This window comes from Kribbella sp. NPDC056861 (assembly GCF_040687575.1).
Classification (GTDB): Bacteria; Actinomycetota; Actinomycetes; order Propionibacteriales; family Kribbellaceae; genus Kribbella.
This window is the reverse complement of sequence record NZ_JBFBNQ010000005.1, coordinates 55,236-112,906: the sequence shown is the minus strand read 5'-3', so window position 1 is coordinate 112,906 and position 57,671 is coordinate 55,236. Positions and strand designations below refer to the sequence as shown.

Sequence of the window (57,671 nt, the reverse complement as noted above, 5' to 3'; positions counted from 1 at the left end):
CGTCCAACGCCCCGAGCCGGGCCACGTCAACCGCGTCTCCTGGACGACTCAACGCCAGCGCGATCACGTCGGCGAGCCCTGCCGCCGGGTCGGCTGCCGCATCCTTCGCAGCCACCAGTGCGGCCCGCTTGGCCACAAGGTCGTTGTAGCGCGTCAGCCAGAGGTCATAGGCGGCATTGCCAGGCCTGGTACTGCGCAGGTCGGCCATGCCGATCGTCTGCGGATCAATCAGCGGAACGCCGTCTACTGCAGGGGTTGGCCAGTCCTGAGCCAGCCAGCCGCTCCGGAGCCGGCTGAGTCGCCAGCACTGCAGCAGCGGCGCCAGCGCCAGCGAGATGTCTGCGGCGTCGGTGGTGTAGGCGAGCTCCACCGAGCCCACCAGCCCGCTGCCTTCGCGGGGAGTCAATCGGACCGGTCCGCTGGGCGTAGTGCGCTTGCCTTGGGCAACTAGCGTCGTACGGGCTTCGTCGGTGTAGGCGGAGACGACGTGCTCCGGTCCGTCCTGAGCCACCGACAGGTAGATCAGTCCGTCCACGGCGGTGTTGCGGCCCGGATCGGCCCCGGTGAGGCGCCAGCCCGTCAACTGCCCTGCGGCGTCACCTGTTTTGAGCCCGGCCAGCAGCGGGGGAGCAGTGGTGCCGGCCAACCCGAAGGTGCGCTCCAGGAACTCTTCCGTCAGCACATCAGGGTCGCTGAACAGCAGGTCCAGCGACGTCTCGGGGACGGCAAGCCGCTCGGCCAGCGCGAGGCGATCCTCTGGAGTCCCGTTGCGGATCAGCCGGACCTCCTCGTACGACGTACCGGCACCCGCCAGCAGCGCCGTGTACACCGCCAACCGGTAGTCGGCCTCGCCGGCTACCAAGCCACTCTCTCGGCCGGCGCCGAGCAGCGGCCGGACGCCGACGTACGCGCGGAGTACCTCGACAGCGAGCCGCACCTGCGGCACGGTGGCCTCGGCGGCGTCGCAGTCCAGCGGGAGCCCAGCGAAGGGCTGGTGGAAGCGCTCGGTGAAGTAGTCGAGGTCCAGCGGCTCGTCGCCGTTCTGGACGTGCTTGAGCGCGTAGTCGAGCAGGCTGGCCAGGTAGGCGCCGGGGCTGACCGCGGATTCGCAGTCGCCGCATCCACAACTCATGAGCTGAATCCGTTCGCGAGGTCAGCGGCCTGGCCGGCCAGCAGGAGGTCGAGCATGCCGACTTGGGCCTGCGCGCTGGTGCGCAGCAAGACGGCTCGTTCGGTGGGCAACTGATCGGCTGTGTGGGCGAGGAAGCGGCCCCAGGGCGTCGCCGCGATCGCTCCGACGCTGTCGTAGTCCAGTGCGAGCAGGGTGCTCGCCTCGGTCGGGTCAGTGGTCAGCAGATCCAGTTCGGTCAGCGCGTTGAGCTTGCGGGCGTCGTCAGGATCGAGGTCATTGGCCAGGTCCGTGACGCCGCCGCGGCGGCGGATGTCGGCGTACCCCGCGACTCCTGCCGCCGTGAGGATGTCCAGCGTGCCTGGCGCCAATTGGAGGTGCCCGGCGGTCACCAGAGCTTGGAGGTCGGGTGGTGCGGGCATTGGTACCCGGACCTCGGTCTCGGGTGGCATCGCATCGGTGACGACCTCGATCTCATCCTCAGAGACCAGCAGCCGCAGTGTTGTCGGCGCAGCTGGGTCGGGGGAGAAGTAGCTGACCACTACTGCGCCGAGTGAGTCGGTGACATCAGCACCGAGGTCCCGGCTGCCCTGGTAGGTGTGAACGCTGTAGCCGGCCAGCGGCTCCCCCTCCACTTCCGACAGCAGTAGTAGTCGGACGGAGATCTTGGCCAGCGCCCGTGCCTGGACAGTGTGTGCCAGCGCATCGGCCCGCTCGCCGATCGCGGCCGGGATGATCCGGGCTTCCGCAGCCCGTCGTAGCGCGTCGGCAAGCCGCTCGGTATCTGTAGCGGTCAACTCGTCCAGCAAGCGGGCCAGGTAGTCGTCGCGGCGCTGCTCGTCCTCGAAGGACGGCAGCTCACTCCAGAGGTCGGGGACAGCGAGCCGGGCCCAGCCGTAGAAGGCCGCGGCCACCAGGTTCGTAGTACGGGAGAGGAGGTGGGCTGCGCGGAGGTAGGCCAAGCGCAGCAATTCATCTGCTCCCTGGCCGAGGTCCCTGGCGAGGAAGCTCAGATCCTCCTCGGTCAGGTCGCCGGGGGACAACTCGCCCAGTTCGGGCGCGATTGCTGCCAGCAAACTCTCGTACTCCGATTCGACCGCGGCCGCGCCGACCGTCAGCTCGACCCGGAGCGGCCCGACGGCGTTGAAGAGGATGTCGTCGCCGCGGCCCTGATGGTTGCCTGCGACAACCTCCAACAGCTCCAGCGGCCGGTCGTCGGGTCCGGCCACGGTGAAGGTCAGGTCCGGCCGGGTGGCGGGGAAGCCGAGCTCGAACGAGCCTTCGCCGTCCGTGGTCGCGCGGCCGAGCACGACCGGCCCCAGCTGCCGTTCCCGGCTGGGCAGGCCGCGCTCCTCGGCGACGACCAGCAGACCGGCGGGGTCGCCGTCGCGGTGGCGCACGACTCCTGAGATCACGAACAGCTCGGGCATCTCGGCTCCCTCGTCATTTTCTGAAGCCCGGCTGGCCGCGCAGGACCTCACCGGCCTTCGGGTTCAGGTGCGTCCAGTAGTGCCGGAACATCCCGTTCAGGGCGTTCAGGATCGACTGGCACCGCCAGCAGCCGGGCAGGCTGGTGGCCATCTGGCCGCCGTGCACCTCGACCAGCTGGAACGACTTGACCAGCAGTTCCTCGGCGTGCAGGTTCTGGAAGCCCCAGTAGCTGCGGAGGAAGTTGTAGCGCTTGTACGGCGCGATCCCGAGCACCTCGTGCTCGGCCAGGTTGACCGTCTTGTTGACGATCAGGTTGTAGGCGGCGCGGTTGTTCACCGTGACGACGGTCAGTCCCTCGCCCTCGCCGACCGCGACAGCGATCTTCTGCGCTGCCCGCGGACTGAAGTGCTTGGCCAGCATCGCGTGGATCTCGGCCGCCCGGGTGACGAGCGCGGGTGCGGCCTGCGGCGCCTCGGTCACGACGGCCTTCTCCACCGCCGCCTCGGCCGCCTTCTCGGTGACCGCCTTCGCCGCGACGTTCGCGCCGCTGACCGCGATGTTGACGCCGAGCAGCCCGACGTCACCGGCCGCCGAGGCTGCCATCACGCCCTTCTCGGCGATCTGCATACCGACCTCGCCGCCCGCGGTCGCGATGTCGTCCTGCCCGCCCGGGGCACTCAGTTGGCTCATCCCGGGTGGCATGCCCTGCAGCCGCGGCGCCGGGGACATCATCGACTTCGCCGGTGGCAGCAGCGCGCGGAGCACACTCTTGAAGCCCTGGGCGATCCCGCCCTGGTCTGCCTTCGACTTCTCGAACGCGGCCTTCTGCTGCGCCGCGTACTTCTCGGCCTCTGTCATCGGCGGCGCGTCCGGCAGCGACTTCACATCGACCGAGGGAGGCTCGGCGGGCGGTGGGGCGGGTGTGGCCTCGACCGTCCCGCCACTCGAGCCGGTGCCGGACTCCTCGACATTGGTAGCGGTCGCTGTGCCCTGGCAGCCCGACGAGTCACAGCTCTGCAGCCCTGACGGGTCTCCCATCCGCATCGGGCTACTGGCCGCGAACCGGTACAGGTGGAGACCATCGGCCGGCCCGGACGGGTCCGGACTCACCCAGCGCCCGAGCCACGGCGCGTAGTACCGGGCACCGTGGTAGTTGAGGCCGCTCTCCTCGTCACGCTCCTTGCCGCCGTAGCGATAGCGCTTGAAGGCCTGGCCGCCGAATGAGGTCTGCCCGTACGGCGTGTACTCCTCCCGGCTGATCTCTCCACCAGCAGCGTCCAGTACTACGGAGTTGCTGCCCAGGTGGTCGCTCAGCAGGTACTGCACCGGGGGAGTGGCATCCCCTGGGAAGGCCTGCCCGGTCCTGACCGTCGCTATCCGGTTCCGGCCGTCCTGCACGGTCACTGTGTCGTTGGTGAGGTCGCCGCCGACCCCACTGCGCCTGCAGCGCTCGAACCCGTTCCCGACGTACAGGGTGACCGTGGTGCGGCCGCCTGACTGCACCAGCTTCTTCACCCGCGCCCCACCGCTGTCGTACAAGTACTGCGCGGTGACGGACGCCGGACCGGCACCTGCTTGAGTGCGGTAGCCGCGGAGGCGGTCGGCGTGGTCCCACTCGAAGAACCGGGACTCGCCCTCGGACAGGACGTTGCCGTTGGCGTCGTAGGTGTAGGGGACGCTGCTGCCGCCGCCTGTGGTTGTCATGGCCAGCCGGTTGGCAGCGTCGATTGCGGTGAAGTTGCGGGTGCTGCCGGAGCCGCCGGCAAGATGCTTGAGCTCGGTCAGCCCGCCCAGCAGGTCGTACTCGTAAGTCTCCTGGTAAGCCCGGGTCTGCGTCACGTCCGTGCACCGCGGTACGACGTCGTGGTCGGTAGCAGCCGGTACTGCGCACTCGCGCCCGGTGGCAGACCGCAGGCGGTAGAGCGGGTCGTACTCGAAGACCCGGTCCAACGCGTCGGGGCCCAGCGGCGTACCGGGGATGCCGCAGCCCGGGGTGCGATCACTGATCCGCAGCACGTTGCCGGACACGTCGTACTGGTGGGCCAGGTCTTGCAGGGCCGGCCCGGTCGGCCGATACACCAGCTCACCCGGTACTGCGACCCGCTGCGTGCGCAGCCTGGCCAGGTGCCGGGTCTGCGGGTCGTAGGAGTAGCGGGTGATCGTTTGGTTGCCATGGACAATCAACAGGCGTTGGCCCTTGGCGTCGTACGCGATCCGCTCGACATAGGTCTGGTCCGGCCCGGCCACCGCAGTGAGCAGGCCGGCCGGGGAGTAGCTGAGGTACAAGGCTTGCCGGTCGCCAGTGACGTCCTGCGGCAAGGTCATGCGAGTGGTGCGACCGAGAGCGTCGTACTGGAGGTCTGTCGCGAAACCGGTGGCCTCCAGCACAGCGTCGGCGGCTGCGGTCCAGTCGGCGCGGAACGGCGCCGGAGCGAGTAGTGCGGCGTCGGAGACCATCCGGCGGGCCTTGGCCGTCACCCGACCCGCGTAGTCGTAGCGCTCGATCGTGACCAGCCCAGCGCCGTCCCATTGCCGGTAAGGCCGTCCGAGCCTGTAGGCGGCCCGCTGCGCCGCACGCTCACCAGGAGGCTGGTCCGGGCGTCCACCGTCGCCGTACTCGGTCCGCTCGACCAGAGTCACTTCCTGGTCCGCCCGCTCGCGCGCCCAGGTGCGGATGGCCCGGCCGAGTCCGTCGTAGCCCTGCAGCGTCAGGGCTCCCCGCGCATCGCGGTGCTCAACGGGTGAGCCACCGGCGTCGTGCACGGTGACGCGAGTACCCGAGTCCAGCTCCCTCACCCTAAGGGCTCGCCCGGCCAGGTCGTAGACACTGGTCACCGCAGAGCGGCCCAGGGGGTCCGTGACCTCTAGTACCTGGCCCTTGCTGTCGTACCGGGTCTTCGTGACCTGCTCCTGGATCGGATCGCCGGGAGTGTCCCTGGTCCGCGCGACCATCTCGATGCCGCGACCGAGCGCATCGACCAGCACGCTGCCAGGGGTGCCGTGATGGTGCCGGTAGCTCTGGGAGGTCACCGGATGAGTGCGGCCTGCGTTGTCGTTCGCGTCGTAGGTGTAGGCGACCCAGGGCGTCGGCTCGTACTGCAGTGGATCCGCCAGCTCGGGTACTCCGGGAACTGTCCGCTCCTGCGAGCCGTCGGCCAGTTCGGTGCAGGTGACCCGGCCCAGCGGATCGTAGGTGGTCGTCACCTTCTCACCGGAGGCCGACGGCGGGCTGTACTCCCAGCCAGTGCTGAAGAAGGGCTCGTAGACCTCTACTGCGCGGCCCTTGTTGTCGTAGACCGTCAGACCGTTGACGACGACGTTCGCATTCGCCCGGTGGCCCACCAGGTCGCCGCCGACCTCGTCGAACCGTACGTCGTCGCCCTGGGTGCGGGTCTGGAGCAGCCGGCCGAAGCCGTCGGAGTACTCGACCGTGGTGATGGTCGCGTCCCGTTGGTCGGTGGGGATCTCCACTGCGGTGTCGTGGTGGATCCGGCGTACGGTGCGCACGCTGATCGGAGGTGTGAAGTCGTAGGTCATCACCAGCGTGGGAGCCGCCGCATCGCCCTCGGTCGGGCTCTGGCCGCTGACCGAGCTGGTGGTGAGGAAGCCCAGCGGACTGAAGGTGAAACGGCTCTCGGTGCCGTTGGGGTCCAGCACTGTGCGGGGTAGGAAGACCCGGTAGTCGGGCTCGACGACTGTGGTCAGGCCGGCGGCGTCGGTGTTGCGTAGTACGAGCAGGCCGTACTCGTCGTACTCGCTGGTGGCTCGATGGGCCTGCGGGTCGGCCGCATGCCACAGGGGCTGGCGGCTCTCCACGATCAGGCCGCGCTCGTCGTACCGCTGGCTGGTGATGGTGTACCAACCATCGGGCTCGCGGTGGTAGCCCGCGTTCGGCGACAGCAGCGTGCGGAACTCGGCCGGGTAGTCATCGGTCCAGACGCCCGTGAGACAGGGCGGTGCGCCGCCGTAGGCCTCGGTGATGATCTCGTCGGTCAGTGCGAGCGCCTTGGTCCGCATCGGGAGGCCGTGCTCGCCCACTTGCCCCTGCGGCAACCCCTCGAACGCCTCGCCGTCGTAGTAGGTAACGGTGTGACTGTCGACCTTCAGCTGCGGTCCACCGGCCAGCACCTCGGCCACAGTCAGGCCCGCAGTACCGCTCATGCTGTACGCCGTACTGGCGCTCACCCGGTCATGCAGATAACCACCAGCCGGTACTGCGTACTCGGTGCGGCTGCGGTTGACCAGGTACTCCGCTTCCGGCCGGTCGGTCATCGTGCGCCACCCGCGCGGACAGGCGATCGCAGTACTGGCGTGTGGGCGGCCGAAGGGGTCGAAGTTGCCGTCGTCGGCCAGGAAGGAGCTGACCGAGAAGTTGGTCATCGGGTCGTCGCCGCGCTCCCAGTTGGTACTGCGCTGCGCGACGCTGTGCGGATAGAACACCCGGTCGGTCAGTTGCTCAACGGCGTAACGGGTTTCGGAGACTGTGTAGGGCCGGTCGGCTCGTGGGCTGCTGTCCTCGGCGTAGACCTCAGTACGCAGTACTCGGCCGCGGAGCGCGCGGAGGGCGTCGCGGCGGATCCGCCGACCGGCAGGGTCACGCACCTGCGGCGGCAGCACGGTCGGCTCGAGCAGGGACGGGTCGCCGGGCCAGTAGGTGTCCGCGAAGTCAGGAGCATCCCAGCCGCCGAACTCGTCACCGACAGGTCCCGGGTGAAACCAGGTGCGGGTCAGCGTCGGGGGAGAGGCGGTGCCGTTCAGCGCCTCCGCGTCACGCTGTTCGACCATCGCGAAGCCGCGGAACTCCCGCTCGGCGCCGTCCCAGTGTCCGTGCCGATACCGGTACGACGTGTGCACGCTCCCGCCCGAGAACTCGTCCCGCACGACCGATCCGGCCACCACCAGTACCGGGAACGGCAACGCGGTTCGCCAGCGAGTCAGGTGGTGCTGGTCGTCCTCGACGAAGTACCGGGTGGAGGGCGCGTACTCGATCGTGGTGACGCTGCCGGCGGAGTTGTCGACCTGCTCCAGCAGGTACGGCTTGGCGCCACCGGTCAGGTCCAGGAAGTACATGTTCGCCGTACGACCGCTACGGCTCCACAGGACTCCGCTGGTGCCGCTGCCGAGCAGATCGACCAGCCGGAGATCGCCGCCCGCCAGCGGGGGAGTGCCGCGGTAGCTGCGGTCCGGAGTACCGGCCCGTGCCCGGACGGTGATCGGATCGCTCCAGGCGTTGCCGCTCTGGTTGATCCACAGCGTGACGGTGTCGTCGTCCACGTAGACGAGGTCGGCCAGGCCGTCACCGTCGACGTCACCGACGAGCACTCGCGCCGGGTCGTAGCCGGACGGGAGCCTGGGCGCGTTGCGCATGGAGACCGGCGGACCCCAGTCGCCCAGCCCGACGTTGGGCCAGTACTCCAGGTTGCCGTCGTGGACCAGCGCGACGTCCTGCAGGCCGTCACCGGTGAGATCGGCCCAGTGCACCCGCGGGTCGGCGAACGAGAAGGTCGGCCCCGACCTGACCGAGCGGGTCTTGTTCCAGCCCTCAACCGGGTCGTTGAAGAAGCACTCGAGCCGCGCGCCCGAGCGGATCGCGTCGGTCACGCCGTCGCCGTCGAGATCGACCAGCCGGACCTCGGGGTCGGCCAGGTCGAAGCTCGGCGCCTGCCGGAACTTGCGGAAGGACCGCTCGTCCCAGCCGATCCCCGGCCGGATGGGGAAGTAGCCGGACAGTGCGCCCGAGGTGACCATCAGGTCAGGCCGCCCATCGCCGGTGGCGTCCACGAAGTCGACCTGCGGGTCGGCGAGCCGGAGCCCGGCAGGTGCCTCCGGCAGCGACTTCGGTACGTCGAACCGGCCGTCGCCGAGGTTGCGCCAGTGCCGGGCGACGCCGTCGAGCTGGACGAGATCCGGCAGGCCGTTCCCGGCCAGATCGACCAGGGTGAGCGACGGGTCGGCCAGCGACACAGGTGGCAGGTCCGGACCGGTGACCGGGGTGAACGCCCGCTCGTCCGGCCGGAAGGTCGTGTAGCCGAACTTCAGTGGAGGCATCGACTCCTGGTTGCCGCTGTCGTCGTACCCGGTGATCAGTACTTCGGTGAGCTGGGAGACGCCGTTCGCGGACTGCTGGTCGTACTGCAGTTCGTAGCTCCGGGTGAGCCGGCCCAGCGTGCTGACCGCGATGCGAGTGCAGCGCAGCCGGGTGCGTACCTCGAACCCGGCCCGGCGATCGGAGAAGGGGTCCGGACGTTCCTCGTACTCGAACCCCACACTGACCAGGTACTCCGGGCCGTAGTCGACGTACCGGATGCGCTGGGGGTAGAGCTGGTCCCAGGTGTGCGGTCCGTCGACGCCCGTGTCGCGCAGGTAGTCGTAGGCGATGTGGCTGCCGAAGGTGTCCGCAGTACGGGTGAGTTGCCAGCCCAGCACCCGGGTACGGTCCAACGGGTCGGCCAGGACAGCAGGGTCGGCGCCGAAGGAGCTAGGCGACCCGTAGGTGCTGACCAGACCGTCCCTGCTCGCCACCTGCCAGTAGTCGTCCGTGCCGTCCCGTCGCCGGGTGATCCGCGCGTAGAGACCCTCCGTGCGCGGCCGGTACTGCGTGGTCGGCCCGTCGCTCTCGACCGCGACCAGCTCCTCACCACCGGAGAGCAGGTAGACGTCGCGCTCCTCGTCGTACCGGGGCACGCCCTTGCCGGTCCGGCGGCTGACACCTGGCAACGACAAGCCCCACCCGAGCCCGAACGGCCCGTTCCCGCTCCCGGTGCTGTACCCGAGCTGCAACTGGGGCTGCAGGCCACTGCGGCCCGGCGGCAGTGCGATCGGCACGGTGAAGTTGCCCGTCCCCGTGTGCGGGTCAGGCCCGAATGTCTCGCCAATCCCCGCCAGTGCGCCACCGCCACTGGGCAGCACGATGGCGTCCGTGCTCCCGCCCACCCCGGACCTCCCCCTGAACAGCCGAGCGAGATCCCCCAAGCGCGGCCTGTCCTACTAGCGACAGAAGGTACAACCGAACCCGGTCCAACGGAAGGCGGACACGAGATTGGGTCTCGGTTGCTCAGGTGCTGCGGCGCCTGGCCGGCCCATTTGGCCTAGACCAATTTCGACAGTACGCCGCGGCCGCCGCTGAGGTTTCCACGACGACGGGTTCGTGAGTGGCCGGTACTCAAATCGGCTGCTCCGGCAGGGAAAAGCCGGACCTGGTCTTGTTCGGTCCCGAGGCCCGCCCCGAAGGTTCTCGGGAGACAGATCAGTGAGGCGGCGGACCGGTTCCGGTCCGCCCTCGAGATGAGGAGATCCCTTGAGGAGAAAGAGTTTCCGGCGCGACGTACTGGCCGGAGGACTGCTCGGCGTGGTCGCGCTGGCAGGCGTCGGGGTGAGTGTTCCGGCCCAGGCCGTGGGGACCGGTGTGCAGCGGGAGAGCGCGCCGAGGTCCGCGGTCGGCGCGATCCAGCAGGAGATCGCCCGCGAGTTGGCGATGTCGCTCAACGACGGCAGCTGGCGGGCCCAGCTCCGTACTGCGGTCGTCGGGGGCGAGGGTGACCTGCAGGCGCTCGCGTCCCGGTCGTCCGCGACGGGTGGCCGGCGACTGGCGGCCGAGGTGGTGGATGCCGACCGCAAGCTGCGGGAGGCGAAGGGCCTGCCCGGTGACGCCGGCTCGCTGCTCAGGCTGCGGCTCGGTACCCCGGAGATGGCCCGGCAGCTGGACGGGGCGACGATGCCCTGGATCGCGGTTGCCTCCGGCAATGAGAAGGCCGGCTCGGTGGTTGCCTTCGACAATCGTGGTGTCGCGCACCCGCTGGACCCGATGGTGGCGCCGCGGCATCCGGTGTACGTCGTCGACGTCGATGTCGCCAAGGCTCAGCAGGTGGGGCTGCGGGTGGTCGAGCAGGAGCTGGCCGCGAAGGGGGTGACCGCTCCGAAGAAGGCCCAGCAGGCGCAGCTGGGAGGCGGTTTCTGGACCTCCAAGATCACCGCGGTCCGGGTCTCCGACGACGAGGAGCCATGGACCAAGGGCGACGCGGAGATGTTCACCCTGGTGACCGGCTTCGGCCTGGACGGCAAGCCGGTGGTGAACACGGTGACGATGCCGTACCTGGACACCGACGGCAAGATCTACCGGCCCAACCAGATCTTGGTGAACTGGTCGACGTACAAGTACAACCTGGCCGACGCGGTGATGATGGAGGACGACGGCGACACCAACTACCGGGCGCTCGCCCAGGCGCTCACCACCGCGCTGCTGACGATCACCGACCAGGGCGCCTACAAGCCGCTGGTGGACGCGGTGATCGCCGCGATCCCGGACAGCTGGTGGACCGACGACCCGGACTTCGTGGACGCCTGGTACACGCTGGCGAAGAACGACAACGGGGTACGCCAGGGATCACGGCGCAACGGCTGGATGGGCCTCACGCCGTACTACGTCCCCGCGTTCTGATCAGCGGTCTCTGACCCAACAGACCGGCAGGCACATCGGGCGGCCCCTCACCCCCGATGTGCCTGCTGTTCGTTCCCCGTCCGACCAGAGGAAAGACTTCATGACCGAAAGACCTGTCGCGGTCCGCAGTTCGATCCAAGCCCGCCACCCCGCGCTCGGGAAGGTAGCCGAGGGCAACAGACTGACCAGCTCAGCCGACCGCCGGTAAGCGCCCGGGCGGCTTCCGCGGCTGGGTCTCCCAGCGCTCGGACGTGAAGGGACAGGAGGTGGACCAAGCGTGGCACCAACGCCTACGTCTACCGGGTGAACACCCACATGGCCGCGCACTGGGCGTTCATCGCGCTGGAGGTCGCGCGGCAGACCCCGGACCCGCAGTGGCGGGCGAAGGCGCTCGAGATCAAGGGCAACATCGACAACAGCATGCCCACGCGAACGGCGTGATCAGCTACGTCGCGGCGGCGGCCGAGGACAGGCAGGGCTGGACCGAGGCCGAGATGCAGCACTTCGGCTCGGCGATGGTGTCCGGGTCCAGATGCTCGAGGTGTGGCGGTGAACGCCAAGCTCCTCCGAGTCAGCTGAGCCAACCGATGCCAACGGGCGCCTGCCACAGCAGGCGCCCGGTGTTTGCTGCTCAGATCCTTGCCGCCGACAACGGCCTGCTCTGCACCCGGTACGCCGTCGACGAGTTCACGCTCCAGCGGTACCCGGCGAACAACCCGCTGCTCCGCGCACCGTAGAACACCATGTGCCCGTACCCGACGCCCGTCCCGTTCTGCACCTGGACGACGTTGCCGTCGGCATCCCGAGTCGGCTGGAACCGGCTGTCCGGGTAGGCCTCGTAGTTCGCCAGATTCCCGCCGTTCGGGTCGCCGTGCGGGGCACTCGTGCAGTCGATGATCTCGAACAGATACGGATCGACCGGCTGACCGAGCGTGCTGTCGGCCGCATGAGCGAACAACCCCTTGGCCTGGCGGATCATCACCACGTGACCGGTGTTTCCACCGGACGAGGTGCCGTAGTCGATCGCGACCAAGTCACCCGGCTTCAGATTGACCGGCTTGGTGACCTGCGTCAGATGCTGGAACTGCGCTGCCCGCAGGAAGCCACGCTGGAACTCCTCCGCGGTCGGCGCCCACTTGCCGGAGCCGGCCGGTTCGGTCGGAAAGAAGTTCTGCCGGAAGTACTCCGGCGTCGCCCACCCGTACGCCGTACCGGCACCGTAGCCGCGCAGCAGCGTGCTGGTGACGAAGCTGCCGCACTGCGCCAGCGCCCGGTACGACGCCGGTTGACCCGGTGTGCCCCAGGTCAACACTGTCTGCCGGGAGTCGGCAGGGACTTTGTACTGGTTGCGGGAGAGGTCAAGTGGGTCGGCCATCCGGAGGTAGTCGACCAACTGCTCGGCCTCGACGAGATGCGGAAGGGATCGCGAGTACGGCGCCGCCGGGGGAGCGGTGGCTGCCGAAGCGGTCGCGTGCGTGGTCGTGCTCACCGCCACGGCAGCGCCGGCAGCGAGCAGGCCTCTTCTGCTGAGAGTCGTCATGAGTCACCGACACCTCTCGGAGCCGGAGTCGAGCGTCTCACCGGCGGTGTTCAGGAACTTCCACGAGTAGTTGTCCGAGGCAAGCTCCAGCCGCAGTACGCCGTACTGCTGGGCGATCCGCACCTCGCTGTTCTTCACCTTCGGGTTGAACGGGCGCAGACCGCTGCCGCCGGTGCCGACGACGAACTGCCGCGGCCCCGAGGCCGTCGCGACACCGTCCGGGGTCTGCGGGGCGAACCGCTCGTAGTCGTGGTCGTGCCCGTTCAGGATCAGGTCGGCGCGGGCGGCGTACAGGGTGTCCCAGAAGGGCTTCATGTTGGGGAAGTTGCCGTGCCCGGAGCCGGAGCTGAACTTGGGCCGGTGCCAGTAGGCCAGCACGCAGCGCTTGCTGTTGGCCGCGAGGTCGTTCTTCAGCCACTGCAACTGGCTGCTGTTGGCCTGGCGCTGGTCCTCGGAGTTGAGCGAGACGATGTGCCAGTCGCCGAGGTCGAAGCTGTACCAGCTGGTGCCGTTCGGCTTGGCGGCGTTGCCGAAGTACCGGAAGTAGCCGGCCGCGGCAGAGTCGTCGTACTCGTGGTTGCCCGGGGTCGGCTTGATCTTGTCCTTCATCGCTCCCCACGACGGCGCGAAGTAGCTGGTGAACTGCGAATAGGCGCCGTTGGCCTGGTCGCCGAGGGTGAGGATGCTGTCGGGAGCGATCGCCTTGACCCGGGCGGCGGTCTTCGCCTGCGGGCAGGAGCTGCCGCTGCAGGAGTTCGCGATGTCACCGACCGCCGCAACCACCTTGGTCTGACCGGTCGGCGGCGGTTCGGTGCCGTCCGTTGTCAGCGCCCGCGCCTCGGAGATGCTGCCCCACAGACCCTGGGCGCTCTGCCAGAACGAGATCCGGACGTAGCGGGCGGACACCGCTGCCTCGAACGGGTAGGACTCGTAGTCCGCGGTGCCGCCGGAGCTGCGGCCCGCCCAGACCTTCGTGTACGTCGTACCGTCGGTGGAGGTGTAGATGGTGTGGTCGTTCCAACGCTGATCGCCCTTGTACCAAGCGACTTTCACGCCACACAGGGACTGCGCGGCACCCAGGTCGAGGGTCAGCGCGGCACCCTCGCCGTACCCGGACCAGCGGGTCGACAGGTTGTTGTCGACGGCATTGGTCGCGGGATTGACGTCCTCTGCTGTGCTGGCCGTGGCATTGGCGATAGGCGGAGCAGTGGTGCAGCCGGGGATCGAGGGGACGACGTCCGACGGCACCGCTGCATCCGCCGTCGTCGTGACGAGACACGTGCCGACGGCCGCGATGACCGTGGCGATCCACAGTGTTCTGCGCATAGGGGATCTCCTGTTCTGAGGGGCTCCTCAGAGCATGGGTTCGGACCGGCCGCTTCCGCGTGAGCAGCCGATGCCCAATCCCCGTGAATCAGCTGTGCGGGAGGCGCAGCCCGAGTGCGCCGGCCAGCTCCAGGCGGCCGCGGATCCGCAGCTTCTCGTACGCCCGGTGCAAATGGTTGTCGACGGTACGGACCGACACTGCGAGCCTCTCGGCCACCACGGTGTTCTCCAGCCCACTGGCAGCCAGCTCGCAGACTTCCCGCTCACGCCACGTCAACAGGTCCACGGCAGGCGGCAGGACGGCCCACAAAGGCGGTGCGCCGGTCGTGGAATCGAGAAGGCGCTGTGCCGCGGCCTGATACCGGCTGCCCGTGCGCAGCTTCGTCACCACCACGGCCGCTTCCCGGGCCATGCCGATGAATCCACGGGCCTCGAACTCCGCCATCACCGACGCGAGTACTTCGGCGTTCTGCCGGGCCAGCCCCGAGGCATGGGCCGCCAGCAACGGGAACAGCTCGCCGTCGCCCCCTTGGATCGCTGCCGCCAATTGGTCAGCGGTCGCGGCGGACGGCTTCAATCGGGCCAGGTAGTACAAGCACTCCACAGCATTGGTACGCCGCCCGGTGGCGAGGTAGCGCTCGACCAGCGGCGGGATCAGCGCGGCAGCGGTGGCCACCTTGCCGCTGCAAGCCAGTTTGCGGACCTTCGCCATCGCCAGGTGGTCCTGCAGACCGGCGCCGGCCGGCAGCCGCAGTACGGCCTCGGCCAGCCCCGCCTCAGCCTTCGCGAAGTCGCCGATCGCAGCAGCGGCGGCCGCGAACTCCGCGAAGATGTAGGCCTGGATCGGGAAGGGCAGCCGGTCGTCGGCGAGAGCGCGGGCCTCACCGAGCCGGGTCATCGCCTGCTGCCGATCGCCGGCCCAGGCGGCGGTGACGCCCAGCTCGAGACACACGGTGGCGACGTCGGAGCGATCACCCCGCTCGATGGCGGCGAGGTAGTAGTCCTCACCAAGCACCAGGGCGCTCTTCAGGTCGCCGGACAGCATCAGCGCGTGCAGGTGGCAGGCGGCCATCGCGCCGTGCATGGTCGGCCACAAGCCAGGCATCCTGACCTGGCCGCGCTGGAACCCGTCGGCAACCTGTTGTGGATATCCGGCGAAGGTGAGTGCGTAGGCATGCAGAGTCCCCTCGACGCCGGTGAGCACCGGGCAGGGCGGGGACACCCCGGTAAGCAGGTCGGTGTCGAGCTCCGGGTCGGGGCCGAAGACGGCGAGCGCCAGCCGTGCGATCCGCAACTCCGGGGAGTTCGAGCCGTCGGGATGCTCCCTGGCGGCCAGCAGCGCGCGCGCATCCTCGGGACGACGCAGGCCCCAGAAGAGGTTGAGTACTCGCAGGGCCGCTCGCCAGTCGCCCAGACCGGGATCGACACTGGCACCGGCCTGCTCGGCTCGCAGCAGCGCGGCCTCGACCTCTTCCACCTTGTTCTGCGCGACCAGGGCCTGGCAGAGCACGGTCAGTGGCTCGTCCGGTGCTGCCGCCCGGGCCAGATGCTCGGCCAGTACCGGGTCCGACCGGTCCAGCGCCTCGATTCCGGCTCGCTCCAGGTCGTCCCGCGTGACCTGCAGGCCCGACCGAAGCCGCCAGGTGGTGACCCGCAGCATCTGTTCCGAGTCGTTCTCCTGACCGGCCGCGTCAGCGAGATCCCGGAGCAGTCGCCGGGACCTGAGCGCTCCACTCGCGGCTCGCGCGACCTCGCCGTACAGGGGGTGGCCGAGGCGGACCGTGCCACGACTGTCGACGGTGATGAGCAGCCGGAGCTGGAGCGAGTCGATGGTCGAGCGGTCGACCAGCCGGGACAGCAGCGAGACGCTGACGACCTCGCCGTGTGCGACGTACCCGAGAGCGCAGCGCTCGGCCGGCTCCAGTACGCCGATCACGTCGCTGACCAGGTCGCGGAGCGCGGCAGGCGCGGTCGGGGGATCGCGCCAGGTCCAGATCCCGGTGCTGTCGTCCAGTACGCCGGACTGCAGCCCGAGCTCGACCAGATGGCGCACGAACAGCGGATTGCCGTTGCTGAGCCGCCAGAGCTGATCCGCGCTCATCCCGTCCAGCGGTCCGCCCAGCACGCTCGCGGCCAGGTCGGCCGTCATCGAGCGAGTCAGGGCGGCCACCGGTTGGACCCGCAGTCCTCGGCGACGGGTGATCCGCTCGGTCAGCGCGGCGGGAGCCGTCTCCGCACGAGTGGTGAGCAGGATCCGGGTTCGCGGTACGGAGGCGAGCAGAGCCAGCAACTCGGTCGAGGCCTGGTCGATGTGGTCCACGTCGTCGATGCAGATCAGGGTCGGCCGCAGGGCGGCCTGGGCAGTCAGGTGCTCACGCAGCGCAGCGAAGCCGCCGCCTGGCCCGGACGGCAGCGAGTCAGGGAGGAAGTCGGCGATCGCGGCCAGCGGCAGAGCCACGTTTCCGGGCAGGCCGACCGCGTGCAGTCGGGCCATCCCGGCCGCCTCGCAGTCCTCGGCCACCGCGCGCAGCAGGGAGGTCTTGCCGATCCCCGCCTCGCCGACCAGCAGGACGGCCGGGGCATCGGCCGGGCGGAGGATCGACCGGATCGTGGCGAGGTCGCAGTCGCGGCCGACCAGGCGGCCGGAACCGCTTCGCGTCACGGTTTCGAGGTCGAGCATCAAGTCTCCCAGCTACGCCGCGGCCCGGCTCACGGACCGCCCGGTGGCAGCGTGCCACGCGCCGGGATGCTTGTCATGAGCAACCGTTACTCATCGGCGGCCGGTTCTGTCCCGAGTGACTCAAGAGCAGGCGGACCAGCAACCAGGCGTCTTACCATGCCAAGAACCGGTCGAGAGGGGGCCAGCGGGTGGAGGCGAGTGACGCGCTGAGGCGGCGGCTGACGGCACGGTGGCCGCTGATCGGCCGGACGGACCAGCGGCAGCTCGCGGGGGAGCTGCTGCGGAGTACGGCCGGTGGGGTGCTGATGACCGGCGCGGCCGGGGTCGGGAAGTCGGCTCTGGCCGAGGCCGTCCTGGAGGACTGCGCCGCCGCCGGGTGGCACGTGGTCAGGACCCAGGTCCGAGAGGAACAGCGCCACGTCCCGTACTCCGTCATCGCGCAGCTCCTCGTGCACCGGCCACCGCAGCGTCAGCCGGCCGGCGTGATCGGGGCCGTCATCCGGCAACTGCGCGCCGCCGCGGGCGGACGAGCGATCGTGATCGGGATCGACGACGTACACCAGCTGGACGACGCGTCGGTCGGGTTGGTCCAGCACCTGACCGCGACAGTCGGGGCGAAGGTGCTGCTGACCGCACGGTCCGAGGCCAGCGACGCGGAGCCGGTGAAGGCCTTCCAGCGGCGCGGGCTGGTGCATCGCCTGGAACTGCCCAGCCTGGACCGGACCGAGTTCACCGGACTGGTCACCGAGGTGCTCGCCGGCGTGATGGACGGGGTGAGTGCCGAGCAGCTGTGGCAGCTCACCCAGGGAAACCCGCTGCACCTGCGCCACCTGCTGCAGATCAGCGCCCGGTCCGGCGCGCTGCAGCGGGAGGACGAGCTGTGGCGCTGGTCCTCCTCACCTGACGACCAGCTGCTGCTCAGGCAGGCGGTGCAGCAGGCCTTCGCTGAGCTTCCGGACGATCAGGCGTTCGCGATGACCGTGGTCGCTCTCGCCGAGCCGCTGGTCCTCGACCTGGCTGAGCAGGTGGCCGACCTGAACGCGCTCGAGGCCCTCGAAGAACGCCGGCTGATCAGCGTCCAGCCCGCCGGAGCCACGTTGGCGGCCAGCACCGCACACCCCCTGTACGGCGAACTGGCGCGGGCGGCGGTCTCGATCGAGGAGCGGGCCCAGATCCTCGGCCGGCTCGCCAAGGAAGCCAGTGGCCGCCGGGTCAACGGTGTCGACTTCGCGGACGGCTTGCTGATCGCGCAGTGGCGGCTGGCGACAGGAGAAGAGCTGACGACCGAGGAGATCCTCGACGCCGCCCGGCTTGCCCTGGCCCGCAGCGATGCCGCGGTCGCTGAGGATCTGGTCCGGAAGCTCTGGCCGCGGTACGGCGTGGCCGAGCTGATCCGTGCGTTGGTTGCCCAGGGCAAGGCGGCGGAAGCGGAAGAGCTGCTGGCTGGGCTCACCGACGATACGTTGAGCCGGGAGCTGGCGCCTCTTCGGGCCCTGAACCTGCTGTGGGGGCTGGGTGAGCCGGCGGCCGCGCAGGCTGTGGTCGACACCAGTGCTGACCTGTCTGAGCAGGCCGTTGCCCAGCTCGGCATCCTGTTGTTCAGCAAGGCTGAGGAAGGACATCGGCCCGACCAGCGGCAACTGGCCGAGCTGCTGCGGATGGCGCCGGAGAACCTGACGTCCGACCCCGTCATCGCCTGCTGTGCCCTGGTACTACGGGCCTACCTGCTGACTTTCACCGGCCGACCCGTGCAGCTGGTCGAAGAGGTTGCCGATGGCAAGATCAGTCCGCCGGACGGCTGGGCCACGATCCGGGGCGCCACCGAGATCTGCCACGTGCATGCGCTCGGACTGGCGGGGCGGTTGGCAGATGCGCGGTCGACGGCGCGGCGGTACTACGACGAGGCGATCCGGCGCGGGGACTCGGCTCAGATCGGCGTGCTGGCGTTCGAGGCGGCGGTGGTGGAGATGTGGGCCGGCAATCATCGGGAGGCCTGGCCGCATCTGGTGGAGTCGCGAGGGCATCTCGGTGCCCGGACGCCGTTCCCGATGCAGGCGTATCTGGCGAGCGAGCAGGCCGCTTGCCTGGCTGCGACCGGGCGGATCGAGGAGGGGCGGTCGGTGCTGGTCGAGGCTCGGGCGGCGTTCCCGGCTGACTCCGGGCTGCGGGATCATCTGGCCTGGGGTGAGGTGCGCGTGGCGGCGTACGCGGGGGCTGAGGATCTGACCGAGTTGCTGCAGCGGTTGCTGAGTCGGCAGGTTGCGGATCACCGGTTCTCCAATGCTGTCGAGACCGCGTACCTGTGGGCGCGGATCGAGCCGGATCGGGACAGCGCAGTACGGGTTCGTGAGCTGGCTGCGCGGTGTGACAGTGAGCTGTTCCGGATCTATGCCGCGCACGTGGTGGCGTTGGCTGAGCGGGATCCGAACGAATTGCTGGAGGTTGCGACCACGCTGGAGTCGCTCGGTTACCACGGGTTGGCGCTTGAAGCGGCTGCTGCCGGTCATGAGCTGGCGGCTGCGGCCGATCAGCGGCGGTTGGCTACCGAGTTGGCTCATCGTGCGGCTCGGCTTGCTGAGCGGTGCCGTGGTCTGAGTACGCCGTGGCTGCGGCCGTTCGCTCAGCCTGGGCAGCTGAGTGCGCGGGAGCTGGAGATCTGCCGGCACGCGGCGGCGGGGCTGGACAATGCCGCGATCGCGGCGGTCCTCGGGCTCAGTACCCGGACGGTGTCGAATCATCTGCAGCGGTCTTACGACAAGCTCGGCGTCCAGGGCCGGCGGGAGCTGGCCGCAGCCCTGCCTGACCCGGAGCTCCCGGTCTAGGCAGGTGCGCTGGGCATGGTTTACTCATGCGGCTTGGCGGGTGGCTCTGCACAGTGAAGTGATCGATGGTTCGGCCCGATCACGAGAGGAACTCCCGCCCATGTCCAGAGCCCTCACCCTGAGGCGCAGTATCGTCCTCGCCACCCTGACCAGCTTGTTGCTCGGCGCCACCGCCGTGACCGGCCTGGTGACCCGGTCCAGCTCGGCCGCTGCCGCCGCCTGCAACGGCACCAAGGTCAGGCCGCAAGGCGCCGTCGCCAGTACCGAGGAAGCGATCAACCCGGCCGCGCACGCGGTCGACAACTCGCTCGGGACCCGCTGGTCGGGGCTGGGCAGTGGGGCGCACCTGACGCTCGAGCTGGCGCGGAGTCACCAGGTCTGTCAGGTCGGCATCGCCTGGCATCGCGGCGACCTGCGCTGGAACGACTTCAGCATCTCGCTGTCGACCGACAACGTCACCTACCGCAAGGCCTGGGAGGGCCGCAGCTCGGGCCGGACCGCGGAGATCGAGTTCTTCCCGCTGACCACGCCGGCCGCGGCGAAGTACATCCGGATCACCTTCAAGCAGAACCCGGAGAACACCTGGGCGAGCATCAGCGAGGCGCTCGCCATGATCGGCGGGACGGACCCCGAACCGGTACCGGACATCAAGCCGGTGAAGTACTGGATCGATCGCTACGACCAGGCCGCCGCCGGCGAGGACGCGAAGTACCAGTCGCTGACCAGGTCCGCCGACTCGTGGAACCACTACGACGGCGCCTACGGCATCGAGGCAGCGGTGGCCGCCTTCGCCGCGACCGGCCGGAGCACGGATCTCAACCGGTTCCTGAACTACTCGGAGAACCTGGTCAGGTCGTCGAGCGTTCGCAGTGACGGCAAACGCGGCTGGGTCTCGCAGCGCTCCGACGTCCGCGGCCAGGAGGTGCCGCTGTTCGAGAGCTACGCCTGGCGGTACGTCGCGCACGGGCTGGACGTGCTGAAGAACAGTTCCGCCTACACCAACCCGACCACCCGCAAACGGTACGACGACCTGCTGGCCTTCCTCGAGGTCAACATCTTCGACAAGTGGGTCGGCCGGAACGTGAACTCCTACGTGTACCGGGTGAACACCCACATGGCGGCGCACTGGGGTTTCATCGCGATGGAGGTGTCCCGGCTGACCGCCAACGCGGCCCGGCGGGACAAGGCGATCAAGGTCCGGGACGACGTCAACGACCACATGCCCAACAACAAGGGTCTCGGCATCCGCGACCAGCTCCGGCTCGGCGTGGTGGACTCCGACTCCTACTTCTTCGACATGAACTTCGGCAGCACCACCAGGCCGGGATCGGACGTTGCCCATGGCAATGGAGTGGTCAGCTACCTGGCCGAGGCGGCGACGCTCGGCGGACAGGGCTGGAGTCGTGCGGAGCTGGACGGCTTCGGGCATCTGCTCACCGACCTGGTGATCCCGCGCGGCGCGGCGTACGTCGACGGCACTGGTGCGGGCACCGGCTGGCTGGCCGACGGGTTCGTCAAGCTCGGCCGGTTCGACGTCCGGGTGCAGAAGGCGCTGGAGACCCACAAGGTCCAGGGGCAGCAGCTGTACATGGCGCAGATGGCCTACAACGCGAAGGTCCTGCTGGGTGCGGGGCAACCGGCCGCGAAAGCTGCCCCGGCCGCCGCCGCGCAGCTGGACGGCAACGATCCGGTCGACGGGGTCGCGATGATGTACCCGAGCAAGCCGGGCGGGCAGTCCTGGCACCTGACCGCCAACCCGGGGCAGGACAGCCGACTCGACGGTCCCGCGCTCACGAAGAACCCGGACGGGACGTTCAAGGTCCGTGATCCCCAGACCAGGCTGAGCATCTCGACCACCACCTTCGATCAGCGGCGGGACGAGCCGAACCTGGAGTGGCGGCAGCCGACGCTGCGGCAGCGTGGGTTCATGCACGACGCCAACGACTGGCGCAACGTGGAGATCACCGGCTACGTCCGGTACAACGCGGGATCTGACGACACGGACGCCTTCACCTGGTACGCGCGGGGTTCACGGCACACCGGTTCGGGGGCCGCGCCGGAGGCCTGCTGGGGCACCGCGTACAAAGGGAATCTCCGCTTCGGAGACGGCGCGGCGCGGTTCGAGAAGGAGATCTTCCACGACGGCGGCGCCGGCTATGTGGCGGACAAGTACGCCAATGGAGGCGCGACGCTCAAGAAGAAGCTGGTCGGGTTCAAGACGGTGATGTACAACATCCCGGGCGGTGTCCGGATGGAGATGTACCTGGACCGGACCAACTCGAACAACTGGACGAAGGTGGCCGCCCGGGACGACGTCGGCAGCTGGAAGGTGGCCAGCGCGAACAGGTGTCAGGGCAGCCAGAGCGAGGTGATCAGCTGGGGCGGTCCGAAGGCCGTGTTCCGCTGGGACGCCGCCACTGATGTCGACGTCACCAAGCTCAGTGTCCGCGAGATCGCTCCGGGTGGTGTCCAGCCGCCGGCGTGCTCGGCGACGGCAGCGGCCGCCTCGGCGACGGCCTCGACCTGGGAAGCGGTGAACCCACCGGCCCAGGCGATCGACGGCAACCTGACCACCCGGTGGTCGGGGCAGGGCTCCGGCGCCGCGCTGATCCTCGATCTGGGCTCGGTGCAGGCGCTCTGCGGGACGAAGGTCGCCTGGCACAAGGGCAGCACCCGATGGAACGACTACACCGTCTACACCTCCACCGACGGTACGACGTACTCGAAGGCGTGGGAGGGACGCAGTACTGGGACCACCAATGCACTGGAGACTCGGCTGTTCCCGGTACCGCGGGAGGGCCGGTTCGTGAAGATCTCGTTCTGGGGCAACCCGGAGAACGACTGGGCCAGCGTCACCGAAGCAGCGGTCCTGCGGAGCTGACCGGCTCCGGGGCCGGGCCCAGTACGTCGCGCAACTGGTCCCGGCCCCGGACTCCGAGCTTCTTGTAGGCACGGTGCAGATGGTTCGCGATCGTCTTGCGGGTCAGGCCGAGCCGCTCGGCGATCAGGTCGTTGTCGATGCCCTGGGCGGCCAGCTCGCAGACCTCGCGTTCGCGGATCGACAGCGGCACCGACGAGCTGTCCTCGTGCAGCCGCCAGCGCGTCCGCGGCTCGTCGCACAGGTGCCGAAGGCGGGCGGCATGGACGCGGAACCGGGTCGCGTCCCGCTCCTCACCGGCGGTCGCTGCGAGCCGAGCAGCCTGGACAGTCGCCGCCAGCGCCATCCCGTAGTACCCGAGGCGTTCGAAGGCGGCGGCGACGGTGAAGACCTCGCCGTACCGGCTGGTTGCCGCGGCCTCCGCGTGATCGGCCATCAGCCGGAAGAGGTCGCTGTCGCAGCGATCCACGCAGGCTCGCAAGGCCGTTGCCACCCGCGACGTCGGGCGCAGCAGGGCGGCGTAGTAGAACGCCTCGACGGCATTCGCGTAGCGGCCGGCCGACTGGTACCGCGTGGCCAGCGCCTCGATCCGGGCGGCCGTCTGCTCGACATCGGCGGTCTGCGCGTCCAGTCTGATCGCGGTGAACTCCAGATGCGGCTGCAGTGCGAGCCCGGCGGGGAGCAGTTCGGTCAGCTCGTCGAGGACGGCTCGTGCCTCGGCCGGCAGACCGAGCGAGGACAGGCAGCCGGCCAGTTCGGTGCCGAGGTAGAGCCGGATCGGGAACGGCACGTGCTCGTCCACCAATGCTCTGGCCTCGCGGAAATGCGGCAGGGCACGGCCCAGCCGACCCGACCAGGCTTCGCAGGTGCCGCGCTCGAACGCGAGCAAAGCGGCTTCGGTCGGTACGTCGCAGTCGGCCGGAGCACTGTCCCGGGAGGCGACCAGCTCGGTGGCCTCGTGGAGGCGGCCCGACGTCACCAGTCCCTGGATCCGGCAAGCCGCGAGCGCGGCGCTCATCGAGGCCCAACTGCGCGAAGCGCTGAAGCGACCATCGGCAATGGCGTCGGCCACCAGCTTCGGCCGGCCTTGGAACAACGCCAGGTAGGCGCGTAGCGGGTCCGCCGCTCCGGCGATGACGACGTCCTGGATCCGCTCCGGCGATTGCGGCGCGATGAGGTCATGCCAGGACACGTCCGGCGTACCGAAGGTCCGCACCGCGGTCGCTGCGAGCTGCAGCGCCGGTGTATCCGTACTACTTCGGGCCCGTGCGATGACCGCCGCGGCGTCCTGTGGGCGGCGCAGATTCCAGAACAGGTTGAGTGCGCGCAACGCGGCCGTGTCCTGACTGGCGTCGCTCATGCTGCTCAGCAGCGACTCTGCCTCGACCGCCTTGTCCTGCGCGACCAGAGCACGAGCTAGGACCAAGCGGACGGTTGGATCCGTGGGAAGGTGTCGAGCGAGCTGCTCGGCCAGCGGGGCTTCGCAGCGATCGAGTGCCTCATTGGCCGCGCTGACGATCTCAGCGGACGCGACGCGGTCACCGGCAGCCAGTCGCCACCGAACCGTCTGTAGGTGGGTGGCCGAGGTGGTGGCCAGGACCAGCCTGCGGTAGATCGAGGCGCGGTCAGTCGGCTGAGTTGCGGCTCGCACGACTTCGCCGTACAGGGGATGGCTGATGGAGGCGGTCAGTCGGCCGTCCAGGCGCTCGATGTGGACGAGACGTTCCTGTTCGAGGAACTCCAGGTCCGCGAGGTCGGCGACCGCCTCGAGGGTGTCGAGTGCCACCGGCTCGGCGTGGGCGACGTACGCGAGGGCCAGATGCTGGCCCGGCGTCAACGTGGCCAGCCTGCGGGTGACCAGGTTGCCGACCCCGCTCTGTCCCGGCATCACCGGTCCACGCCAGCGCCAGATGCCGTCGACCCGATCGACATTGGTGCCGGCCTCGACCAGCTGCCGGAGGAACAGCGGATTGCCACGGGTCAGCCGGCACAGCCGGTCGACCGACAACCCATCCACCGGACCACCCAGTACTGCGCTGAGTAACTCGGCCACCGCGGAACGGTCGAGCCCGTCGAGGCGCCTCGCCTCCACCAGCCGCTGCCGGTAGAAGCCGACGACGACGGGGGACGCGACGGCATCACTGCGGCAGGTGGCCAGGATGCGAATCCGGGTGGTGGCGCAGAGGCGGTGCAGTAACGCCGTCGCGGCAGGGTCGAGCTGATCCAGGTCGTCGACGACCAGAACGGAGTCCCGGCTCATGTCGTCCTGCGGGTCCTGCGTCAACTCGACGGGGTTCATCCCCTCGGCACGGCAGAGCAGGACGAGCGAATCGAGCAGCCTGGTCTTGCCGACTCCGGACTCGCCGACCAGCAGGACCCCTGGCTCGTCGCTGCGCGCGAGTCTGGAGATGATCTGCCGCTGGTCGTCGGAGCGGCCGACCAACGGCCAGTTCCGCTCGTCGGCCGAGCGCTCCACCAGGTACGACGCTGTCATCTCGTCTCCGTCCGGCCGGTCGCTGTGGCGGCCAGCCTGGCCCTGGTGCGAACGCTTGACATGAGTGATGAGTGCTCAATTCCGCGCCGGTCAGGTCACGGTTGTGATAGCGCCACCCGGTGGTGCCGGCGGCAGGCTCGGCGAGGCCTTGCCAGCCGGTGGGTCAGCGATGATGCTGTCGCCCCGGAACGATGTTGTTGCCCAAGGCATCAGGTGGTCGGAATGAACCCAGCGGAACCGGTCGCGCGACCGGTCGAACCAGGTCGGTGGCCGCTGATCGGCCGTGCGGACGAGCTCGAGCGCGCCGAACAGGTGCTGGCGAGCCGAGAGCCAACCGCGGTACTGATCAGTGGTGAACCAGGAGTCGGCAAATCGCGGCTGGCCGCCGCATTGGGCGACCGGAGTACGGCCGCCGGCCGGTATGTCGTGGCCGGACGGGCGAGTCGCGCCACTCAGCACCTGCCGGGGATTGGGATCTCCCGGTTGCTCGGCTCGCGTGTCCCGGCGACGGTGAGTGTTCGGGCGGTCGCGGATCGGCTGCGGGAATGCGCCGGGGGACGCGCGATTGTCCTGGTGGTCGACGAGGTCGATCATCTGGATGAGACCTCGGCCAGGATTCTGCGTGAGTTGCCGGGATTGGTGGAGTTGCGGCTTGTGCTCACGGGCCAGGAGGGCGAGTTGGCTGATGGGCTGGGCCCGGTCGAGCGACTTCGGCTGACCGGCTTGGAGAGGGTGGCGGTCCGTGAGTTGCTGACCACGGTGTTGGGGCAGCCGATCGATGAGCTCAGTGCCCGGCGGATCTGGAGTGCGACGGCCGGAAACCCTTTCCAGGTTGGGCGGCTGGTGACCTTCGGGCTGGAGCAGCAGCGGCTGGTGGAGCGCCGCGGAGTGTGGGGGTGGGACGGTGAGCTTGTTGCTGAGAGCAGCTTTCTTCGGGATCTGTTCGCGGTCGAGTTCGGCCGGCTCGATCCGGTGGAGCTGCAGGTGCTGGCCTGGTTGGCGCTGACCGACGAGCTGCCGGTGCAGGTGCTGGAGAAACTCGTCGGGCCGTTGGTTCTCGCTGGTTTGGTGGAGCGTGGTCTGGTGACTGTCGTCGGGGATCAGGTGAGGGCGACTCGGCCGATTCAGCAGGCGGCCCTTGCGGCGAGCCTGGGTGCGCTGCGGCGACGCCGGCTGTTTCGGGACCTGGTGGCGGCGTCGGCGGCTGTCGGCGTACCGGGTCGGGGTGGTCCGCAGTACGGGTGGTGGGAGTACGAAGCGGATCTTGCGGCTGATCCGGAGCGGGTGGTGGAGCTGGCTGGGGCGGCTTTGGATGAAGGTCTGCCGAGGTTGGCCGAGCGGTTGGCTAGTCATCGTGGTGACGAGGCGGCGGTGGTCAGGGCGCAGGCGCAGATCGCGCTCGGTCGACCTGGTGCTGCGGAGCAGACGCTGGCAGCCGTGAGTGTTGTGGACCAGACGGTTGAGTCCGTCGGGCTGCGTGCGCTCAACTTGGCATGGGGGTTTGGCCGGACCGTTGAGGCAACGGCTGAGTTGCTGCGGGGGAGGGCAACCTTCGGGCCGGGTCGGGCTGCGCTTGCTGTTGCCGAGCACGGTGTCGAGCTCCGTTTGCAGGTTGCGCTGCCGCAGAGTCCGGGCGGGCTGTTCGGTGAGGCGGCGGAATTCATCGCAGTACAAGGCGATTTACTGTCGGGTCGACCGTTGCGGGTCAGGTCGCGTCTCGGGGGAAAGGAAGGGCCTGCGCTTTGGCCGGCGGTGCGCTTTGCCCTGCAGGCGTTTGAGGTCCGCGCTCTGATTCAGACGGGTGACTTGCTGGCGGCAGAGCCGTTGAGCAGCCAGTACTACGCTGCTGCGCTGTCCGCCGACGATCAGGCCGGCGTCGCAGTACTCGGTCATGCGGTGGCTGCCTGCGCGAGCTGGGCCGGTGATCATCAGCGGGCCTGGCCGATCTTGCAGGAGGCACGGGCGTTGCTGGACGACGCTGTCCCGTTCCCGCTGCGGGTGGAGATCCGCGCCGACTACGCGGCAGCGGCTGCCGCGGTCGGCCGATTGGATCTGGCGGTGGCGGAGTTCGACGAGCTGGAGCGGCTGGGGGTGGCCGGTCCGTTGCGTGACCGGATCGACTTCGCCCGGATCAGGATGCTCTGTCATTCGGGTCGTCGCGCGTACGCCGCGGATCTGGCTGACCAGATGGCCGATCGTTGCATGAGCGCGGGCCGCTGGGGGTCTGCGGTCGAGGCGGGCTACTACCAGGTGAGGCTGAACCCGAGTCTGCATGGCGCCCGCAGATTGCTGCGAGCGGTGGGCGAGACAGACAGTGAGCTGTTCGGGAGGTTTGCCGAGCACGCTGGTGCCTTGGCCACGAGGAACGGCCGGACGCTGCTGCGGTTGGCCGATGAGTTCGGGAACCGCGGGTACTTCGGTCTGGCGCTGGTGGCGGGTGAGTCGGCGCTACAGGCACCGGCCACGTACACGGTCCGCACAGCGCGGAAGCGGGAGGTTGCCGAATCGCGGGCGCGGTGGGGTGGCGGTGCGCAGTACTCGGCGATCGGAGGGCCGGTGAGCGGTGATGAGCCGCTGACCAGTCGTGAACGCGAGGCTTGCGAGCTGGCGGCCTCCGGGCTGCGCAACGAGGCGATCGCACTCAGCCTGGGAATCTCGGTGCGGACCGTGACGAACCTGCTGGCCAGGGGGTACCAGAAGCTCGGCGTCTCCAGCCGTCGACAACTCCAGTCCGCGATGTCGCTGTCGGCGATGCCGGACGGACGCTGATCGAGCACCACCAGCCGGGCTGCGTTCTCGTCGTGATCGGCAGGGTCGTGGCACGGGTACGCCATTGGGCATCTGCTGCTCATGCGCGCGGTACCCGGTCCGCAGGATCCTCCAGGGGTCAGAGTCCCTTGCAGAGAGGAGAAAACCATGCCGCGTCGCTCGCGATGGACAGCGGCCACCGCCGCCCTGTTCGTTGCCGCCGCCACCGTTGTCGTCACCCCCATGGTGGTGACGGCCGATCCGGGTGGAGTCATCCGGGTGCTGGATTGGGAGAACGCGGCGGATCGAACGCTGCCCGCGGCTCCACCCGGGCTGATCCGGCAGGGGAGTGCGGGGCACTCCAGCAGTATCGTCAGCGGGCCGGTCCGCAGTGGCTCGAGTGCAGCGAAGTTCGAGCTGCGCAAGAGCGATCCGATGGCCAACAACGGCAAGCGGGCCGAGCTCAGTCAGCCGGACAACAACCCGGCCTCCGCCGAGCGCTGGTACGGGTTCAGCATCAACCTGCCGGCCTCCTACGCGTACGACGTCTCGCCGGAGATCCTGTCGCAGTGGCACGACTGCGACACGTCCGACTGTGACGGAGGGTCGCCGCCGCTGGCGATCCTGACCAAGAAGGGGCAGTGGCAGGTCGAGTTCCTCGGGGTCGCCAAGGACCTCGGCGCCTACCGGACCGGCGAGTGGGCGGACTGGGTGGTGCACGTGAAGTGGACGACCGGCTCCGGCGGTCTCGTCCAGGTCTGGAAGAACGGGGTGCTGGTCCTGGACCAGGCCGGGAAGACCTTCACGAAGGGACCGCGGTCGCCGTACTTCAAGTTCGGCATCTACAAGTGGGACTGGAACAACGGCTCGGGCAAGCCGTCCAACACCACCGAGCGGACGATCTACTACGACTCGCTCCGGCTGGGCAACGAGAAGGCGTCGTACGCGGACGTCGATCCGGCCGCAGGGCCGGTGGAGCCGCCGCCGACCACACCGCCGCCGACCACACCGCCCCCGACGACCCCGCCGCCGAATCCATGTGACACGGCGACCAAGGCGACCGTGAAGATCGCCTCCGCGTCGACCTCCGAGCCGGTCAACCCACCGGCGAACGCGATCGACGGCAACAACGCCACCCGCTGGTCCGGTCAAGGCTCCGGTGCCTCACTGTTCCTCGACCTGGGCACCATCCAGCGAGTCTGCGGAACCCAGGTCGCCTGGCATCTGGGCGACACCCGCTGGAACGACTTCACGGTCTACACCTCGGTCGACGGACTGACCTATATCAAAGCATGGGAGGGCCGCAGCAGCGGCGCCACGACAGGCGCCGAGTCGCAGAAGTTCACGGCCAGGGACGCCCGGCACGTGAAGATCTCGTTCTGGGGCAACCCGGCGAACGACTGGGCCAGCATCACCGAGGCCGCGGTGGTGAGCAAGCCGTACGGCTGCGCACTCACCGGCGCGGTCAAGGCGGTCAGCGCGTCCACCTCGGAACCGGTCAACCCGCCGGCGAACGCAGTGGACGGCAACCTCACCACCCGCTGGTCAGGCCAGGGCTACGGCGCTTCGCTGGTCCTTGACCTGGGCACCCCGCAACTCCTGTGCGGAACCAAGGTGGCGTGGCACCAGGGCAACACCCGCTGGAACGACTTCACTGTCTACACCTCGCTCGACGGTACGTCGTACCTGAAAGCCTGGGAGGGCCGCAGCAGCGGCACCACCACCGCCCCCGAGGTCCAGGCCTTCCCCGGAGCCCCCCGCAGTGGCCGCTTCGTGAAGATCACGTTCTGGACCAACCCACTCAACAACTGGGCCAGCATCACCGAAGCAACGGTCCGAACCTCCACCTGATCCATCCGTCCCACCCTGGCCGCCGGCCCCCACCCACACTCCGGGTGGGGGCCGGTACCCGCGGGCGCGGCCGGATGCGGTCAGGAACGGTGTTCGCCGGGTGGGCTGAGGCAGAATGAGGGGATCTTCGGGCGCTCTTCGTACGAGAGGCGCACAGTGTTGCTCAACGGGGAATCGAAGACCTTTCGGCAGCGGCCGGTAGCGGGAGTCGTGGCGGCTCTGCGGCCGTCGGCCGTGCGGATACTGCGGGCGATCGCTGTGCTTGGCGACGACGCGGTGAGCTGGGTGGTTGCCGAGCAGGCAGGTCTGACGGTTGCGGAGTTGCTGACCGGGGTCGATGAGCTCGTTGCGCTCAAGCTGGTTGCCGGCGGAGTTCCTCTGACATTGACCGATCCTGAGCTGGGGCGGGTGTTGTTGGCTGGGATGGGTGCGGGGGAGCGGAGGCAGGCTCAGCTGGCTGCGGCTCAGTGCTTGTTCGACGCGGGTGCTTCGGCGGGCAAGGTGGCGGAGCAGCTTTCCGCGGCCGGGCCGGCCGGGGTGCCTTGGGCGGCGGACGTACTGCGGTCAGCGGCGCGGGAGGCCGACAACGCTGAGTCAGCTGAGCGGTATCTCCGCCAAGCCTTGACGGAGCGGTTGTGCAGTGGTGAACGCGCGTCGATCACGGTGGAGTTGGCGATCCGTGCGCCATTTGACCCAGGTGAAGCGATCGAGCTGTTGATGACCGAGTTGAGGCGGAGTCCGCAGGATGACGAGGTACGGATTCTGGTGCCGGAGTTGCAGCGCTTGCTGATGGCGCACGGCAGGTACGCCGAGATTCCGGCGATGCTGGAGCTTGCCTCTGCTGATGGACGGGCGGTGGCGGAGGTGCAGCTGGCTCGGACTGCGATGCTGGCCAGGTCGCTGTCGAGCTTGTGGATAACGACCGAGTCGGACAGCAGGGCGATACGAGCCACTCAGGCAACGCTGGCCGGGCGCGGCGCCGGAGAGGCGCTGCGCGATGCGGACGCAGTACTGGCTGATGCCGATGCGCGTCGAGACTTCGATCTGTGCTGGCATGCCCTGTTCACGCTGTCGGTGGTTGCTGAGCCGACCAGGGCGGAAGTGGCTGCAACAAGAGCCAAGCACGAGTTCGCGGGGAGGCTCGACGACTGGGATCTGATCGAGCTGGAGTTGTGCCGGGTCAGGGCCCTGCGGCGGAAGGGTGATCTGAAGGCGACGATCGCCCTGCTGCGGGAACTGCTGCCGAAGGCGCTGCTGCTGCAGACCCCGCCACTGTCGATGAGAGTCGTTTGGGGCCTCGCTGAGGCGACTCGATCAGCGGGCGCCGCGAGGCCTGCCCGGCGGGTGATGACGGGACAAGGTGCGGCGCAGGTTACGGCGTACGAATTGATGGCTTGTGGGGATTCGCGGGCTGCGGCGGGGCAGATCGGCTCGGCCATCCAGAGCTATCTGGCCTGTGGTGAGTTGCTGGCCGACAACAAGGTGGGCAACCCGGAGCTCCTTCGCTGGCGGCCGGCTGCAGTCCAGGCTCTGCTGCGGGTGGGGCGGTCAGAGGAGGCCGGTCGGCTCGCGGAGGAGAACCTCGAGCGGGCGAAGGCCTTCGGGACCAACGGTGCGATCGGCTTCGCGCAGTACGTGCTGGCGCTGACGCGGCCGAGCGAAGCACGGCGAGACCTGCTGCTCGAGGCGATCAGCAGGTTGCAGTCGGCGGGTCAGCTCCTGGACGAGGCTTCAGCTCACTACGAGCTTGGAAGAGCGGTCGGCGAGGACTGCGCCGCCAGTCATCACCTGCTGCGCGCGGTCGAGCTCGCCGATGACTGCGGTGCCCGGCCGCTGGCGGAGCGGGCCCGGGCACTCGCAGGACCGACGGTGTCGCTGGGGCGCCGCCATGGCCTGACGGCGCAGGAGTGGAAGGTCGCGCAGTTGGTGGCGGCCGGTCGGTCGAATCCCGAGATCGCGAAGGAACTGTTCCTGGCGCGCCGGACGGTGGAGTTCCACCTGTCCGGCGTCTATCGCAAGCTCGAGATCACCGGCCGCCACGACCTCGTCCAACTGCTCGGCGAGGGCTGAGCGGTCAGGACATGCTGACGCCGAAGTCCCGGTTGGCGGTGGTGAAGTCCTGGAAGCCGATCCGGCTGCCGGCCGCGCGGGTGGTGGTCCCGTTGGCGATCAGGCCCGCCGTACCCCGGGAGTAGACCGGGCCGCCGGAGTCGCCGCCGCGGGCGCCGATCTGGCCGTCCATCTGCTCACCTTCGACCAGGTCCTCGCGGTCGTTGTAGTAGAAGAGGATCTTGATGTTGCAGACCGGTCCGCCGGTGACCGACGCGCTGGTGATGCCGCTCTGGCAGAGGAACTGGCCGACGTAGGTGTGACCCCAGTAGGGGACTCCCTCGACCAGCGCGCTGTTGCCGTCGCCGACGTACAGCTGCGCTTCGACGTTGTTGGTGGGGATCAACGCGATGTCGTGATCGGCGTGCTTCGCGCCCATGTTGCCGATGTACTCACCGGTGCCGTCGGCGAACTGCTGACCCGGCTGGCCGCAGTGCCCGGCGGTCAGGATGTACGGACGCCCTTGCCCGTCCCGTACGCCGAACCCAGTGGTGCAGACAGCGCCGGCCGACTGGTTCCACAGTCGAGCGCCACCGATCCACGGCGACCAGTCGTCCGGCCGTGACACCGGCTTCAACGCCTCCTCCGCAACAACCTTCACCGGTACGCCGGTCTGCTGCTGCAGCGTCTGCCCGAGCGCACCCGTCGCCCGGTACGACGGACTGACGCCCAACACCAGGCCACTTCCGTCACCAGGGTTCTTCACCGCGTCGATCGCGGCATCCGGGTGTTGCTTCTGCCAACTCTCGATGGACCGGGCGGCTTGGTCGAGTTCAGCCTTGGAGTGGACGGCGCTGCCGATCCGCACCGGCGCGAGCTGCCCGGCGGAGGTGACAGCCTGCCGAACCTGCGCGGGCGGCGCACCCTTCCACCACAGCACGACGGCGTCCTCGGCCAGCACGATGCCGGCGAATCCCTTCAGGCCGGGCGCTTCCGCCGCGACCCTCAGCCGGTCGGCGGCCTCGACGAGTGGCCGCTGAGCCAGCATCTGCCGATCCGCGGCAGTGAGCTCCTTGGCAGCGACCCTCGGCTGCGCCGGGGTGACCTCCGAGGCCTGGGACGGGGTGGTGACGAAGGCGGCCAGCAGCGCGACAGCGGCGATTCCGATACCGGCCGCGCGAGCACGATCAGTTGATGTACGCATCAGCAGTTCCTCACAAAGGGGGGCGGTGTACACCCACCGTGAGGATCCTGACACCGTCGGTCAATACTCGGCCGCAAAACCTACGGTGGTATCGCTCCGGGGTCGCCCCAAACCGCAGGTTTTCGGCCGCGAGGTCAGGCGGTGCCGCGGCGGCTGCTCGGCGCCGCGGGGGATGACAACGTGGTCGTGAAAAGCCGGTCGTCCAGCTCGTTCAGGGCGAGCCGGATCGCGCCGAGGGCGACCGAGTCGGCGCCGAGCGTGGAGGCGCGGACCTCCGGCGTACGGAGGCAGAGGCGTTGCAGCTCGGCGGTCAGCGGGGCGAGCACCAGATCGGCCGAGCGGGAGAAGCCGCCACCGTAGATGACGACCTGAGGGTCCAGGGCGAGCACCAGAGCCGCGGCCCCGACGGCGAGATCCTTGACGTAGCGGGCGACGGCCGTCTTCGCAGCACGGTCGCCGCGACGGGCGGCGTCGAACACCCAGGCAGCCGCGTCATCAGGGCTGACACTCGCCGGTACTCCGGGGCAGTTCTCCAGATGCGAAGGCGCCGCGAGCCAGCGAACCTGCTTGAGTGCCCCGATCTCCCCGGCGGCGCCGCCGTAGCCTCGGCGCAGTACGCCGTCGAGGATCAGCCCGGCGCCGATCCGCATGCCGGCCAGCAGGTAGATGACGTCAGCCGCGTCGCTGGCGGCGCCCTTCCACCGCTCGGCGAGGGCAGCCAGTTTGCAGTCGTTCTCGACGATGATCGGGCAGGAGAAGCGTCCGGCCAGGTGGGCCGGCAGATCGACCTGCTCCCAGCCGGGGATGGGCGTGAAGAGGGTGGTCCGCCCGCTGGCATCGACCGGCCCGCTGACGCCGATCGTCACCGCCCACAAGTCTTTCGCCTTCTTCTTCGCCGCGGCGAGACACTTCTGGATCGCTTCGTCCAGGGCCGCGAGCCGTGCCTCGGGGTCGGCGTCCGCGGCGACTGCCACCCGGTGACTTTGCAGCACCTCGCCGTTCAGGTCGGCCACCAGCGCCAGCACCTTGTGCACCCCGACGTCGACGCCCAGGACATAACCCGCAGTACTGCGGAACTGGTATCGACGGGCCGGTCGTCCGACCGCGCTGCTGGAGCCCGCCTCGATCACGGTGGCCCAGCCGTCAGCCACCAGGTTCTGGGCGATCAGGTCGACCGCCGGACGGGACAGGCCGGTGCGTTGCGACAACTCGGTCACCGTCGAGGGCGGGTGATCACGCAACGCCCGGACGATCGTCAGCGAGTTGAGCTCACGAAGCCGGGGCAGGTCCACGCCGGTGACGGCGCCCTCGGTCACAGCCTCTTGCTCCCTCGTCGCACCCGGGAACACTATCAACTGATCGGATAGGAACCGCCGATCGGCGGCTCCACCGCGGCAGCGAAGTCGACGTCCCGGCCGTCGATCCGATACCTGTACCGGCCGGCCCGCTCGACCACCGGAGCAGCGCCCAGATAGTCCGTCATCGCCTGCAGTTCGTCGGGGCGAAGCCAGGACGGTGGATCGGAGACCGCCCGGAAGTCGCAGATGGCGGCGAGGTCGCGCAGCCAGCTCTGTTGCTGCTCGGTGAGCAGGTTCAGCCGGCTGCGGAAATAGATCACGTCGGGATCCACCTCCGCGACCGGTGCGTGCCATAGCCGGTGCAGGGTATTGACGACCGCGTTGCGGGCCATCGCGTCGGACGGGTCGTCACTGGCGTAGTTCTGCCACATCGGCGCGACGTCGGGTCCACTGCGCAACCCGTCGAGAATCCCGAGGGACGGCAGCAGCAGCGCGCCGCTGCCCAGCAGATACACGTCGTCGCCCGCCGCCCGTCGGATCACCGCGAGTGCCTCGCGATAGGCCTCTTCGCGACCCATCCCATTCGCCCGTACGCCGGGAACCGCGGCCGCGTTGATGAAGTCGAGCTTGAGATATCGGAAACCCCACTCGTGCACGATCCGCTGGGTCAGCTCGGTGAGATGGTCCTGCGTCGCCGGGAGGGTGACGTCGAGCGCGTAGTACCCGGTGCCCCAGTTGTAGCCCGCGACCACCGGTACTCCGTGCTCGTCGCGCAGCAACAACTCGGGACGCTCGACGGCAAGCCGCGAATCAGGCAGCGCGATGAACGGCGCCACCCACAACCCCGGGCTCATCCCGGCATCGGTGATCCGCTCCGCCAAGGCGCTCATCCCGGCCGGGAACTTGCCGTTGGCCTGCCAGTCGCCGACCTTCTCCTCCCAGCCGTCGTCGACCTGCACCACGTCGAAGGGCAGACCCTGCAAGGCGTCGATGTCCTTGTTCAGCTGCTGTTCGGTGATCTCCTCGTAGTACGCGTACCAGGAGCACCAGACGTTGCCGGCCCGGTTGCGACCCTGCCCGAGGTGCTGAGCGAGCTGGTGGGTGTAGGCAGCGAAGACGATCTCCTCCGGCCCGTACGCCGCGAACCACGGCGCGCCGCCCGACTCGTACCAACCGGCGAGCGTGTCGCGGTCGGCGGTCAACCGCGGCACGCCCAGACCCAATGCGCCCAGCAGCAACACGTCGCCGTCGTCGCCCTGGATCGCGGCGACGGCCGACGAGTGGTGCCGACACGGGTCGTCCCAGGTGTCGTCGTCGGCGGTGACCCGGCGTACCGGATCGGCGATCCGCAGCGGCAGCTCGGAGAACCGCCGCCAGCCGCAAGGGCTCCACGAGTTCTGCCCGTGCCGGTAGAACAGGCTGTCGCCGAGGCCGTGCAGGAGTGCGACCCGCCCCGCCGGGAGGATCACCCCTCCGTCGGCGGTGCGGGGTTCGCCTGGTCCGTCGTGGCGCAGCGCGAGGGTGTGTCCGCCCAGCTCGATCAGCAGTGCCATCTCTCTCCTTCTACTTGAACAGGGCATTGACCTGGTCGTTGGCCTTCTTCAAAGCGGTCGCCGAGTCGGACTGGCCGAGTACTGCGGACTGGATGCCGTCCTGGACGAGCTGCGAGATCTCGTTCCCGTGCTCGCTGATCGGCAGGAAGAAGGTCCCGTCGGCGGCCTTGGCCTGGTCGACGAACACCTGGACCTCCTGGCCTTTGGTCTTGTGGGCGGCCAGCGCCTTCTCGCCGGCGGCGGTGATGGCCGGGAAGACGACACCGCTGGCGCCGACCAGGTTCTGGCAGTCGGCCGAGCCGAGGAACTTGACCCACTTCCAGGCCTCCTCCTGGTGCTCGGTCCCCGCATTGATGGCATCCGACAGGCCGTTGATAGCCGTCTTCCGCCCCTCCGGTCCAGCCGGCAGCGGCGCGAAGGCGAACTTCACCTTGGACTCCGGCGCGAGGTAGCTGTTGATCATCCAGGAGCCGGCGAAGGTGATAGCGCCCTTGCCCGCGTTGAGCAGAGCGTCCCGGGACAGCGTCGAGGCCTTGTCGAGCGGCGGCGCGTACCCCTTGGCGATCAGCGACTTGAACCAGTCGATGGTCGCCGCCAGCTTCGGGTCGTCGTACTTGTACTGCGTACCCCACGGGTTCTTGTCGAGATAGCCGAAACCGTTGCTGACGGCAAGGTTTCCCCAGCCGTTCTGCCCCTGCGAACCGTCGGCCCACTCGGGTAGGAAGCCATAGGTCTTGATCTTCGTCTTGTCGAACGCGGGATCCAGCCCGTTGCGGCCCTTCTCGTCGACGGTCGCCTTGGCGATCAACTGCTCGAAGGTCCCGCCGTCGCTGGGATTCCAGGTGAGATCGGCCAACGAGGCCGGCTCGATGCCCTGGGCCTTGAGCTGCGCGGTGTTGTAGACCAGCGCCATCGTGTCCCAGTCCTTCGGCAGGCCGTACCGCTTGCCGTCCTTGGCGTACAGGTCCGCCAGCCCCGCCTGGTACTGGGTCAAGTCGACCTTGTCCCGGTCGACGAACGGCTGGATGTCGAGGATCTGGTTGCTGGTCACGAACTGCGGGTAGTACGAGGCCTGGTCGGTCCACACATCCGGCGCGTCACCAGCGGCCAGCTGAGTGGTCAGGTTCTGCCAGTACTGCGCCCAGGCGGTCTGGGTGATCTTGACGGTGATGTCCGGGTTCGCGGCGTGGAAGGCATCGGCGCAAGCCTGGTACGGCGCCTTCTGGTTGTCGTCCCAGAGCCAGTAGTCCAGCGTGACCGCGCCGCCGGCGCCGGAGTCGTCGCTTGAGGAGCAGCCGGTCAGTGCGGCCAGCGACAAGGCCAGTAGCGCCGCGCCGGTCTTCAGGATGCGTGTCATGGTTCCCCTCCCAGGGAGTAGTGGTGTTACTTGCCGCCCGTGAAGCTCAGTGACTGCACGAGTCGCTTCCCCAGCACGACGAGCAGCAGCAGAACGGGCAGCACGGACAAGGTGGAGGCGGCCATCAGGCCGGTCCAGTCGGGTTGGGTGTTGGGCGACTGCTGCAGGAACACGCCCAGGGCAACGGTCACCAGACGGTGCTCCTCGCCGCGGCCAACCAGCAGCGGCCAGAGGAAGTCCTTCCAGGCCCAGACGGTGGTGGTCAGCCCGATCGTGATCAGCGGTCCACGGCTCATCGGCATCGCGACCCGCCAGAACATTCCCCACGGCCCGACGCCGTCCAGGGTGGCGGCCTCCTCGACCTCGCGCGGCAGGGACAGGAAGAACTGGCGCAGGAAGAAGACCGCGAACGGGGTCATCAGGATGGTCGGCGCGACCATGCCGGCCATCGTGTTGATCCAGCCGAGCTGCTTGACCAGGACGAAGTTCGGCAGCAGCGTGAAGATCGGCGGCACCATCAGCGCGGAGACCAGCAGGGTGAAGGTGAGATCGCGGCCCGGGAACCGCAGCCTGGCGAACGCGTAGCCCGCCATCGAGCACAACAGGGTCTGGACGCCCGCGATAAGTCCGCAGTAGATCACCGAGTTCAGCAGGTAGCGGCTGAAGTCCAGGCGTGCTCCGGAGCCGCCTGCTGCTCTGGCCTCTGCCTCGGTGGTGAGACCGAGCACCCGGGCGAAGTTGATCAAGGTCGGTTGGTCGGGGAGTAGCGAACTGCTGTCGTTGTAGAGGTCCGCGGCCGGGGTGATCGCGGTCCGGACCATCCAGTAGAACGGGAAGATCGTCACGAGGAGGAAGATGATCAGGAAGCCCCAGGCGAGGATCCGTCCTGGATTCGACTTCATGCCAGGTCCTTTCATTCCGGGCCCTCTCATGCCAGGTCCGAACTTGATGCCTTCAGCAAGCGCAGCTGGACGAAGGTGAACACGCCGAGCACCAGGGCCAGGAAGACGGCGGCCGCGGCGGCGTAGCCCATGTGGAAGTAGCTGAAGGCCTGCTGGTAGATGAAGTAGTAGATGACCCGGGTCGCGGAGACCGGTCCGCCCTTGGTGGTGACGGCGATCGTGTCGAAGATCTGGAACGAGCCGATCAGCGTCACGACCAGCACCAGGGCGAGCACCGGTCGCAATAGCGGCAGGGTGAGCTTGGTGAAGAGCCGCAGCTCGCCGGCGCCGTCGATCGCCGCACTCTCGTAGAGGTGCTGCGGGATCTGCAGCATTCCGGCGTACAGCAGGAGCGCGGTGTAGCCGGTGTAGGCCCAGGTGTTGATCCCGGCAACGGCCGGCATCGCCCAGGAGGCGTCGGTGAAGAAGCCGATCGTGTCGAGCTCGACCGAGCGCAGCAGGTGGTTGACGAGTCCGAGGTTGGTATCGAGCAGCCACATCCAGAGCAGGCCGATCGTCACGTTCGGGACCAGCCAGGGGACCAGCAGCGTCGCCCGGAGTACCACTGAGCCGGTGAGGCGGTGCATGAGCGCTGCCACCACCAGGGCGAGCACGGTCTGCGATCCGACGTTCAGCACGACGTAGTACGCGGTGACGAGCATCGAGCTCCAGAACTGCCGGTCGGCCAGCAGGTTCGCGTAGTTCTCCGTGCCGACGAAGTCCGGGGTGCCGAGCATCGTGTAGTCGGTCAGCGAGTACCAGATGCCCCGGGCGGCCGGATAGGCATAGAAAACAGCGAATCCCACCAGCACCGGTGCGACGAACCACCAAGCGACCCGCCGGTCGTCCCGTTGTCTGCCCATAGCTGTCCTTCGATCGGCTCCGGCGAGCTCTTGTCAGCAAGCCCACTCGGGATTAATGATGTAGTTATTCGGAAGTTTGTCAACACTTCTTCATATTCGCCCCGAGGAGAAGCCATGCACCTTCGTACCCGCGGCCGCCGCCTGCTGGCCGCGTTCACCGCCGTCGCAGCGGCGCTCAGCCTGACCGTGGCGGCGGTGACCCCGGTCGGCGCTGTTCCGGCTGGTCCGCCGTCCCGGCCCGCACCGCCGGCCAACCCTGATCCGGCCTTGCAGGCGCACACGCTGCAGGCCGCCGACGGTCCGCTGGACAACCCGCTGAAGGGATTCGCGCGGTTCTACTCGCCCGGCGCGAACCAGAACACCGGCTACCCACATTCCCTGACCTGGGGGTACTTCGGCCTGTCCGAGGTGATGACGAACGCCGGCAACTGCGGCAGCTACGACTGGACCATCCTCGACAACATGCTGAACGAGACCGCCAGTCAGGGGAACCAGGCCGCGATCCGGTTCTATATGGTCTACCCCGGCGGCACCGGCACCCATCCCGGCAATGCGATCCCGTCGTGCTTCAACGGCAACGTGAACAACCGGTCCGACACCTACTGGAACGTCACGCAGCCCGACTACGACAGCCCGTACCTGGTGAACGCGCTGAAGAACTTCATCGCTGCCTTCGGCGCCCGGTACGACGGTGACCCGCGGATCGGCTTCATCCACCTCGGCCTGGTCGGCCTCTGGGGCGAGTGGCACACCTGGCCGTACGACACCGACACTGCCGACGGCTACCCCAACTACATGCCCACCGACGCGAACGGCGCGCAGCTGATCACCGCGTACGACAACGCCTTCAACACCACCAAGCTGGAGATCCGCTATCCCGAGGCGGCCGGGGGAGCGGCCAACAGCAAGGACATCGGCTATCACGACGACTCGTTCTGCTACCGCGAAGGCTCGCCCCTGGCTGGCGTCACGCTGCCGCAGTCCATGGGCGGAGCGTCGTACTCGCAGCTGCAGCGCAATCTCAACACCGGTACCGAGAACAAGTGGATCACCACGTCGATGGGTGGCGAGGTCCGGCCGGAGATCCAGGGCTCGGCGTTCGACAGCTGGCCGGGCGGGTCCGGATCGGTCGACAACATGAAGGCGTGTATCGAGCTCGAGCACACCACCTGGAAGATCAACGAGCAGTCGGCCAACTACTCCGCGGGCAACGCGAATGTCGGCGCCGCGACCCGGCTGATGGGCTACAACCTCACTGTGAACAAGGCGTACTTCAAGAACACGGCCGCCGGTACCACGAATCTCGGTGTGGAGATCAGCAACACCGGGGTCGCGCCGTTCTACTACCCGTGGAAGATGACCGTCGGCCTGAAGAACAGCGCCGGGACGGTGGTGAAGAGCTGGGACACCTCCTGGGACCTGCGCACGATCAAGCCGCTGATGCTCCGGGCCTTCCCCGACTGGAACGTCGGCAGCGACCCGACCTATCGCGACTTCGGCTATCCGCAGTACTTCCAGACGCCGGTCAACCTCGGTGATGTGGCCCAGGGCAACTATCAGTGGGTGCTCCGGGTGAAGAACCCCCTCGAAGCGACCTCGGCCACCGCCAAGAAGCTCCGGTTCGCCAACGCGACCCAGAACGCCGACGGCTGGGTCGGCCTGGGTGCGGTCACGGTCGGAACCGGCAGCAGCTCCGCGACGTACGAAGCCGAAGCCTCAGGCAACAGTCTCGCGGGCGGGGCCTTGGTCGCCTCCTGTTCCAGCTGCTCGGGTGGAGCCAAGGTCGGCTACATCGGCAACAACTCCGGCACGCTGGCGATCCAGGGCGTCAACGGCGGATCGGGTGGCTCGAAGTCGGTCACGATCTACTACTCGTCCGCGGTCGCCAGGACGGCGGTCGTCAACGGGCAGTCGGTCAGCTTCCCGGCGACCGCCGACTGGAACACAGTCGGGTCGCTCACTGTCACCCGCACCCTCCAGTCCGGCTCCGCCAACAGCATCACCTTCGCCAACCCCAGCGGCTGGGCCCCGGACATCGACCGGGTCACCGTCAGCTGATCTCACCAACGGCAACCAGGCAAGGTCCTTGGCTGGACCTCGCCTGGTTGCCGCCTACCTCAGATGTCCAGCGGGCGGAGTACCAGGAAGATGCCGTGCCCGATCTGCCGGTTGCCACGGTTGATGTCCAGCGCCCAGGGGTTGAGCCACGGGTCGGCGTCGGTGCGATCGGCATCGATCAATCGGATGAGCCGGTACCGCTTGCTGAGCACATCGACCGTCAAACTCGCGCCCGGCAACGCGGTCGCCAGCTTGGCGCCGTCGGACTTGAGCGCGGTCTTGCTGGTGATCGTCGCGCCGGGAACCACGTGGTAGAGCAGCACGGCTTCGATCGTGTCGATCCCGAGCAGCGTCGCCAAGGCGGTGAACAACTCCTGCTCGGACCGATACCACTTGCCGGTCAGGTCGGCGGCCAGCGAACGGAAGGCCCGGTCGCTCGGCAGGAACGCCGTCAGCGCGACCTTGCCATCGGCAAGCACACCGACCGAGCTGTTCGGCTTGGCCGCGAGGACCGCACCGACCGCCTGGGCGAGAATGTCGTAGTCGTTCCAGTTCCGGTCGAACTTGTCACCGTCCGCAGCCAGCACAGCCGCCAGACTCCTGGTGCCGAGCTTGCCCGTCGCGTTGGCCGGCACGGCGGCCCCGAGAGTGGCCGCAATCGTCAAGGTCAAGGCGGCCGCTGCCGTCGCGAGCCGGCGAGAACCAGTGCGCATGAGTCTTTCCTTCCGTAGCTACGTCGCGGCTCGAAGCCGCCTACGCAGCTACTTCCGTCCCCAGACCCCCGCCGGATGCACTTCCACCGAAACTGTCCGGGTGGCTGGCTAGGATGCTGGGCTGTGACGGGAGAGTTCGAGGGTTGGCCGGAGTCGGCCTTCGACGTGCTGCTGCAGCTCGAGGGGGAGCCTTCGGCGGAGGTCAGGCGGCAGTGCCGGAAGGATCGTGAGCAGCTGGTTCGGCGGCCGATGGTCGAGTTGCTCGATGCGGTGGCGGCCGCGGACGAGGAGTACGAGGACTTCTCGGTCTGGGGCTATGGCGAGGTGCTGCTGCGGGCTTGGCAGCGGCAGAGCGCGATCGTTCGGTTGGCGCCCAATGTCGAGCTGGGGGTCGGGTTCGATCTCGACGGGCTGGGGGTCAGCCTGGCGTGGTGGTACGCGCCGTCGGTGCAGATCGAGCGGTACCGGACCGCGGTGGCCAACCCGGGGTCCGGGGAGCAGTTGGCCGGCATCCTCCGGAAGCTGCAAGGAGACGGGTACGAGCTCTCGGGCGACCTGCTGAAGCGGTCGTTGAGAGGGTTTCCGGCGGACCATCCACGGGCGGAGCTGCTGCGGCACAAGTCTCTGATCGTGGGCCGGCCGCTCGGCTGCGACGACTGGATCCACACCGCCGCGGCGGTCGATCGGGTGCTCGCCGTCTTCGTTCAGTTGCGCCCGCTGGCGCACTGGCTGGTCAGGAACGTAGCGAGGTAGCAGGCTCGGAGAGGGTGGCGCGGTGGGCGCGGTTCATGCCGATCAGGCCGTCGAGGGCGTCCCGGGTCTGGACCAGGTCGTTGATGTGATCGGTGATACGGTCCCGCTCCAGCACCAGCCGCTCGAGGGCGGCGTCGGAGTTCTCCTCGCTCGGCGCGTCGGTGCAGGGGAGTACTTCGATGATGGTGCGGCTGGACAGGCCGGCGGCGTACATCCGCTGGATGAAGATGACCCGCTCGACCTCGATCTCGGTGTAGTGCCGCTGCCCGGACGGGCTGCGGGTGCTGGTCAGCAGACCCTGCTCCTCGTAGTACCGCAGGGAGCGGACGCTGACCCCGGCCCGGTCGGCCAGTTCTCCGATCCGCATCGTGATCCACCTCTCATGACTTGCCTCTGACGTCAGTGTCAGGTTTTAGCGTAGTCGACATGACCAACGAACTCACCCTCTTCGACCGCTCGCCGCTGGGCGACCTCTCCTTGCCGAACCGCGTCGTGATGGCGCCGATGACCCGGGTCCGCGCCGCGGCGGGAGGGCTGGCGACCGCCTCGATGGCGACGTACTACGCGCAGCGCGCCAGCGCCGGCCTGATCGTCAGCGAAGGCGTGCAACCGAGTCTGCTCGGCCAGTCCAATCCCGGTACGCCGGGCCTGCACACTGCCGAGCAGGTCGCGTCGTGGCTGCCGGTGACGCAGGCCGTCCACGCCAACGGCGGCCGGATCTTCGCCCAACTCATGCACGGTGGACGGGTTTCGCACGTCGAGACGACGGGGTTCCAGCCCGCCGGGCCGTCCGCAGTACCGGCTACTGGGGAGGTGTTCACGCCGTCCGGGCCGAAGCCTGCGCCGATGCCTCGCGCGTTGACGACCGACGAGGTGCCGGAGCAGGCAGCCTCGTACGCCGTCGCCGCGTCGAACGCGATCGCGGCCGGCTTCGATGGCGTCGAGCTGCACGGCGCGAACGGGTATCTGATCACCCAGTTCCTCTCCTCGTCGGCCAACCTCCGCACCGACCGGTACGGCGGCTCGATCAGCAACCGGATCCGCTTCGCGGTCGAGGCAGCCGCAGGCGTGGCCGACGCGATCGGCGGTAGCCGGACCGGCATCAGGCTCTCGCCCGGATCAGGCATCTGGGGCGCCGACGAGACCGACGTACCGGAGATGTACACCGCGCTGCTGGGTGAGCTCGCCAAGCTCGACCTCGCCTACGTGCACCTGGAAGCGACCATCGGCGAGGAGGTGCTGCTCGACCTGCGCCGCGCCTGGCCGGGCACCCTGATCGTCAACCCGGCCTTCCCGATGGGCCCGGTCGCCACCGATCGCGCGATGGCCGACCGCTGGCTGGGTCTGGGCGCGGAGCTGATCAGCTTCGGCCGGGCCTTCATCGCCAACCCCGACCTGGTCGAGCGGTTGCGGCTCGGCCTGCCGATCGCGGACCACGACCAGGACACCTGGTACGCCGGCGGCGACGCGGGCTACCTCACCTATCCGACGTACCGGCACGCGGCCTGACAGGCGGCTGAAGTCCCGATACAGCAGAATTCCACCTTCGGGACCATCCGGCTCGAATTCCGCCCCACAGGGAGTCCTCGATCATGAAACGCATCGCCTGGCTGGTGACAGCCCTTCTGGGGGCCTCCGTTGTCTTCGTACCCGCAACGTCGGCCTCCGCTGCTCCGGTGGCCCAGGCTGAGCAGCACCGGCCGACCTGTTCCGTGGTCTGGTTCGACCTCGGCAACACGCTGGTCGACACCTCGGTGCCCGGCAAGACGACCTGGATGCCCGGAGCGTTGCGGCATCTGCGGCTGCTCCGGGCCGTCGGAGCGCCGATCGGCGTGATCACCAACGTGCCGCCGGAGTGGGGTGCCACCGACGCGGAGCGCGCCACCGCGACCAAGGCCTTCATCAACTCGACCTGGGCGGAGGCGCAGCCGTTCCCGTGGGATTGGTTCGGCGACCGGTTCCTGACCCCGCGCACGAAGGCCGAGTCCAAGCCCGCCACCGCCCTGTTCGAGCGGGCCCGGGACACGGCGGCCCCGTGCCGCTCGTTCTACGAAGGGGAGACCCCCGGTGAGATCACCGTGGCGGAGCAGACGGGGCTGACCGGCTACCTGATCGGCCAGCCGAACCGCCCCGCCTACCTGCCGGTGTGGCGAGTCCTGGTTCCGTTCAGCTAGCCAGGGAGAGCAGCCTCCAGGCCGTCGAGGATGGCGCGGCAGTCGCGAGCCAGTGTCGCGGCGTCCACGGCGGTCAGGAGGAACACTCCCAGCCAGTTGCGCGAGCCACCGGACGGGTCGAACTCGGGGACCCGGGTGCCGGCCGGGAGCATGAAGGCAGGCACCGGTTCGATGGTGCTCCCGGGCGACAGCAAGCCGGCCCAGTCCACCTCTTCGGGATTCCAGAGTGGCTGGGTCTGCCACGGCGTACCAGCAGCATTGGCCGGTACTACGGCCACCGACGCGGCAGCACGACCGCCCTCGACCAGCATGGCCGGCGGATAGTCGACCTGCTCGCCGAGCTGCTCGCGGATCAGCATCCCGATCGGGTCCAGGTCGAAGACGATCTCGGCCTGCCGGGTTGTCAGCAGTCCGCCGAAGCGGGCGCCGACCTCGATCACCACCAGTTCGCCGTCCGCTCGCAGCTTGAGCTCGGTGTGGGTGCCGCAGGTGTCCAGGCCGAGCGCGTCGACCGCACGGCGCGACACCTCCTCGATCCGCCGCTGCAGCTCGACCGGCAGCACGCAGGGCGAAGTACTGGCGACCTCGATGTACGGCGGCACGGTCGGCAGCTTGGCGGTGATCGCCAACGCGTGGTACTTGCCCTTGGCAACGATACCCTCGACGCTCAGGTAGTCGCCGTAGCCGGGCTCGGGGTACCAGCCCTCGGTGGTGCCGTCCATGATCTCTTCGACCAGCCGGTCGGCGTCGGTGTTCTGCTCGTACAGCTCGTTCATGCCGACCTGGCCGCCCAGCTCCAGCGCCTGCTCGATCTCCGCCCACGCGCCGTCGACCTGGTCCTGCGAGGTCAGCACCAGCTGGGCCACGGAGCCCGCGCCCCAGGCCGGCTTCAGCAGCAGCGGCGGAGTCAGCGCAGCCAACGCACCGTGGAGATCGGCAGCGGAGTCCACCCGACGGAAGCGGGGGATCGGTACGCCGGCAGCCTGCCACGCCTGGCGCATCAGCCGCTTGTCACGCGCGACCCGGATGCCCGGCCCGGCGCCGGCCAGCCCGAGCCGGTCCGCGGCGTTGGCCACAGCCAGTACTGCGAACTCCGACAAGGTGAAGAGCGCATCAGCGCCCAGCTCACGGGCATGCGCGACGATCGCCTCGACGACCGGCTCGCCCGGTGTCAGCTGAGTTCCGTCCAGCACGGTGACCGACGTACAGACCGGCTCCCAGATCTCCTTGCCCGCCTCGGGCAGCGGTGACAGTGCCAGTACGTGCAGCTCGCCGCAGGCGGCGATCCTGGGGAACGCGGTCTCCAGCGGAGCGCCGCCCTTGACGTAGACGTACAGGATCTTCTTCACGCGACGCTCTCCTTGGTGGCCGCGCGGTCGCGGCTTCGGTTGACGAGTACGGCGAGGACGACCATCGCCACGGTGACGGCTGCCGCGAGTGCGACCAGGAAGCCCGACATCGCGCCGCGGGGCAGGAACAGGCCCAGGACGAAGACGACCAGGGCACAGACGGCCCGGTCGGCGAGCGATTCGATCGACAGCAGCGTGGCGCGCCGCGAAGGTTCGGTGATGGCTGAGTTCACCAGCTTGCGCTGGACCGGGAACGCGAGCCCTGAGGCGAGGGAGAAGACCGCGAGGCAGGCCAGCGTGCCGGCCAGGCCGAGCGGGATGACCGAGGCGAGGGCGACCGCCATCAGCACGGTCAGCACCAGCACGACCCGGATCTGCCCGAAGCGCGCGAGCACCTTGGACCGCGCGGCGCCAGCCACCTCGAACACGGTCGTCGCGGCCATGAGTACGCCGAACCAGTGCAGCGGCAGGTCCTTGGATTCGAGGATCGGCTGGAACAGGTTGGCCTGCCCGATCCGGACCAGGGTGAAGATCGCGATGCCCTGCGCCATCAGCAGCATCAGGCGCTTGGAGTTCGCCAGTGACCGGAGGGCACCGGCCAGCGCCGGCCAGACCGGCTCGATGACGTCTGAATCGTCGGAATCGGTCTTGGGCAGAGCAGGGAAGCCCAGCGCGATCACGGCCGCGATGCCGCAGGTCACTGCCGACAACACGTACGGGGACGGACCCCACCAGGTGGTGAGGAAGCCTGCCGCGGGCAGACACACGATCCGCCCGATCAGCGTCCACGCCCGGGCAGAACCTTCCGCGCCTTGGTAAGCACCCTCGTTGCCGGTGCGCTGCAGGTACTCGTACAGATAGGCACTGCCCGCGCCGGAGAACAGTGAGTGGGCCAACGCGATCAGCAGGAACTGGATCAGGAAGCCCGCGAAGCTGGGCGACCAGACCGGGATCACGTTCGCGACCACCAGGATGACCGAGCCGCCCTGCAGGCAACGCCGGTAGTCGAAGCGGTCGGCGATCATGCCGGTCGGGATGTCGAACAGACAGAACGCCAGGTAGAAGATGCTCTGGATCGAGAAGATCTCCGGGTCGGACAGGCCGGCCGTCTTCTGGAACACGTAGAAGACCGGCAACCACCAGAGGAGACCGGCGAACAACTGGAACGCGTTGTAGCGGCGAATCACCCGCACCGCATCGGGACCGGCCGCGCTCACGCGCCGAGCTGGTACGGACGGCACTGCAGCAGCACGATCCGGTCGCCGTCGACGAGCCACTCGACGTCCACCGGTGCGTCGACGTTGCCGTCGGCCCCCGCGAAGTGGGCCTGGAGCAACCGTCCGATCAGGGCCAGCCGGCCGAGGGTCGCCTTGGCCTGGTCGTCCACGTCGCCCGGTTCGGCGCCCAGGGCAACGGTCCGGCTGCCGCCCTCCATCGTGTTGTAGAGGTGCTGCAGGGGATCGCGGGCACCGGAGACGACGTCGTCGACCGAGTTGCGGGCGAGGTTGAGCAGGACGGAGCGGAAGTCGTTGCGATCCAGCGGGTTGGTGGTGACCATCACGCCGCCGAGCGCGCCGTCGAGCTGCTGCTGGATGACGACACCCATGAAACAGTCCGACAGCCCGATCCCGGCCTCGTCGCGGAGCAGGACGCCGCGGGTGGTGACCAGGGAGGCCCAGACCCGTTGGATCGCGTCGATCACGTCCTCGACGGACTCGGCCTCGGGGACCGACTCGTAGATGCCGGCGGCGGAGAAGCCGATCAGGTCCTCGGCGTTCGACGAGCTGCGGACGACGACCCGGCCGGCGCCGGTGAGGTGCCGCAGTACGGCGTCCTCGATCAGGGTGCGCAGCTCGGTGGGCAGGGGAGTGTCGCGGATCAGGGCGCCCAGCTCGGCGCACAGTCCGTCGATCTCGCCACCGAGGGCGAGCGCCATCTTGAGCTTGCCGATGGTCTGCTGGATGGCCGGCGACGACTCCAGGAACTGCTGCTGCAGCGCGAACGGCAACGCGATCCCCCGCGGTACGACGGCGTGCTCGGTGAGCATCCGATGCGCGGCCTGGTCCAGCGTGGTGCTGTCGGTGCTCGACGTGGCGAGATGCCGCGCGAGGTACTCGAGCAGGTGCGGCCGCGGTGGCCGGGGTGCCTGGTAGAAGCCAAGCCAGTAAGGCGATCCGTCCCGCAGTACTGCGGTGAGCTCGCCGAGGTTCGCCGCCTTGGTGCCGAAGCGGTGCGCGTCGGTGGAGCGCAGGTCCTCTAGCGGAAGGATCTGCGCCGCGGCCAGATCGGGCTTGCCGATGTCGACCTGCGTGGCTGCCCAGGCCGGCCCGGCATCGACGGAGTCCGGCCTGGTGATCGCGCGGACCGTCAACTCCGGGGCGGCCGGGTCCACGATCAGCTCGACCCAGCTGCCGTCGAGCTCGGCCAGCCGCTGCAGGGCGCCCTGCTGGATGGCGTTCGGGATACCCCAGCCGGCCGCGAGCACGTTGGTGTGCGACAGCGGCGTGGTGTGCCGGGCGTTGATCAGGCCGGCCACCCGGGGGATGTCGTCGGGCATCCGGGCCATCACGAGGATGTCGTGCCAGCGGACCGGGTCGGTGGTGGTCCGGTAGGCGGTTTCGTCGCTGAAGATCCGGAGCCGGCCGATCGTCGTACCGGGGTTGAGTGGCACGTACGGCGCGGTCGAGTAGAGCTCGTGGGCAAGGATCAGCGGGAGCTGCTCGGACGGCTGCTGCAGGAAGCTTTCCTGCAGATGGTTGGCGGGCTTCAGCAACACCGGTACGGCGTCGTCGACGAGAGTGCGGACCGTACCGTAGAAGGAGCGCAGCAGGTCAGGACCCATCGTGTCGACCTCGACGGTCTCCAGCGAGAAGAACTGCCCACCGTGCTCGGGCCGGTCGTGCAGCGCGAGGGTGCCGAGCAGGAAGCGGCGGTCGGCGGCGCGGTAGACGGAGTCGTTGAAGGCATCCAGGTTGCGGGCCAGTTCGGCGCGGGTCATCCCGAGGATCCGTTCACCGACGTACTGGACGTGCAGCATCCGGTCGGCGCCGTCGATCAGGTGGACGGTCGACGTCTCCTGGTCGAGCACGAGCTTCACGTAGGGGTAGCCGGCGACGGTGGTCGCGAGCCCGGCGAAGTCGGCCAGTGTGAGGCGATCTCCGGGCAGAGCGGGAACGATGGCGGTCAGGTCAGAGGGGGCGGGGGCGGTAGGCACGGGAGATCACAATAAGGTGAAGGCTGCCACTCACGGTAGTTGGCGTAACCGTCTGTGAGCACTATCACTCACGCGGAAGTTATTGCCCTAGGCAACTAATGGGACGGTTCAATCGAGCGTTGGCTTGACTGGGCGAGGCCTGGATAACCCTTGAAACAGCCGGGAAAACCCGCGCAGTAAGGCATTCCGGTGGCTCCGGTCGCGACGGTACTGTCGCCCGATGACCGAGACGACGGCACCACGCAGCCCGATCGACGTGCTCTCCGAACGCTTTCTCGAGGCTCATGCCGAGCTGTCGCCGGCCGCGGCGACGATCATGGGAATGCAGGGCAACGAGGACCAGTTGCCGGATCGGTCGCCGGCCGGGTTCGAGGCGTTGACCGAGCTGCACCGGGTCACCATCGCCGAGGCGAAAGCCGTCGAGGTCTCGTCCTTCCGGGAGGAGACGGCCAGGGATGCGTTGCTGGAGCGGATCGAGCTGGAGGCGGAGCGTTACGCGGCCGCGATTCCGCAGTACGAGTTGAACGGGATCTCGTGTGTCCCGGTGGAGTTGCGCGCGGTCTTCGACCTGATGCCGACCGCCACCGATGACGACTGGGACAACCTCGGTAGTCGGCTGGATCAGGTCGGTAAGACGCTCGACGGGTACCGCGAAACCCTTCTGCAGCAGGCCGCTGAGGGTCGGGTCTCGTCGGCTCGGCAGGTCGGTGTGCTGGCCCAGCGGAGTGCCGAGTGGAGTGGCTCGGAGGGCAACGACTACTTCATCGGGCTGACCACGGAGGCGCCTGATCACGTCAAGACCAAGGTGGAGGCGGCCGCGATCGCGGCCAGCAAGGCGTTCGGTGAGTTCGGCCAGTGGCTGACCACCGAGCTGCTGCCGAAGGCCCCGAGTCGGGACGCGGTCGGCCGGGAGGCGTACCAGCTCGCTTCTCGCTTTCACATCGGCGCGACTCTCGATCTGGAGGAGGCGTACGCCTGGGGCTGGCAGGAGCTGGCCCGGATCGAGCAGGAGATGCAGACCATCGCGGCCTCGCTGAACGACGGCGACCGCAGCATCCCGGCGGCGGCCGCGGTGCTGGACGCCGACCCGGCTCGCAAGATCCACGGCAAGGAAGCGTTCCGGGACTGGATGCAGGAGCTCGCCGACGGCGCCGTACAGGAGCTGGGCGGCAAGCACTTCGACATCCCGGCCGAGATCGGGCGGATCGAGTGCATGATCGCGCCGACCTCGGAGGGCATCATCTACTACACGCCGCCGAGTGAGGATCTGACCACGCGGCCGGGCCGGATGTGGTGGGCCGTGCCGGCCGGGATCGAGGACTTCGCGACCTGGCGAGAGGTCACCACCGTCTACCACGAAGGTGTTCCCGGGCATCACCTCCAGGTCGGCCAGACGATGCTGCGGGCCGATCTGCTGAACCGCTGGCAACGAGTCGGCTGCTGGGTCTCCGGCCACGGCGAAGGCTGGGGCCTGTACGCCGAACGCCTGATGGAGGAGCTCGGCTACCTCGACGAGCCGGGAGCCCGCTTCGGCATGCTCGACGCGCAGGGCTTCCGCTCGGCCCGGGTGATCGTCGACATCGGGATGCACCTGGAGCTGGAGATCCCGCGCGACAACCCGTTCGGCTTCCACCCGGGCGAGACCTGGAACGCGGATCTCGGCCTGGAATTCCTCCGCGGCCACTCGCGGATGGAGAGCGCGTTCCTGAAGGCCGAGGTGAACCGGTACCTCGGCTGGCCGGGGCAGGCGCCGTCGTACAAGCTCGGTGAGCGGATCTGGCTGCAGGCGCGGGAAGAGGCCAAGCAGCGCAAGGGCGCCGACTTCGATCTGCGCACGTTCCACCGGGACGCGCTCAACCTCGGCTCGCTCGGCCTCGACCCGCTGCGGCGCGCTTTGGGTCGACTCTGAGGGTTTGTTATCTGGCCGTTATCTACTAATGTTCGTCGCTGGCCTGGGGATGAGCTGAAGTAGGAGACGAAATGCGGCTGCCAAACATGGGCCGATCCAGGGCAGTGGTCGCGATCGCCGCGACCGGTGCGATCGCCGCCACCGTCGGAGTGACGGTGGCGCTGGCGAGAGGTGATGACCCAGCAGCGTCCGCCGGTACGACGCCGGTGCTGACCAAGGCGGACGGGCCGGAGGGCTCGATCCCCACCTCGACCGAAGCCAGCACGAAGCCGCCGGTCAGCACGCCGTCGGCCCCGGCGGTGCGCAAGCCGACCAGCCGGTCAACGGCGAAGGCCTCGGTCAAACCGACCACGAAGCCCACCAGGAAACCCACCGCGAAGCCCACCACCAAGCCGTCGACGACGCCGACCTCGGCCCCGGTTCCGCAGCAGGGCAATCCGCTCTCGCAGACCAACGGCCTGTACGTCGATCCGCAGTCCGAGCCGGTCTACTGGGTCGGCGAGCACGCCGGCGACTCGCGGCGGGCGATCATCAAGGCCGGGATCGCCGACCGCCCGATCGCGCGCTGGTTCAACGGTGACGGCGCGGACGCCTCCGACGCGCGGACCTACGTGTCGGCTGCGTCGAAAGCCGGCAAGCTGCCGGTGCTCGTCTTCTACAACCACCCGGCCCGGGACTGCGGCGAGAGTGGGGGAGCCGCGAGCCCTGCGGCGTACCGGGCGTGGATCAATTCGCTGGCCGCATCGATCGGCAAGCACCCGGCCATCGTGGTCCTGGAGCCAGATGCGCTGCCGGGCCTTGACTGCCTGAGCTCCTCGGCGCAGACGAGCCGGCTGTCGCTGCTCAGCTACGCGGTCGACCACCTGCGATCCGCCGCGCCCAACACCTGGACGTATCTGGACGCCGGTCACGACGACTGGAACCCGGCCGCCACGACGGCCAAGTGGCTGAAGTCCGCCGGTGTCGCGCGGGCCCGCGGGTTCTCGCTGAACGTGTCGAACTACCAGTCGACCGCCCGCAACGTCACCTATGCCCAGGCCGTCAACGCCGCCCTCGGCTCGGCCAAACGCTTCGTCATCGACACCAGCCGCAACGGCAACCCGCTGAACGGCGACGACTGGTGCAACCCCGCCGGTCAACGCGTCGGCGCGCCACCCCGGGCCGGCGGCGCGACCGGCCTCGACCTGCAGCTCTGGGTCAAGCCACCCGGCGAATCGGACGGTGACTGCGGCATCGACTCCGGCTCGGAGGCCGGCGACTTCAGCCCGGTCATCGCGATGAAACTCCTGGGTCACTAGTCCCGGTCAGGAATGAGATGGCCCGCCTGCCACCGCGGCATTGTCAAGTAATCTGGTTGACATAAACGGCCAGCGCGGTAGATCCGGAAGGAGTCCGATGGCGGCAGGCGGACAACTCAAGTTCCATTGGTTCCTCCCCACCAACGGCGGTGATGGCCGGCAGGTCGTCGGCGGCGGGCATGGGGTCACGGCTGGTTCGTCCGGCCGGCCCGCGTCGGTTCCGTACCTCGGGCAGATCGCGCGCAGTGCCGAGCAGCTCGGCTTCGAGGCGGCGCTGACCCCGGCGGGAGCCTGGTGTGAGGACGCCTGGATCAGTACTGCGATGCTCACCGCGGTCACTGACCGGCTGCAGTTCCTGGTCGCGTTCCGCCCTGGTCTGACCTCGCCGCTGCTGGCGGCCCAGATGGCAGGCACCTTTCAGAACCTGTCCGGTGGACGCCTGCTGCTCAACGTGGTCACCGGCGGCGAGAGTCACGAGCAGCGGATGTTCGGCGATTTCCTCGACAAAGAAGAGCGCTACGAGCGGTGCGGCGAGTTCCTGGACATCGTCACCCGACTCTGGGCAGGGGAGACTGTCACGTACCGCGGACGGCACCTGCAGGTCGAGGAGTCCACTCTCGGGCAACGCCCGGATCCGATTCCGGAGATCTACTTCGGTGGTTCGTCCGCTCCGGCGCTGCAGGTGGCTGCGCGGCACGCGGATGTCTATCTGACCTGGGGAGAGCCGCCGGCAGCCGTGGCGGAGAAGGTCGATCGAGTACGCCGTTTGGCAGCGGCCGAGGGCCGTGAGATCCGGTTCGGCATCCGGTTGCACTCCATCGCCCGCGACACGGCCGCCGCTGCGTGGGCCGAAGCGGACAGGTTGCTCGACGGCATCCCGGAGGAGCAGATCGCGCGAGTCCAGGCGGGCCTGAAGCGCAGCGAGGCCGAAGGGCAGCGCCGGATGCTCGAGCTCAACCAGGGCACGAAGGAGAACCTGGAGATCTACCCGAACCTGTGGGCCGGCGTCGGCCTGGTGCGCGGGGGAGCGGGTACTGCGCTGGTCGGCTCTTACGCCGAGATCGCTGATCTCATTGAGCAGTACGCCGCCGTCGGCATCGAGGAGTTCATCCTCTCCGGCTACCCGCATCTGGAGGAGGCGTACTGGTTCGGCGAGGGCGTCCTGCCTGAGCTCGCCCGTCGCGGCCGCTGGCAACACCCCGCCCCGACCGTTACGCGCGCCTCGGTACCGTTCGGGGCGCCGGCGCTGTCCATCAGGTGAGACTGGCGCCTAAATGTCTACTGGATGAGTACAGTTTGGGGTGCAGCTCCGGGATCGCTCTCCTGCCGTAGTTCTGAGTGCGGTTGCCATCCGGCCATGACGGTGTGGGCTTGCGGGACGCCGCTCGCCCCATCCACGGTCAGGAGGGCGATTCTGTGAGCTCGGTGGTCAGCTGGACGCCGGGTGCCAGGCGGTACGGGTTGGTGGTGACCAGCGCGCCGATCGCGCGGCGGAGGCGGGAGACCTCGGCTCGAGCGGTGACCAGGTGGTCCGCGTCGCCGTACAGCTCGGTGCTCAGCGTTCGGGCGGTCAGGCCTTCGGCACCAGCTCGTGCCAGCAGTACGAGGATTTGCGCGTGCCGCCGGGTCAGCGAGGTGCGCCAGGGGCCGGTATCGGATGCGACGTCGAGGGTTGGCGTCTGGCCCAGCGTCAGCCGGAGCTCGATGAGCCGTTCCGTGCCGGTCGGGCGGAGCAGCCAGCCGTCGGCGAGGCGCTCGGGGATTCCGAGGCCGAGACCCGGTACGGCGATGGCGTGGTTGGCGCGCGGAGCCTCGATCCGGTCGCGGGTCGAGACGCCGCGGTGGTGTGCGACCCAGCCGTGATCGTCCACCACCAGCAGCGGTCCCGTCGTACCGGCGATCAGGTGTTCGGCCGTGTGGCGGAGGCGGTCCAGGTGGTTCTGGTGGAGTTGCCAGAGCCGGGTCTCGGCGAGCCGAACCGCGCTGGCGACCAGGGCCCCGATCGCGGGGTGCAGGGTGAGTGCCGGGCCGCTGACGTCGACGACGCCGAGCAGTTCGCCGGTTCGTGGATCGTGGATCGGCACGGCGGTGCAGTACCAGGGATGCTGCTTCTGCTCGAAATGCTCCGCCGAGAACAGCTGCACCGGAGCGGCCTCGGCCAGCGCCGTACCGATCGCGTTGGTGCCGACCACCTGCTCGGTCCAGCGCGAGCCTTCGGTGAAGCCGAGCCGGTCGGCGGTCATCCGGACCCGGGCCGCGCCTTCGCGCCAGAGGATGATCCCGTCGGCGTCGCAGACCACCATCAGGTACTGCGAAGCGTCGGCGATGCTGGTCAGGACAGCGCGCAGCTCGTCGATCACCAGCGCCAACGGGGACGCGGTTCGCAGCCGGGTCACTTCGTCCCAGGGGAGTGGATCGCGGGCGTTGTCGGCGTCGGGGTCGAGCCCGAGCTGCAGCACCCGGGACCAGGACCTGGCCACCACCGCGCGCGGCCGTTGCGGCGGCCGGACACCACCGAGTACGGCGTGATGGATCCGGCGCAGCTCGCGGGCCCGCACGGACAGGTCGATCCCCGGCGGGATGGCACCGAAGGCAGCCGGGACCATGCGTCACCTCCGTGCGCCGAGGGTCTGAGCCGAGAATAGGTCGGCTGGGGACGGCACACCACAGCCCGAATGCAATCGGCTGCAACGGTGTCGATGGCGGGCTTCGCGCGGGAAGGTGAGTGCTACGCGAGGACCGACCCTAGGAGTGCCATGACCCAAACTCTCGAACCGGAGGCCGGCACGTCGCCGGCCGAGATCGCTGACGGTTGGCTGGCCGACTTCGGCGCGGCCTTGCGCGACCGCGACGTACGCCGGGCCGCGGAGCTGTTCGCCGGCACGAGTTTCTGGCGCGACCTGATCGCGTTCTCGTGGAACCTGACCACTGTCGAGAACCCTGCCGGTGTCACCGACCTGCTCACCGAGACCCTCGAGCGGACCGACCCGGCGGAGTTCGCGACGTCGGAGCCGCCGGACACGACCGACGGGGTGACGACGGCGTGGTTCACCTTCGAGACCGCTGTCGGCCGGGGGCGCGGGCTGCTTCGGCTGGTCGAGGAGGACGGCGGGTGGAAGGCGTGGACACTGCTGACCACGCTGTACGAGCTGAAGGGATTCGAGGAGCCGCGCAACGAACTGAGGGCGATGGGAGCCCAGCATGGCGCGACCAAGAGTCGGCAGACGTGGCAGGAGCGGCGGCAGGCCGAGGCCGAGAGTCTCGGCAGCACCGAGCAGCCGTACGTGCTGGTGGTCGGCGGCGGTCAGGGTGGCATCGCGCTCGGCGCGCGGTTGCGGCAGCTCGGCGTACCGAGTCTGGTGATCGACAAGCATCCGCGTCCCGGTGACCAGTGGCGGAACCGGTACAAGTCGCTGTGCCTGCACGACCCGGTCTGGTACGACCATCTGCCGTATCTGAAGTTCCCCGACAACTGGCCGGTGTTCGCGCCGAAGGACAAGATCGCCGACTGGCTGGAGTCGTACACCAAGGTGATGGAGGTGCCGTACTGGCCGAGCACGACCGCCACCAGTGCGTCGTACTCCGAGGACACCGGCGAGTGGACGGTCGAGGTCGAGCGGGAGGGGCAGCCGTTGACGTTGCGGCCGACCCAACTGGTGTTTGCGACCGGGATGTCGGGCAAGGCGAACGTGCCGACGTTCCCCGGCCAGGAGGTCTTCCGGGGAGACCAGCACCACTCGTCGGCGCATCCCGGTCCGGACGCGTACGCGGGCAAGCGATGTGTCGTTGTCGGGAGCAACAACAGTGCCTTCGACATCTGCGGCGCGCTGTGGGAGAACGGCGCCGACGTGACGATGGTGCAGCGCAGCTCGACGCACATCGTGAAGTCCGAGACGCTGATGGACCTCGGCCTCGGTGATCTGTACTCCGAACGCGCGCTGGCCGCCGGAGTGACCACCGACAAGGCCGACCTGATCTTCGCCTCGCTGCCGTACCGGATCCTGCACGAGTTCCAGATCCCGGCGTACCAGGCGATGGCCGAGCGGGACAAGGACTTCTACGCCCGGCTGGAGGCGGCCGGCTTCGACCACGACTGGGGTGAGGACGGGTCGGGGCTGTTCCTCAAGTACCTCCGGCGCGGGTCGGGGTATTACATCGATGTCGGCGCCGCGGACCTGGTGGCCAACGGCGACGTCAAGCTGGCACACGGACAGGTCGACCATCTCACCGAGGACTCGGTGGTCCTTGCCGACGGCACCGAACTGCCGGCCGACCTGGTCGTCTATGCCACCGGCTACGGCTCGATGAACGGCTGGGTCGCCGACCTGATCGACACCGAGACCGCCGACCGGGTCGGCAAGGTGTGGGGGCTCGGCTCCGACACCACGAAGGACCCCGGTCCGTGGGAGGGCGAGCAGCGCAACATGTGGAAGCCGACCCAGGTCCCGCAGCTGTGGATGCACGGCGGCAATCTGCATCAGTCGCGGCACTACTCGCTCTACCTGGCGCTCCAGTTGAAGGCCCGGTACGAAGGTCTGGACACTCCTGTCTACCGGTTGCAGGAGGTGCACCACACCGGCTGACGTAGGTCGACGGCGAGGTCGTGATCAGCCTCGCCGTCGAGCTTGCCGAGTGAACGCGGCGGGAGCGGGTACCGTCCGGCCGGTGAACCGCCGCTTCCTCGCAGTTGTGCTCCTCGTCCCCGCCGTACTGACTGGCTGCAACTTCCCGCTCGCCGGGGCCGATCCAGGCCCGAGCGCCTCACCCAGCCGCCCCTCGAAGCCGAAACCTGCGCCGTCTTCCGCTCCGCCGAGTTCGTCCGCCAGCCCCGGTACGGCGAAAGCGATCAAGGCCGAGTTGGCTCGTGCAAGAGTCCTGGCGACCCGTCCTGACGTACCCGGCTATCAGCGTGACCTCTTCGGCCAGGCTTGGTCGGACGACCACACAGGTGTCGGCGGCCACAACGGCTGCGACACCCGCAACGACGTCCTCACCGCGCAACTGCAGGCGCGGAAGTATCGCGGCAAGTCCCAGTGCGTGGTGATCGTCGGCACGCTGGTCTCCGAGCCGTACACCGGCAAGCGCGTCGAGTTCCGCAAGGAGAGCGCGTCGCTGGTCCAGATCGACCACATCTATCCGCTCTCGCGCGCCTGGGACATGGGCGCCGCCAAATGGCCGAAGCAACGCCGCATCGACTTCGCCAACGACCAAGCCATGAACCTGATCGCCGTCGGCGGCTCGGCCAACGCCTCGAAGAGCGACAACGGCCCGGGAGAGTGGATGCCGATCAACCGCGCCTACCGCTGCACCTTCGTCCTGCGCTACCTCCAGGTCGCCCGCAAGTGGTCACTCCCCATCACCGCGGCCGACCGCGACTCCGCGAAAGCAATCACCAACATCTGCCCGTAGCCGACTCGCAGGTGTGGTTGAGGATGTCGACCAGCGTGGCGCGAAGGGTGGGTGTGGGCTCGAGACCGAAGTCGTCACGCAGAGCCTGGCTGGTCCGGCGGTAGATGTTCAGCGCCTCGGTCTGATGTCCTGCGTGGTAGTGCGCCAACATGAGCTGGCGAGCGAGCCCTTCGTCCAACGGGTCTCGTTCGAG

The 57,671-nt window shown here is 68.7% G+C and carries 36 protein-coding genes (2 of these 36 cut by a window edge); 16 read left to right on the top strand and 20 right to left on the bottom strand.

Translation table 11 applies throughout. The features are described 5' to 3' along the window. The 3 genes in view from AB0P21_RS24945 to AB0P21_RS24935 are tightly spaced (at most 13 nt apart) and all read right to left on the bottom strand, a layout consistent with a single transcriptional unit that may run on beyond the window. On the bottom strand, nt 1–1,132 hold the 5' portion of the coding sequence (locus AB0P21_RS24945) for a hypothetical protein (protein WP_363699580.1). It extends 3,698 nt beyond the left edge of the window; only the first 1,132 of its 4,830 coding nucleotides appear in the window; the start codon lies at nt 1,130–1,132; its stop codon lies beyond the left edge, outside the window. After that, nucleotides 1,129–2,559 carry a hypothetical protein gene (locus AB0P21_RS24940; RefSeq protein WP_363699579.1) on the bottom strand — a complete coding sequence of 477 codons (1,431 nt, stop codon included), beginning with the start codon at nt 2,557–2,559 and terminating at the stop codon, nt 1,129–1,131. Before AB0P21_RS24940 ends, AB0P21_RS24945 begins: the two co-directional genes overlap by 4 nt. A gap of 13 nt (nt 2,560–2,572) precedes the next feature. Next, on the bottom strand, nt 2,573–9,493 hold the full coding sequence (locus AB0P21_RS24935) for a SpvB/TcaC N-terminal domain-containing protein (protein ID WP_363699578.1): 6,921 nt from the start codon (nt 9,491–9,493) through the stop codon (nt 2,573–2,575). Nucleotides 9,494–9,857: 364 nt separating this feature from the next. Between AB0P21_RS24935 and AB0P21_RS24930 the strand changes: the two genes are divergently transcribed. Together AB0P21_RS24930 and AB0P21_RS24925 are read left to right on the top strand one after the other, a co-directional pair. After that, complete coding sequence (locus AB0P21_RS24930) at nt 9,858–10,997, top strand: DUF3103 family protein (RefSeq protein WP_363699577.1); 1,140 nt, start codon at nt 9,858–9,860, stop codon at nt 10,995–10,997. A 303-nt stretch (nt 10,998–11,300) separates the two neighbouring features. After that, complete coding sequence (locus AB0P21_RS24925; protein WP_363699576.1) at nt 11,301–11,438, top strand: hypothetical protein; 138 nt, start codon at nt 11,301–11,303, stop codon at nt 11,436–11,438. Nucleotides 11,439–11,628: 190 nt separating this feature from the next. On the opposite strand, the gene AB0P21_RS24920 is transcribed toward AB0P21_RS24925, so the two are convergent. From AB0P21_RS24920 to AB0P21_RS24910, 3 genes are all read right to left on the bottom strand, one after another. Beyond that, nucleotides 11,629–12,537, bottom strand: a complete 909-nt coding sequence (locus AB0P21_RS24920; RefSeq protein ID WP_363699575.1) for a hypothetical protein — start codon at nt 12,535–12,537, stop codon at nt 11,629–11,631. A gap of 3 nt (nt 12,538–12,540) precedes the next feature. Beyond that, nucleotides 12,541–13,863: a discoidin domain-containing protein gene (locus AB0P21_RS24915; RefSeq protein WP_363699574.1), complete on the bottom strand. Its 1,323-nt coding sequence runs from the start codon at nt 13,861–13,863 to the stop codon at nt 12,541–12,543. 88 nt (nt 13,864–13,951) lie between these two features. After that, nucleotides 13,952–16,543: an AAA family ATPase gene (locus tag AB0P21_RS24910; protein WP_363699573.1), complete on the bottom strand. Its 2,592-nt coding sequence runs from the start codon at nt 16,541–16,543 to the stop codon at nt 13,952–13,954. Nucleotides 16,544–16,731: 188 nt separating this feature from the next. Here AB0P21_RS24910 and AB0P21_RS24905 point away from each other — a divergent pair, with 188 nt between their 5' ends. Further along, a complete protein-coding gene (locus AB0P21_RS24905; RefSeq protein WP_363699571.1) occupies nt 16,732–19,365 on the top strand; it encodes a LuxR C-terminal-related transcriptional regulator in 2,634 nt (877 codons plus the stop codon). Nucleotides 19,366–19,465: 100 nt separating this feature from the next. After that, entirely contained in the window at nt 19,466–22,246 is a 2,781-nt protein-coding gene (locus AB0P21_RS24900; protein ID WP_363699570.1) for a discoidin domain-containing protein, read from the top strand. Here the strand turns inward: AB0P21_RS24900 and AB0P21_RS24895 are convergent. After that, on the bottom strand, nt 22,218–24,737 hold the full coding sequence (locus AB0P21_RS24895) for a LuxR C-terminal-related transcriptional regulator (RefSeq protein WP_363699569.1): 2,520 nt from the start codon (nt 24,735–24,737) through the stop codon (nt 22,218–22,220). The genes AB0P21_RS24900 and AB0P21_RS24895 overlap by 29 nt on opposite strands. Before the next feature lie 222 nt (nt 24,738–24,959). Here AB0P21_RS24895 and AB0P21_RS24890 point away from each other — a divergent pair, with 222 nt between their 5' ends. The 3 genes from AB0P21_RS24890 (at nt 24,960) to AB0P21_RS24880 (ending at nt 31,406) form a co-directional block, all read left to right on the top strand. Then, a complete protein-coding gene (locus AB0P21_RS24890) occupies nt 24,960–27,506 on the top strand; it encodes a LuxR family transcriptional regulator (RefSeq protein WP_363699568.1) in 2,547 nt (848 codons plus the stop codon). A gap of 147 nt (nt 27,507–27,653) precedes the next feature. Continuing rightward, nucleotides 27,654–29,336, top strand: a complete 1,683-nt coding sequence (locus AB0P21_RS24885) for a heparin lyase I family protein (RefSeq protein WP_363699567.1) — start codon at nt 27,654–27,656, stop codon at nt 29,334–29,336. 210 nt (nt 29,337–29,546) lie between these two features. Next, the gene (locus AB0P21_RS24880; protein WP_363699566.1) at nt 29,547–31,406 is read left to right on the top strand and encodes a helix-turn-helix transcriptional regulator; all 1,860 of its coding nucleotides are present in this window, start codon (nt 29,547–29,549) and stop codon (nt 31,404–31,406) included. A gap of 4 nt (nt 31,407–31,410) precedes the next feature. On the opposite strand, the gene AB0P21_RS24875 is transcribed toward AB0P21_RS24880, so the two are convergent. The 6 genes from AB0P21_RS24875 to AB0P21_RS24850 all read right to left on the bottom strand — a co-directional run bounded on the left by AB0P21_RS24875 (nt 31,411) and on the right by AB0P21_RS24850 (nt 38,601). Then, entirely contained in the window at nt 31,411–32,589 is a 1,179-nt protein-coding gene (locus AB0P21_RS24875; RefSeq protein WP_363699565.1) for a hypothetical protein, read from the bottom strand. Between the two features lie 134 nt (nt 32,590–32,723). Further along, nucleotides 32,724–33,905: an ROK family transcriptional regulator gene (locus AB0P21_RS24870; protein ID WP_363699564.1), complete on the bottom strand. Its 1,182-nt coding sequence runs from the start codon at nt 33,903–33,905 to the stop codon at nt 32,724–32,726. A gap of 35 nt (nt 33,906–33,940) precedes the next feature. Beyond that, a complete protein-coding gene (locus AB0P21_RS24865; RefSeq protein ID WP_363699563.1) occupies nt 33,941–35,440 on the bottom strand; it encodes a glycoside hydrolase family 36 protein in 1,500 nt (499 codons plus the stop codon). Nucleotides 35,441–35,450: 10 nt separating this feature from the next. After that, nucleotides 35,451–36,797: a sugar ABC transporter substrate-binding protein gene (locus AB0P21_RS24860; protein WP_363699562.1), complete on the bottom strand. Its 1,347-nt coding sequence runs from the start codon at nt 36,795–36,797 to the stop codon at nt 35,451–35,453. A 26-nt stretch (nt 36,798–36,823) separates the two neighbouring features. Next, complete coding sequence (locus AB0P21_RS24855) at nt 36,824–37,699, bottom strand: carbohydrate ABC transporter permease (protein ID WP_363699561.1); 876 nt, start codon at nt 37,697–37,699, stop codon at nt 36,824–36,826. Nucleotides 37,700–37,725: 26 nt separating this feature from the next. Next, nucleotides 37,726–38,601: a sugar ABC transporter permease gene (locus AB0P21_RS24850; protein WP_363699560.1), complete on the bottom strand. Its 876-nt coding sequence runs from the start codon at nt 38,599–38,601 to the stop codon at nt 37,726–37,728. 114 nt (nt 38,602–38,715) lie between these two features. On the opposite strand from AB0P21_RS24850, the gene AB0P21_RS24845 reads away from it, so the two are divergent. Next, nucleotides 38,716–40,659, top strand: a complete 1,944-nt coding sequence (locus AB0P21_RS24845; RefSeq protein ID WP_363699559.1) for a DUF4832 domain-containing protein — start codon at nt 38,716–38,718, stop codon at nt 40,657–40,659. Nucleotides 40,660–40,718: 59 nt separating this feature from the next. On the opposite strand, the gene AB0P21_RS24840 is transcribed toward AB0P21_RS24845, so the two are convergent. Then, on the bottom strand, nt 40,719–41,372 hold the full coding sequence (locus AB0P21_RS24840) for a fasciclin domain-containing protein (protein WP_363699558.1): 654 nt from the start codon (nt 41,370–41,372) through the stop codon (nt 40,719–40,721). Between the two features lie 123 nt (nt 41,373–41,495). Between AB0P21_RS24840 and AB0P21_RS24835 the strand changes: the two genes are divergently transcribed. Further along, nucleotides 41,496–42,125, top strand: a complete 630-nt coding sequence (locus AB0P21_RS24835; RefSeq protein WP_363699557.1) for a DUF2461 family protein — start codon at nt 41,496–41,498, stop codon at nt 42,123–42,125. Here AB0P21_RS24835 and AB0P21_RS24830 read toward each other — a convergent pair. Continuing rightward, nucleotides 42,106–42,492, bottom strand: a complete 387-nt coding sequence (locus AB0P21_RS24830) for a MerR family transcriptional regulator (RefSeq protein ID WP_363699556.1) — start codon at nt 42,490–42,492, stop codon at nt 42,106–42,108. The two genes, AB0P21_RS24835 and AB0P21_RS24830, sit on opposite strands and share 20 nt — an antisense overlap. Before the next feature lie 59 nt (nt 42,493–42,551). Between AB0P21_RS24830 and AB0P21_RS24825 the strand changes: the two genes are divergently transcribed. Together AB0P21_RS24825 and AB0P21_RS24820 are read left to right on the top strand one after the other, a co-directional pair. Next, a complete protein-coding gene (locus tag AB0P21_RS24825; RefSeq protein WP_363699555.1) occupies nt 42,552–43,634 on the top strand; it encodes an alkene reductase in 1,083 nt (360 codons plus the stop codon). Between the two features lie 83 nt (nt 43,635–43,717). Further along, entirely contained in the window at nt 43,718–44,299 is a 582-nt protein-coding gene (locus AB0P21_RS24820) for a hypothetical protein (protein ID WP_363699554.1), read from the top strand. Here the strand turns inward: AB0P21_RS24820 and AB0P21_RS24815 are convergent. From AB0P21_RS24815 to AB0P21_RS24805, 3 genes are read right to left on the bottom strand one after another with little or no spacing between them, the layout of a single operon-like run. Continuing rightward, a complete protein-coding gene (locus AB0P21_RS24815) occupies nt 44,296–45,648 on the bottom strand; it encodes an ATP-grasp domain-containing protein (RefSeq protein WP_363699553.1) in 1,353 nt (450 codons plus the stop codon). The two genes, AB0P21_RS24820 and AB0P21_RS24815, sit on opposite strands and share 4 nt — an antisense overlap. Further along, a complete protein-coding gene (locus AB0P21_RS24810; RefSeq protein WP_363699552.1) occupies nt 45,645–46,865 on the bottom strand; it encodes an MFS transporter in 1,221 nt (406 codons plus the stop codon). Before AB0P21_RS24810 ends, AB0P21_RS24815 begins: the two co-directional genes overlap by 4 nt. Then, nucleotides 46,862–48,862: a PEP/pyruvate-binding domain-containing protein gene (locus AB0P21_RS24805; RefSeq protein ID WP_363699551.1), complete on the bottom strand. Its 2,001-nt coding sequence runs from the start codon at nt 48,860–48,862 to the stop codon at nt 46,862–46,864. The genes AB0P21_RS24810 and AB0P21_RS24805 overlap by 4 nt, the downstream gene beginning before the upstream one ends. Before the next feature lie 220 nt (nt 48,863–49,082). Here AB0P21_RS24805 and AB0P21_RS24800 point away from each other — a divergent pair, with 220 nt between their 5' ends. The 3 genes from AB0P21_RS24800 to AB0P21_RS24790 all read left to right on the top strand — a co-directional run bounded on the left by AB0P21_RS24800 (nt 49,083) and on the right by AB0P21_RS24790 (nt 53,330). Further along, nucleotides 49,083–50,771 (top strand): DUF885 domain-containing protein, encoded by a 1,689-nt coding sequence (locus AB0P21_RS24800; protein WP_363699550.1) that lies wholly within the window; start codon nt 49,083–49,085, stop codon nt 50,769–50,771. Between the two features lie 71 nt (nt 50,772–50,842). Further along, nucleotides 50,843–52,069 carry a glycoside hydrolase family 6 protein gene (locus AB0P21_RS24795; RefSeq protein ID WP_363699549.1) on the top strand — a complete coding sequence of 409 codons (1,227 nt, stop codon included), beginning with the start codon at nt 50,843–50,845 and terminating at the stop codon, nt 52,067–52,069. A gap of 97 nt (nt 52,070–52,166) precedes the next feature. After that, nucleotides 52,167–53,330, top strand: coding sequence for an LLM class flavin-dependent oxidoreductase (locus tag AB0P21_RS24790; RefSeq protein WP_363699548.1), 1,164 nt, complete (start codon nt 52,167–52,169; stop codon nt 53,328–53,330). Nucleotides 53,331–53,469: 139 nt separating this feature from the next. Here the strand turns inward: AB0P21_RS24790 and AB0P21_RS24785 are convergent, their stop codons facing one another. Next, nucleotides 53,470–54,675, bottom strand: coding sequence for a transcriptional regulator (locus AB0P21_RS24785; protein WP_363699547.1), 1,206 nt, complete (start codon nt 54,673–54,675; stop codon nt 53,470–53,472). 150 nt (nt 54,676–54,825) lie between these two features. Between AB0P21_RS24785 and AB0P21_RS24780 the strand changes: the two genes are divergently transcribed. Together AB0P21_RS24780 and AB0P21_RS24775 are read left to right on the top strand one after the other, a co-directional pair. Further along, nucleotides 54,826–56,652: an NAD(P)/FAD-dependent oxidoreductase gene (locus tag AB0P21_RS24780; RefSeq protein WP_363699546.1), complete on the top strand. Its 1,827-nt coding sequence runs from the start codon at nt 54,826–54,828 to the stop codon at nt 56,650–56,652. An 82-nt stretch (nt 56,653–56,734) separates the two neighbouring features. Then, nucleotides 56,735–57,478 (top strand): HNH endonuclease family protein, encoded by a 744-nt coding sequence (locus AB0P21_RS24775; protein ID WP_363699545.1) that lies wholly within the window; start codon nt 56,735–56,737, stop codon nt 57,476–57,478. Here the strand turns inward: AB0P21_RS24775 and AB0P21_RS24770 are convergent. Beyond that, nucleotides 57,459–57,671, bottom strand: the 3' portion of a protein-coding gene (locus AB0P21_RS24770) for a BTAD domain-containing putative transcriptional regulator (protein ID WP_363699544.1). 552 nt of this gene lie beyond the right edge of the window; the window shows 213 of its 765 coding nt (coding positions 553–765); the start codon falls outside the window, past its right edge — the gene reads right to left on this strand; it ends in the stop codon at nt 57,459–57,461. The genes AB0P21_RS24775 and AB0P21_RS24770 overlap by 20 nt on opposite strands.

What these genes read in the sequence shown, in the direction of transcription:
- AB0P21_RS24785 (WP_363699547.1), bottom strand. Translation starts at nt 54,675, where the DNA reads ATGGTCCCGGCTGCCTTCGGTGCCATCCCGCCGGGGATCGACCTGTCC.
- AB0P21_RS24845 (WP_363699559.1), top strand. Translation starts at nt 38,716, where the DNA reads ATGCACCTTCGTACCCGCGGCCGCCGCCTGCTGGCCGCGTTCACCGCC.
- AB0P21_RS24885 (WP_363699567.1), top strand. Translation starts at nt 27,654, where the DNA reads ATGCCGCGTCGCTCGCGATGGACAGCGGCCACCGCCGCCCTGTTCGTT.
- AB0P21_RS24850 (WP_363699560.1), bottom strand. Translation starts at nt 38,601, where the DNA reads ATGGGCAGACAACGGGACGACCGGCGGGTCGCTTGGTGGTTCGTCGCA.
- AB0P21_RS24840 (WP_363699558.1), bottom strand. Translation starts at nt 41,372, where the DNA reads ATGCGCACTGGTTCTCGCCGGCTCGCGACGGCAGCGGCCGCCTTGACC.
- AB0P21_RS24875 (WP_363699565.1), bottom strand. Translation starts at nt 32,589, where the DNA reads ATGCGTACATCAACTGATCGTGCTCGCGCGGCCGGTATCGGAATCGCC.
- AB0P21_RS24830 (WP_363699556.1), bottom strand. Translation starts at nt 42,492, where the DNA reads ATGCGGATCGGAGAACTGGCCGACCGGGCCGGGGTCAGCGTCCGCTCC.
- AB0P21_RS24865 (WP_363699563.1), bottom strand. Translation starts at nt 35,440, where the DNA reads ATGGCACTGCTGATCGAGCTGGGCGGACACACCCTCGCGCTGCGCCAC.
- AB0P21_RS24795 (WP_363699549.1), top strand. Translation starts at nt 50,843, where the DNA reads ATGCGGCTGCCAAACATGGGCCGATCCAGGGCAGTGGTCGCGATCGCC.
- AB0P21_RS24780 (WP_363699546.1), top strand. Translation starts at nt 54,826, where the DNA reads ATGACCCAAACTCTCGAACCGGAGGCCGGCACGTCGCCGGCCGAGATC.
- AB0P21_RS24940 (WP_363699579.1), bottom strand. Translation starts at nt 2,559, where the DNA reads ATGCCCGAGCTGTTCGTGATCTCAGGAGTCGTGCGCCACCGCGACGGC.
- AB0P21_RS24910 (WP_363699573.1), bottom strand. Translation starts at nt 16,543, where the DNA reads ATGCTCGACCTCGAAACCGTGACGCGAAGCGGTTCCGGCCGCCTGGTC.
- AB0P21_RS24820 (WP_363699554.1), top strand. Translation starts at nt 43,718, where the DNA reads ATGAAACGCATCGCCTGGCTGGTGACAGCCCTTCTGGGGGCCTCCGTT.
- AB0P21_RS24900 (WP_363699570.1), top strand. Translation starts at nt 19,466, where the DNA reads ATGTCCAGAGCCCTCACCCTGAGGCGCAGTATCGTCCTCGCCACCCTG.
- AB0P21_RS24790 (WP_363699548.1), top strand. Translation starts at nt 52,167, where the DNA reads ATGGCGGCAGGCGGACAACTCAAGTTCCATTGGTTCCTCCCCACCAAC.
- AB0P21_RS24895 (WP_363699569.1), bottom strand. Translation starts at nt 24,737, where the DNA reads ATGACAGCGTCGTACCTGGTGGAGCGCTCGGCCGACGAGCGGAACTGG.
- AB0P21_RS24860 (WP_363699562.1), bottom strand. Translation starts at nt 36,797, where the DNA reads ATGACACGCATCCTGAAGACCGGCGCGGCGCTACTGGCCTTGTCGCTG.
- AB0P21_RS24800 (WP_363699550.1), top strand. Translation starts at nt 49,083, where the DNA reads ATGACCGAGACGACGGCACCACGCAGCCCGATCGACGTGCTCTCCGAA.
- AB0P21_RS24825 (WP_363699555.1), top strand. Translation starts at nt 42,552, where the DNA reads ATGACCAACGAACTCACCCTCTTCGACCGCTCGCCGCTGGGCGACCTC.
- AB0P21_RS24920 (WP_363699575.1), bottom strand. Translation starts at nt 12,537, where the DNA reads ATGACGACTCTCAGCAGAAGAGGCCTGCTCGCTGCCGGCGCTGCCGTG.
- AB0P21_RS24855 (WP_363699561.1), bottom strand. Translation starts at nt 37,699, where the DNA reads ATGAAGTCGAATCCAGGACGGATCCTCGCCTGGGGCTTCCTGATCATC.
- AB0P21_RS24915 (WP_363699574.1), bottom strand. Translation starts at nt 13,863, where the DNA reads ATGCGCAGAACACTGTGGATCGCCACGGTCATCGCGGCCGTCGGCACG.
- AB0P21_RS24890 (WP_363699568.1), top strand. Translation starts at nt 24,960, where the DNA reads ATGAACCCAGCGGAACCGGTCGCGCGACCGGTCGAACCAGGTCGGTGG.